The organism is Rhizobium leguminosarum, from assembly GCF_001679785.1.
Taxonomy (GTDB): domain Bacteria; phylum Pseudomonadota; class Alphaproteobacteria; order Rhizobiales; family Rhizobiaceae; genus Rhizobium; species Rhizobium leguminosarum_R.
Map to the genome: position 1 here is coordinate 458818 of NZ_CP016289.1, position 56743 is coordinate 515560.

Annotated in this window: 55 protein-coding genes (2 of these 55 running past the window's edge); 33 read left to right on the top strand and 22 right to left on the bottom strand. The window is 62.1% G+C overall.

What is annotated here, in order from left to right; genetic code table 11:
• Positions 1-656 carry the 5' end (the start) of a hypothetical protein gene (locus BA011_RS33695; RefSeq protein ID WP_065284035.1) on the bottom strand. Its footprint begins 955 nt before the window's first position, so only the first 656 of its 1611 coding nucleotides appear in the window; the start codon lies at positions 654-656; the stop codon falls past the left edge of the window.
• Positions 657-807: 151 nt separating this feature from the next.
• Between BA011_RS33695 and BA011_RS33700 the strand changes: the two genes are divergently transcribed.
• From BA011_RS33700 to BA011_RS33740, 9 genes are all read left to right on the top strand, one after another.
• Entirely contained in the window at positions 808-1398 is a 591-nt protein-coding gene (locus BA011_RS33700) for a hypothetical protein (protein ID WP_065284036.1), read from the top strand.
• A 185-nt stretch (positions 1399-1583) separates the two neighbouring features.
• The gene (locus tag BA011_RS33705) at positions 1584-1961 is read left to right on the top strand and encodes a hypothetical protein (RefSeq protein WP_065284177.1); all 378 of its coding nucleotides are present in this window, start codon (positions 1584-1586) and stop codon (positions 1959-1961) included.
• 211 nt (positions 1962-2172) lie between these two features.
• On the top strand, positions 2173-4128 hold the full coding sequence (locus BA011_RS33710; protein ID WP_065284037.1) for a DUF4384 domain-containing protein: 1956 nt from the start codon (positions 2173-2175) through the stop codon (positions 4126-4128).
• A gap of 22 nt (positions 4129-4150) precedes the next feature.
• Complete coding sequence (locus BA011_RS33715; protein ID WP_065284038.1) at positions 4151-5764, top strand: caspase family protein; 1614 nt, start codon at positions 4151-4153, stop codon at positions 5762-5764.
• A complete protein-coding gene (locus BA011_RS33720) occupies positions 5761-8292 on the top strand; it encodes a trypsin-like serine protease (RefSeq protein WP_065284039.1) in 2532 nt (843 codons plus the stop codon). Before BA011_RS33715 ends, BA011_RS33720 begins: the two co-directional genes overlap by 4 nt.
• A 13-nt stretch (positions 8293-8305) precedes the next feature.
• Positions 8306-9487 carry a serpin family protein gene (locus BA011_RS33725; RefSeq protein ID WP_065284040.1) on the top strand — a complete coding sequence of 394 codons (1182 nt, stop codon included), beginning with the start codon at positions 8306-8308 and terminating at the stop codon, positions 9485-9487.
• Positions 9488-9528: 41 nt separating this feature from the next.
• A complete protein-coding gene (locus tag BA011_RS33730; RefSeq protein ID WP_065284178.1) occupies positions 9529-11934 on the top strand; it encodes a protein kinase domain-containing protein in 2406 nt (801 codons plus the stop codon).
• Positions 11935-12101: 167 nt separating this feature from the next.
• Complete coding sequence (locus BA011_RS33735) at positions 12102-12413, top strand: DUF982 domain-containing protein (RefSeq protein WP_065284041.1); 312 nt, start codon at positions 12102-12104, stop codon at positions 12411-12413.
• A 109-nt stretch (positions 12414-12522) separates the two neighbouring features.
• Positions 12523-12936: a hypothetical protein gene (locus tag BA011_RS33740; RefSeq protein ID WP_237352797.1), complete on the top strand. Its 414-nt coding sequence runs from the start codon at positions 12523-12525 to the stop codon at positions 12934-12936.
• Between the two features lie 396 nt (positions 12937-13332).
• Here the strand turns inward: BA011_RS33740 and BA011_RS33745 are convergent, their stop codons facing one another.
• Complete coding sequence (locus BA011_RS33745) at positions 13333-13518, bottom strand: 4-oxalocrotonate tautomerase (RefSeq protein ID WP_065284043.1); 186 nt, start codon at positions 13516-13518, stop codon at positions 13333-13335.
• 125 nt (positions 13519-13643) lie between these two features.
• Here BA011_RS33745 and BA011_RS33750 point away from each other — a divergent pair, with 125 nt between their 5' ends.
• Both BA011_RS33750 and BA011_RS33755 read left to right on the top strand, forming a co-directional pair.
• Positions 13644-14528: a LysR family transcriptional regulator gene (locus BA011_RS33750; RefSeq protein ID WP_065284044.1), complete on the top strand. Its 885-nt coding sequence runs from the start codon at positions 13644-13646 to the stop codon at positions 14526-14528.
• Between the two features lie 165 nt (positions 14529-14693).
• Entirely contained in the window at positions 14694-15011 is a 318-nt protein-coding gene (locus tag BA011_RS33755; protein WP_065284045.1) for a hypothetical protein, read from the top strand.
• 43 nt (positions 15012-15054) lie between these two features.
• Here the strand turns inward: BA011_RS33755 and BA011_RS33760 are convergent, their stop codons facing one another.
• The 11 genes from BA011_RS33760 to BA011_RS33810 form a co-directional block, all read right to left on the bottom strand.
• A complete protein-coding gene (locus BA011_RS33760; protein WP_065284046.1) occupies positions 15055-15930 on the bottom strand; it encodes an FHA domain-containing protein in 876 nt (291 codons plus the stop codon).
• A 2-nt stretch (positions 15931-15932) separates the two neighbouring features.
• Positions 15933-16838 (bottom strand): type II secretion system F family protein, encoded by a 906-nt coding sequence (locus BA011_RS33765; protein WP_065284047.1) that lies wholly within the window; start codon positions 16836-16838, stop codon positions 15933-15935.
• Entirely contained in the window at positions 16835-17698 is an 864-nt protein-coding gene (locus tag BA011_RS33770; protein ID WP_065284048.1) for a type II secretion system F family protein, read from the bottom strand. The genes BA011_RS33765 and BA011_RS33770 overlap by 4 nt, the downstream gene beginning before the upstream one ends.
• A gap of 111 nt (positions 17699-17809) precedes the next feature.
• Positions 17810-19708, bottom strand: coding sequence for an ATPase, T2SS/T4P/T4SS family (locus tag BA011_RS33775; RefSeq protein ID WP_065284049.1), 1899 nt, complete (start codon positions 19706-19708; stop codon positions 17810-17812).
• A 20-nt stretch (positions 19709-19728) separates the two neighbouring features.
• Entirely contained in the window at positions 19729-20685 is a 957-nt protein-coding gene (gene cpaB / locus BA011_RS33780) for a Flp pilus assembly protein CpaB (RefSeq protein ID WP_065284050.1), read from the bottom strand.
• On the bottom strand, positions 20682-21608 hold the full coding sequence (locus BA011_RS33785; protein ID WP_065284051.1) for a hypothetical protein: 927 nt from the start codon (positions 21606-21608) through the stop codon (positions 20682-20684). Before BA011_RS33785 ends, cpaB begins: the two co-directional genes overlap by 4 nt.
• Position 21609: 1 nt before the next feature.
• Positions 21610-22290 carry a TadE/TadG family type IV pilus assembly protein gene (locus tag BA011_RS33790; protein WP_065284052.1) on the bottom strand — a complete coding sequence of 227 codons (681 nt, stop codon included), beginning with the start codon at positions 22288-22290 and terminating at the stop codon, positions 21610-21612.
• Positions 22262-23902 (bottom strand): TadE/TadG family type IV pilus assembly protein, encoded by a 1641-nt coding sequence (locus BA011_RS33795; RefSeq protein WP_065284053.1) that lies wholly within the window; start codon positions 23900-23902, stop codon positions 22262-22264. Before BA011_RS33795 ends, BA011_RS33790 begins: the two co-directional genes overlap by 29 nt.
• Positions 23899-24696, bottom strand: coding sequence for a TadE/TadG family type IV pilus assembly protein (locus BA011_RS33800; protein ID WP_065284054.1), 798 nt, complete (start codon positions 24694-24696; stop codon positions 23899-23901). Before BA011_RS33800 ends, BA011_RS33795 begins: the two co-directional genes overlap by 4 nt.
• 5 nt (positions 24697-24701) lie before the next feature.
• Positions 24702-25265 carry an A24 family peptidase gene (locus BA011_RS33805; RefSeq protein WP_065284055.1) on the bottom strand — a complete coding sequence of 188 codons (564 nt, stop codon included), beginning with the start codon at positions 25263-25265 and terminating at the stop codon, positions 24702-24704.
• 13 nt (positions 25266-25278) lie between these two features.
• Positions 25279-25482, bottom strand: coding sequence for a hypothetical protein (locus BA011_RS33810; RefSeq protein WP_003548168.1), 204 nt, complete (start codon positions 25480-25482; stop codon positions 25279-25281).
• Between the two features lie 508 nt (positions 25483-25990).
• Between BA011_RS33810 and BA011_RS46180 the strand changes: the two genes are divergently transcribed.
• From BA011_RS46180 to BA011_RS33825, 5 genes are all read left to right on the top strand, one after another.
• Positions 25991-26122, top strand: coding sequence for a hypothetical protein (locus tag BA011_RS46180; protein WP_257785324.1), 132 nt, complete (start codon positions 25991-25993; stop codon positions 26120-26122).
• Positions 26122-27264 (top strand): CpaF family protein, encoded by a 1143-nt coding sequence (locus tag BA011_RS33815; protein ID WP_065284056.1) that lies wholly within the window; start codon positions 26122-26124, stop codon positions 27262-27264. Before BA011_RS46180 ends, BA011_RS33815 begins: the two co-directional genes overlap by 1 nt.
• 185 nt (positions 27265-27449) lie before the next feature.
• Positions 27450-27884, top strand: coding sequence for a hypothetical protein (locus tag BA011_RS45570; RefSeq protein WP_237352798.1), 435 nt, complete (start codon positions 27450-27452; stop codon positions 27882-27884).
• Positions 27881-28390 carry a hypothetical protein gene (locus BA011_RS45575; protein ID WP_237352799.1) on the top strand — a complete coding sequence of 170 codons (510 nt, stop codon included), beginning with the start codon at positions 27881-27883 and terminating at the stop codon, positions 28388-28390. Before BA011_RS45570 ends, BA011_RS45575 begins: the two co-directional genes overlap by 4 nt.
• 111 nt (positions 28391-28501) lie before the next feature.
• The gene (locus BA011_RS33825; RefSeq protein ID WP_237352800.1) at positions 28502-29431 is read left to right on the top strand and encodes a calcium-binding protein; all 930 of its coding nucleotides are present in this window, start codon (positions 28502-28504) and stop codon (positions 29429-29431) included.
• Between the two features lie 108 nt (positions 29432-29539).
• On the opposite strand, the gene BA011_RS33830 is transcribed toward BA011_RS33825, so the two are convergent.
• Genes BA011_RS33830 through BA011_RS33845 form a run of 4 tightly spaced genes read right to left on the bottom strand, consistent with a single transcriptional unit; the run spans position 29540 to position 34584 of the window.
• A complete protein-coding gene (locus BA011_RS33830; protein ID WP_065284057.1) occupies positions 29540-30094 on the bottom strand; it encodes a sarcosine oxidase subunit gamma in 555 nt (184 codons plus the stop codon).
• Complete coding sequence (locus tag BA011_RS33835) at positions 30087-33044, bottom strand: sarcosine oxidase subunit alpha family protein (RefSeq protein WP_065284058.1); 2958 nt, start codon at positions 33042-33044, stop codon at positions 30087-30089. Before BA011_RS33835 ends, BA011_RS33830 begins: the two co-directional genes overlap by 8 nt.
• Positions 33041-33322, bottom strand: a complete 282-nt coding sequence (locus tag BA011_RS33840) for a sarcosine oxidase subunit delta (RefSeq protein ID WP_027690120.1) — start codon at positions 33320-33322, stop codon at positions 33041-33043. Before BA011_RS33840 ends, BA011_RS33835 begins: the two co-directional genes overlap by 4 nt.
• 11 nt (positions 33323-33333) lie before the next feature.
• A complete protein-coding gene (locus tag BA011_RS33845; protein ID WP_065284059.1) occupies positions 33334-34584 on the bottom strand; it encodes a sarcosine oxidase subunit beta family protein in 1251 nt (416 codons plus the stop codon).
• Positions 34585-34670: 86 nt separating this feature from the next.
• Between BA011_RS33845 and BA011_RS33850 the strand changes: the two genes are divergently transcribed.
• The 16 genes from BA011_RS33850 (at position 34671) to minE (ending at position 49958) form a co-directional block, all read left to right on the top strand.
• Positions 34671-35630, top strand: a complete 960-nt coding sequence (locus BA011_RS33850; protein ID WP_065284060.1) for a GlxA family transcriptional regulator — start codon at positions 34671-34673, stop codon at positions 35628-35630.
• Between the two features lie 80 nt (positions 35631-35710).
• Complete coding sequence (locus BA011_RS33855) at positions 35711-36391, top strand: helix-turn-helix domain-containing protein (RefSeq protein ID WP_028741877.1); 681 nt, start codon at positions 35711-35713, stop codon at positions 36389-36391.
• 88 nt (positions 36392-36479) lie between these two features.
• Positions 36480-37388: a class II glutamine amidotransferase gene (locus BA011_RS33860; protein ID WP_065284061.1), complete on the top strand. Its 909-nt coding sequence runs from the start codon at positions 36480-36482 to the stop codon at positions 37386-37388.
• 38 nt (positions 37389-37426) lie between these two features.
• Complete coding sequence (locus BA011_RS33865; protein ID WP_065284062.1) at positions 37427-38113, top strand: GXGXG domain-containing protein; 687 nt, start codon at positions 37427-37429, stop codon at positions 38111-38113.
• Positions 38114-38128: 15 nt separating this feature from the next.
• Complete coding sequence (locus BA011_RS33870) at positions 38129-39457, top strand: FMN-binding glutamate synthase family protein (protein ID WP_003548137.1); 1329 nt, start codon at positions 38129-38131, stop codon at positions 39455-39457.
• Between the two features lie 83 nt (positions 39458-39540).
• Positions 39541-40848 (top strand): type III glutamate--ammonia ligase, encoded by a 1308-nt coding sequence (glnT, locus tag BA011_RS33875; protein WP_065284063.1) that lies wholly within the window; start codon positions 39541-39543, stop codon positions 40846-40848.
• A gap of 96 nt (positions 40849-40944) precedes the next feature.
• Complete coding sequence (gene purU, locus BA011_RS33880) at positions 40945-41829, top strand: formyltetrahydrofolate deformylase (RefSeq protein WP_065284064.1); 885 nt, start codon at positions 40945-40947, stop codon at positions 41827-41829.
• 150 nt (positions 41830-41979) lie between these two features.
• Positions 41980-43113, top strand: coding sequence for an aminomethyltransferase family protein (locus BA011_RS33885; RefSeq protein ID WP_065284065.1), 1134 nt, complete (start codon positions 41980-41982; stop codon positions 43111-43113).
• 11 nt (positions 43114-43124) lie between these two features.
• Positions 43125-43730 carry a dimethylamine monooxygenase subunit DmmA family protein gene (locus tag BA011_RS33890; RefSeq protein ID WP_065284066.1) on the top strand — a complete coding sequence of 202 codons (606 nt, stop codon included), beginning with the start codon at positions 43125-43127 and terminating at the stop codon, positions 43728-43730.
• The gene (locus tag BA011_RS33895) at positions 43727-44695 is read left to right on the top strand and encodes a PDR/VanB family oxidoreductase (RefSeq protein WP_065284067.1); all 969 of its coding nucleotides are present in this window, start codon (positions 43727-43729) and stop codon (positions 44693-44695) included. Before BA011_RS33890 ends, BA011_RS33895 begins: the two co-directional genes overlap by 4 nt.
• A 32-nt stretch (positions 44696-44727) precedes the next feature.
• Positions 44728-45768, top strand: coding sequence for a heme-dependent oxidative N-demethylase family protein (locus BA011_RS33900; RefSeq protein WP_065284068.1), 1041 nt, complete (start codon positions 44728-44730; stop codon positions 45766-45768).
• Positions 45769-45818: 50 nt separating this feature from the next.
• Positions 45819-47156 (top strand): NAD(P)-binding domain-containing protein, encoded by a 1338-nt coding sequence (locus tag BA011_RS33905; protein ID WP_065284069.1) that lies wholly within the window; start codon positions 45819-45821, stop codon positions 47154-47156.
• 112 nt (positions 47157-47268) lie between these two features.
• Positions 47269-47871 (top strand): PAS domain-containing protein, encoded by a 603-nt coding sequence (locus tag BA011_RS33910; RefSeq protein WP_065284070.1) that lies wholly within the window; start codon positions 47269-47271, stop codon positions 47869-47871.
• Between the two features lie 209 nt (positions 47872-48080).
• Positions 48081-48800, top strand: a complete 720-nt coding sequence (gene minC / locus BA011_RS33915; protein WP_025397601.1) for a septum site-determining protein MinC — start codon at positions 48081-48083, stop codon at positions 48798-48800.
• An 85-nt stretch (positions 48801-48885) separates the two neighbouring features.
• Positions 48886-49701 carry a septum site-determining protein MinD gene (minD, locus tag BA011_RS33920; RefSeq protein ID WP_025397600.1) on the top strand — a complete coding sequence of 272 codons (816 nt, stop codon included), beginning with the start codon at positions 48886-48888 and terminating at the stop codon, positions 49699-49701.
• Positions 49698-49958 carry a cell division topological specificity factor MinE gene (gene minE, locus BA011_RS33925; RefSeq protein ID WP_003574994.1) on the top strand — a complete coding sequence of 87 codons (261 nt, stop codon included), beginning with the start codon at positions 49698-49700 and terminating at the stop codon, positions 49956-49958. The genes minD and minE overlap by 4 nt, the downstream gene beginning before the upstream one ends.
• 41 nt (positions 49959-49999) lie before the next feature.
• Here the strand turns inward: minE and BA011_RS33930 are convergent, their stop codons facing one another.
• From BA011_RS33930 to BA011_RS33945, 4 genes are all read right to left on the bottom strand, one after another.
• Positions 50000-50380: a DUF6481 family protein gene (locus BA011_RS33930; RefSeq protein WP_065284071.1), complete on the bottom strand. Its 381-nt coding sequence runs from the start codon at positions 50378-50380 to the stop codon at positions 50000-50002.
• Positions 50381-50518: 138 nt separating this feature from the next.
• Positions 50519-50743, bottom strand: coding sequence for a hypothetical protein (locus BA011_RS33935; protein WP_062940231.1), 225 nt, complete (start codon positions 50741-50743; stop codon positions 50519-50521).
• Between the two features lie 129 nt (positions 50744-50872).
• On the bottom strand, positions 50873-51082 hold the full coding sequence (locus BA011_RS33940; protein ID WP_003548109.1) for a cold-shock protein: 210 nt from the start codon (positions 51080-51082) through the stop codon (positions 50873-50875).
• 280 nt (positions 51083-51362) lie between these two features.
• Positions 51363-53732 (bottom strand): DUF1989 domain-containing protein, encoded by a 2370-nt coding sequence (locus BA011_RS33945; protein WP_065284072.1) that lies wholly within the window; start codon positions 53730-53732, stop codon positions 51363-51365.
• Between the two features lie 249 nt (positions 53733-53981).
• On the opposite strand from BA011_RS33945, the gene BA011_RS33950 reads away from it, so the two are divergent.
• Positions 53982-55766, top strand: coding sequence for an APC family permease (locus BA011_RS33950; RefSeq protein WP_065284073.1), 1785 nt, complete (start codon positions 53982-53984; stop codon positions 55764-55766).
• A 110-nt stretch (positions 55767-55876) separates the two neighbouring features.
• On the opposite strand, the gene BA011_RS33955 is transcribed toward BA011_RS33950, so the two are convergent.
• Positions 55877-56743: the 3' portion of an aldo/keto reductase gene (locus BA011_RS33955; protein WP_065284074.1), read on the bottom strand. Its footprint extends 165 nt past the window's final position; 867 of the gene's 1032 nt are visible here — the last part of the coding sequence; its start codon lies off the right edge, out of view; it ends in the stop codon at positions 55877-55879.

Consider the following 56743-nt stretch of genomic DNA (forward strand, 5'->3'; position numbering starts at 1 on the left):
TGCAGCGAAAGGAAATTCTCCTCCGAGCTCGCGCGCCGCAGCAGGATTTCCGCCTTGTCGTTTGCGGCAGCCCGGACCTCGGCAACGATATCGCCCAGCCCGCGGCTCGGAACATATTGAATGACCGGCGGGCGGGCCTCGGGCCGGTTGGTGCTGCGGCCGATCTCGTCGATGATGCTGTTCAGCGGCCCCGGCGATACCGAGCCCATCGAGGCGAAGACCGAGCGGGTGTAGTCGTCGGCATCACCGCCGCCGTCGACGGCGCGCAGCGTCTGCGAGCGGCCGTCCGCATCGGTGGAGCGCTCGAGCGGCACGACGCCGTCGGACCAGAGGTAGAGTTCGTTGTGGACGACGGCGAGATCCTCCGGCGCGACATTTTCCGGCAGCGGCAGGATCTCGGGCTCGGCCTGCGAGCGTTCGGCGTCGACGGCGAGCACGCGGCCGTTATTTTGGTCGAGGATGTAGATGGTGCCGTCGTCGCCGACGGTGATCGCCGCCGGCCCGGATGCCTCCGCTTCCTCGTTGGAAGAGATGATGCCGACCGAACGCGCACCGTCGCCGCTGCGAAGCTCGATGATCGTCGTATCTTTGGCGAAAACCGGCGAGGCGACCGCAAGTGCCGCGGCAAACAAAATATGCGACCCAAAACTACGCATTGCCTCGACCCCCAAAAGACCGTCACGTCTTTCAAAAATGGTAGGCTAGATATGACTTCTCAGCAAGCCGTTGCTTTCCAAACGATTTGGAGATCTGCGCCGGCGATAGTACAAGATCATCGTCTCGAAGATTTATCGGCAGGAAATGCTTATGCTGGAATGGAACGGTGACGAACTGGCGCTCGACATAAGCTTGCTGGAACAGGTTCGCGCGGCGCGGATAAACTTCTCAGACCGGGTCTGCGCCGCCTCGGCCAGCAAGGACGACAAGCATCTGGCGCAGCTGCGCTCGGAGCCGACCTATCTGATGGCCGAGTTCCTCTATTCGATGAAGGTCTTCGGCATCAGCACAGCTGAGGATATCGAACGCTTCGCCAATCTGCACAATGATTACGTGGTTTCGCTCACCCGCGATCCGGCCAAGCTGCAGCGGCTGGGGCTTTCGCAGGATCGGGCGCTCGCCTCGATGTTCACCGCCGACACCAAGCCGCGGCTGATCCAGAACTGGGCCGAGAGAGCCGGCGCGATCGACCAGTCCAATCTCGCCCGTTTCCTTGTCGCGGTGATGTCGAGCGAGACCTGCCGCAAGACGCTGATCGATTTCGAGACGGCGGGCTTCATGCAGCGCAAGCGCTCGCCCTACGGCACCATGGTAGTCTGGTCGACCGGAATGATCGAGGAGATCTTCGGCGAAATGCTGCGCGACCTGCGCCTCGGCCTGCAGCAATTGAAGATTCTCTAATGCATGTCGCCCGGAAGTGTGCAGCGGTTCCGGGTTAACATAAAACAAAGACCGAAAGCGCCGCTGCCATCCGATTTCAACCCTCCCAATCGATTGGCACGGAGCGCCGTTGCCTTCCTTCCGGCCTCTCCCTATTCTCGCGAGGCTTGTCGCGCAGTGGCACCAATAAGACGGATTTGACGACGATGACGAAATCCTGGCTCCTAACCTTGTCAATCGGCCTGCTATTGGCGCTGCAGATACCTGGGCTCGCGCATTCCGGCCCGGCTGAGGACGCGCTTGCGGCGCGAAACCCCTCGCTGGCGGCGCTACGCCAACATGACGAGAAGGCCTTTGCTGCGGCGACCGCGATCATCGCCGAACACGAGCGCGCCAAGGGGCTGGCACCCGGCGAGGACAAGCTTCCCGATGCGACCTCGCCCGGCCGCGACATGGGCTCCGGCCCCGGCAAGGAATTCACGGTCGACAATCCGGATATTCTCTGGCTCTACAATTCCTCGCCCGAGGGAATGAGCGACCTGATCTCGATTTTGAAATCAGCCGGGCAGAAACCCAAGAACTAACCGCCTCCTCGCAGTCGAACGGGACTATAAAAGGCGCCGGATATTGCCGAGCGTGAGTCTTGCTCACGTCTTTGCCTTGCCGGATTCTTCCCGGCTCCAAATAATTTGTAACCCTCCCTCAAGCAAGACAGGCGAAGCCATCCCAATTTCGCCAGTCAGTGCTATTCTCATCTTCAACACAGTGTGAGATGTTCGAAGAGGAGGTTTTCCAATGCCGACCCGCAAAGCCATCCTAGCCGCAGCCACTTTTCTTTCGTTCTTTTCGGTGGTTCCCGCCGTCGAGGCGCAGAACGAACGCACATTGACCGAAGCGCCGGCGCAGACCGGGCCTGTCACCATCACCTTCGATCGCGCTGAAGCCAAATACGCCATCGGCGAAGTTGTCGGCCTCTTCATCCAGTCGACCGAGAACGCCTATGTCACGGTGCTGAACGTCTCGCCGAACGGCGCGGTCGTGAAGCTTTTCCCGAACAAATACCAGACCGACGCCCTTGTCGGCGCCGGCAAGCGCGTGCAGGTGCCGGATCCGGCAAGCGGCGCCAAGCTGCAGGTTTCCGGCCCGGTCGGCCAGGAGCAGATCAAGGTCTTCTATTCCTCCAAGCCGCTGACCATCTTCGCCGATCTCGGCGGCAGCGGCGGTGGCATGTTCCGCTCGATTGACGGCGGCATGGATGCCGTTTCCCGCAGCCTTGAAGAAGCCCGCAGCCTCGGCACCAAGATCAGCAGCAAGACGCTGATGCTGACGACGGTCGATAGTCCGGCCGACATCCCGCCCGTCGCAGCCGCTCCCGCAGCAAAACCCGCGCCGGTCGAGCAGGCTGCAAAGCCGCCCGTTGCGCCGAAACCTGCGGCCGCTCCGAAGCCGAAGCCGGCAACGAAACAGGAAGTCGCCAAGAAGCCGGAAACGGTGGTGGAAAAACCGAAGCCGGCTGCCCCGAAAAAGGTCGCGCCGAAGCCCGTCGAGCAGGCAACACAACAGCCGCCGAAGAAATACAAGATCGTCACCAATCTGGCGCCCGGCCAGGAGCTTGCAGCCGACGAACTGGAGCTGATCGGTCCGGCCGACACCACCTCATCCACCCGGCCGACCCAATATAAGCAGCCCACGCAGTATAAGCAGCCGGCCCAGTCTTCGCAGACGAAGATGCCGAAACTGCCGATGCCGCAGATCAAGATGCCGCAGTTCAAGCTTCCCGGCGGTTTCAGCATCAAGATGCCGCAGCTGAACCTCGGCCGTTCGGCCGAACCTGATGAAGTCGGCGAGGAGATCGAGGTAGCAAACGCCGATAGGCCTGTTTGCACCGCCCTTCTCGACAAGCTGAACACCGCCGTCGCCGCCAAGGATATCGGTGCTGCAGCGGCCGAGGCCGATGCGATCGCCGTCAGCGCCGATTGCGGCCAGTTCCAGGTGAATGCCCAGCGCCGCGTCGCGGCCCTCAGGCTTTCCGCCGCCCAGGAGATGATGGCCGCCAACCAGCCGGTCGCCGATTACGAGCCGCTGCTTGTCGCCGCCGACAGCCCGCAGGTGCTCTGGCAGGCCTCCGCCACGCTCGGCGAGATCTATTTCTCCGCACGCCGCTTCGCCGATGCCGCCGCCGATTACCAGCAGGCGATCGAGATCATCAAGAACGAGACCCGCACGCCGAAAGCACCGCCCGCCGAGACGATCTCCGATCTCATCCAGCGCGCCGCCCAGGCCCGCATCCTTGCCGCCAACCCGACGAGCGACAATCCCGAAGGCAGCTTCGTGCCGGCCGAGAAGGACCACCGCAGCGGCGTGCTCGGCGGCATCTATTCCGAGAACGTGCGCGGCATCGTGCCGGTCTCCATTCCGGTTCCGATCACCTTCGATTTCAACAAGTCGAGCTTCACCTCGATCGGCACCGAAGCCGCCCAGGAATTGCTGGAGGCATTGAAAGAGCAGAAGCCCGGCCGCATCATCCTCGTCGGTCATACCGACCGGCGCGGCGGTGACGACTACAATCAGAAGCTTTCCGAACGCCGCGCCCAGGCCGTCGCCGACTTCCTGAAGAGCAACGGCCTCGACGCGACAATCGACGCCGAAGGCCGCGGGGCATCCGAACCGGTGGACGTCACCGCAACCGCAAACCTCACCGAAGACGATGTCGATGCGCTGAACCGCCGCGTCGAATGGCGCCGCGAATAGGCCGGGCGAGGGGAATCTGGCCATGACCGCATTCGTTTCCATGGCCGCGGCACTTGCCCTCCTCACCATGGCGGCCACCGACAGCCTGGCAAAGGTGATCGAGGCGCCCGAGCGTGGTGCGGTCAGGGCCGTGCTGATCGGCATCGACCTCTACCGCAACGTTCCGCCGCTGCACGGCGCCGTCGCCGATGCCGACGACCTTTCGCTTTCGCTGCGCTCGGTCGGCGTCGAGGACATGACGCTCCTGAAGAACGGCGCTGCTGACCGCGAGGGTATTTTCCATGCGATCGAGGCCGTGACGGAACGGGCGGGGTCTGGCGACCTGATCGTGCTCGGCATCGCCGGTCACGGGTCGAGCGAGCCTGAACGCGTCAAGGGTTCCAAACCGAGCGGCCGCGACGAGGTCTATATTCTTGCAGGCTTCGACACCCGGCTGCCGGGATCGCGCGAGCGCATCTTCGGCGACGAATTCAAGACACTGATCCGCAAGCTCGAGGCCAAGGGCGCCGATGTCGTCTTCATCGCCGATACCTGCCACGCTGGCGGCATGACCCGCGACGTCGATCCCCGCGGCGCCGAGATCACCTGGCGTCAAGCGCCTTCCTATACGATCGAGGAGGACGACCTCGCGCCGATTTCGACCACGGCGGATGCGCTGTCCACCGGCTTCGACTTCAAGCGGCTGACCTTTCTCGCCGCCGTCGACGAAAACACCAAGTCGCCCGAGATATCAATTCCCGGCATCCCGCAGAAACGCGGCGCGCTGAGCTATGCCACCGCCCGCGCTTTCGAGGGGGCGGCCGACCGCAACGGCGACGGCGCCGTCAGCCGCCGCGAACTGTTCGAATATGTGCGCCAGGCGGTCTATCAGTTCACCAACCAGCGGCAGAACATCTTTACCGAAAGCCCGCCCGGAACCGATCTCGATCGCGCGGTCGTCTATCATTACGGGGCGGGGGCCCAGGCGGCGGCGGAGAAGTCAAACGCTCCGCTGCCCGCCGAGCCCGCGCCGATCAGCGTTGCCGCCCTCGGCTCCGAGCCGGTGCTGCAGGGGATTGTATCAGCCGTCACGCCGTTCAAGCTGGCGGAGGGGGCTGATGCCGAACTCATCTTCGATCCCGAAAAACAAGAGGCGATTGCCGGCGGCGATGTCGTCGCCTCCGGCGTCGGCGCCGGTGACATGCCATTCGTCGTCGACCGGATGGCCGCGCTCGATGCGCTGAAGCGGCTCTCGGAGACCAACCCGCAGACCGTGCGGGTGACGCCTTCCGACACCGTCCATCGCGAAGGTGAGCGGGTCGGCGTCACGGTTTCGGATATAACAGGCCGCAAGCTCGTGCTCTTCGACGTCACCGGCGATGGAACCGTGCAGTTCCTCTATCCAGGCGAGAAGGAGGTCGATGCCGAGATGTCTCAGACCTTCGATCTCGACCTTTCCGTCGTCGCACCTTTTGGCACGGACCTGCTCGTCGCCGTCACCTCTGAAACCCCGATGCCCGACCTTATTGAATTCCTGAAGCACAACGACAGGCGCCGCACCGCCGGCAATATCGCCAAGCGCCTCGGCGAATTCCTGCCCGAGGGCGCGCGCCTCGGATTCACGGTCCTCTATACCTCCGCCGGAGCCAAGCTATGAGCACGTCGATCAGCAGGATCCTCAACGTTACGGCCGTCATGCTGCTGCTCGGCTCTCCGGCTCTTGCGCAGCAGGATACCGATTTCGCCGGTGAAGATGGCGGGCGTGTCATCGGCGGCCAGACGGCCAAGAAGGGCGAATGGCCCTGGCAGGTGAAGATCCTGGCGCCCGACCCCGAACAGCGCGGCCGCTTCGGCGGCCATTGCGGCGGCTCGCTGATTTCGCCGCGCTGGATATTGACGGCCGCCCATTGCGTCACCAGCGGCCGCTCCGGCAAGCAGGATCTCTTCGCCCGCGACCTGCTGATCGTCGAGGGCAAGTCGAAGATCGACAAGGTGATCGCGGTCGACGGCCCCGACAAGCCGGGTCTTGCCGTGGAAGAGGTGATCATTCACGAGGATTTCGACCGCAAGGTCTTCGCCAACGACATCGCCCTCATCAAGTTAAGCGAGCCCGCCAAATCGAAGCCGGCGACTCTTGCCTCGGCCTCGGATGATGAGGTGGAGGCCGCGGGCCACCCGGCCGTCGTCACCGGCTGGGGCTACACCAAGGCCGATCACGGCTGGGACGACAAATACCTGCCGACAGAACTGCAGGAAGTGGAACTGCCGATCGTCCCGCGCGAGGATTGCCGCGCCGCCTACCGCGACAGCTCGATGCGCATGAACCCGATCGACGAGCGCAATGTCTGCGCCGGTTATGCCGAAGGCGGCAAGGATGCCTGCCAGGGCGACAGCGGCGGGCCGCTGGTCGCCCAGCGTCCGGACAAGCGCTGGATCCAGCTCGGCATTGTCAGTTGGGGCGCCGGCTGCGCCGAGGCCGAACATTACGGCGTCTATACCCGTGTTGCCGCCTTCCGCGGCTGGATCGCCGCAAAGACCGACGGCGACGTGCCTGATGTCGAAGGGCCTGCTGCCGGCGATCAGGTCGCGTCCACCACCACCAGTGGCGGGACGAAGCAGAGGAAATCCGGACAGGAACAGGCCAATCTCGTCATCACCACCCCGCCCGCTGGCGATACCGCGCCGGCCGGCACGACCGAAACGCCTGCTGCCGACACGCCCGCCAACGATACCGCGCCCGCTGACAAGCCCATTGCCAACGAACCCGCCGTTCAGCCGCCCGTCGTCCAGACGCCGGTGATCGAAAGCTCACCCGGCGACCGCGCGCTGTTGATCGGCATCGACGATTACGAGATGCGCGAGGCGAAGCTGACCGGGTCCGCCACCGATGTGAAAGCGATGCAGGTCTTTCTCGCCAAGACGCTCGCCTACCGTCCGGAACAGATCCACACGCTGACCAACCGCAAGGCAAGCCGCGAGGCGATCCTTGCCGAAATCGACGACTGGCTGGTGCGCCAGTCGACGCCCGGAAGCCGCGTCTTCCTCTATTTCAGCGGCCAGGGCTCGGAGGAAATGGGGGCGGATGCGACGACCAGCCCGACGCTGGTTGCAGCCGATGCCAAGCTGGTGCGCGAGGGCGGCAAGGTGACGGTCACCAACCAGATCCGCGAAACCGAAATCGCCGCGCGGCTGAACAGCCTCAAGGACCGCCGCGTGACGCTGCTGATCGATGCCTGCCATGTCGGCCCCGGCAGCCGCAGCGCGGTGGCCGCACCCTCCGGCACCGTGCGTTGCCTCGGCCCGGCGCTGGCGGCGCTCGAACCGCCGAACAAATCTGGCAAGGAAGCGAAATTCTCCTTCGGCGGCGAAAACGCCATGGTCTGGTCGGCCGTCAACGCGGGGCAGTGGGCGCTCGTCGACCGCGAGGCCAAGCCGGCGCTCGGCGTCTTCACCCGCCACTTCATCGAAGGCGTGCAGGATGGCGTGGCGCGCGCGGCCGACAAGCCGAATGTCAGCAATGCCGCCCTTCTCGATTATGTCCGGCGCAAATCCGACGAATATTGCCGGACGCATGCCGAGGATTGCCGCTTCACCCCGGTGCCGCAATTTTATGGCCAGCCGGATGCGCTCGGCCGGGATGTCATCACCGGCGAGGAAGCCAAGACGCCGCTCGCCGCCGTCGAAAACACGCTGAAGAGCGACAATGAGGCGGGCGTCGCCGTCGACGTGCTGCCCGGCACCGCGGTCAGCATCGGCGACAAGGTGGCGATGCGCGTCTCCACCAAGAAGTCTGGTTACCTGATCCTGGTCGATATCGACGCCTCCGGCAAGCTGACGCAGCTTTACCCGAACAAACGTTCCATGGGCCTGAAACCATCAGCCAAAAGCGGCGACAACCGCCTCGATCCGGCCCGGCCGGTCGTCGTGCCCGATGCGCGCAATCCCTATACCGGCTTCGAATATGTGGTGGAGGGACCGGCCGGCGTCGGCATGGTCGTTGCCATCCTCAGCGACAAGCCGATCGAAGTGCTCGACCTGCCCGATGTGCCGACGCCGCTCGTCGGCCAGCGCGCCGCCTTCAACTATGTCTACGATCTAGCCCGAAGCCTCAGGATCGTCGGCGACGACGAGAACGGCGCCCAAGGCAAATGGTCGTTCGATTCCAAATTTTATCGCATCCGCTGAACAGGAGCGAACTATGCCGAAATCCATTCTGCTGGCGGGTCTCGCCGCTTCCCTGATGACGCTTGCGCCGGCTCATGCCGGCAACTCCGGCGACAGCAAGGCGATGCTTGCAGCGCAAGCCGAGCTTGCGGCCGAACTGATCGACCGTACGCTGGCAAAGGAAGGTGCTGCCAATATCATGGTGTCGCCGGCAAGCCTTGCCGCAGCACTCGGTCTTGCCGCCCTCGGCGCCTCCGAGCAAGGCAAGGCCTCGATCGCCAAGGGCCTCGGCTTCGGCGGCGAGGTGAAGGGACCGGAGACGGTGCTCGACGCGATGTATCAGGAAAAGCCGGCAGCGGCGGATGCGCCGTTGACGACGGCGGTCGCGATCGTCTTCGATGACAAGCTGGTGCTCGTCCCCGATGCGCTCTCCATGCTCGCCGGCCACCGCATCAAACCTTCGATCGAGGATCTCGACGGGCCGAAATCGGTCGAGCACATCAACGGCTGGGTCAAACAAGCGACGCGGGGCGCCATTCCTGTGATCCTGGACGCACCGCCCGGCGGCGGCTTCGTCAGCCTCGGCGCGCTTTCCTTCAAGGCGCGTTGGAAAACCTCCTTCGATAGGGAGAGCCCGGCAAGCCCCTTTCAGCGGCCGGATGGCTCGACGATTTCGGTGCCGATGATGCATCTTGCCGGCGATGGGCAGAAATTCCGCTCCGACGAGAAATTCACCGCCGTCGACCTTGCCTATGCCGGCGAGAGCTACAGCATGGTCGTGGTGGCGGCGCGCTCCGGCAAGGGTGTCGGCGGCGCGGACCTGAAGGCGCTCACTTCCTGGCTGCAAGGGGAAAAATTCGAAGCCGCCAAGGGCGAAATCTTCCTGCCCCGCTTTTCCCTGAACGACGGGCGTGATTTGATGCCGATACTCAATGCGATGGGAGTGGCGCCCGAGAAGGCCAAGGATGCGGGTTTCCCGGGTTTCACCAAGGAAAACATCAGCCTGGCGCGCGTCCTTCAGAAGACGATGATCAAGGTTGACGAAAACGGCACGGAGGCGGCAGCAGCCACGGCTGTTATCACGGAACGCAGCATCGATCCGAAGCTTGTTCGCGTCGTGGCCGATGCCCGTTTTGCCTTCGCGCTTCGCGATACAAGAACCGGCCTGCTGCTGGCCGCAGGCCTTGTCGGCGATCCATTGCTGGCAGGCGAATAGAATTCGGTTTCATGAATGCAATGAATGCAGGGGACAAGTGCATGAGAAGTGATCTGATCGCCCGCTACACGATCGGCGAGCCGGTCTATGAAAACGAGTTCATCGTCTATCCGGCCCAGGACAAGCGGATGGACCATGCGGTCTTCATCGTCGCGCCCGATATGGCGCTGAAACTGGACAAGGCTCGTTTCGAGCGGGTCTGGACCTCCATCAACGAGGCCAAATCGCTGACGGCGCGGCGCTTCGTCGAAATCGAGGACCTCATTCCGCCGTCGCCGGAAGACGACAATTTTTATATCGTCGAGAAGCGGCCGTCGAAAACGCTGCACCAATATCTCGACGAAACTGAAATGGTAGCTTACGAACGCGCCGTCGAGATCGGCCGCCACATCCTCGAGGGCCTGGCGACGCTGCATGGCGCGGGTTACGCCCACAATGCGCTGACGGACCAGTGCATCTATGTCTCCGAGGACTATTCCGGCCTGTCGGTCAGGATCGGCAACCTGCACCTGATCTCGAAAATCGGCGAACACATCATCCCGCCCTATGTGCCGGAATTCGGCGCGCCGGAAATCTATGCCAGCGGTACTTTTTCCGCCTCATCGGCTCTCGACATCTACGCCATGGGCATGATCGCCTACAAGCTCTTCCTGCCGCGGCAGACCTATGCCAGCGTCTTCGACAGCGTCATGGTCTGGGAAGACGAGCACCAGCGCGAGCAGAGCTGGAAGAACATCCATCTCGACCCTTCCAACGTCTTTCCCCGCCTCGACGTGCTGATCCCAGGCTTTCCCGAGGGTCTCGCAAGCCTGGTGGAAAGGATGTTGAGCCGCGACCCGAGCGCGCGACCGCGCACGGGCGCCGATGCGCTGGGAGAATTCGCACGCGTGACGACAGGCATTCAGCCAATGTCCTGGGATCCGCGCGGCGGCATGCCGCAGCAGCAGGACGCCCCGAAGCCGAAAAAATGGACGCCGGTCAAAATCTCCATGATCGCCGCGCTGCTCTTGATCTGCATCGGCGTCGGTGCCGTTACCATCCCGAAGCTGCTCCGCCCGGATCCGAAACTCGTCGCCGATGTCGGCACCTGGAAGAAGGAGGCCGAAAGCCGCAAGCAGAAGGCGATCGCCGCCAAAGCGCCGGAGCGCCCTTCCGGTGACCAGGCAAAGCTCTCCTACGACACAGGCGCCTCGGCGCTGACATCGGCCGATGCGCTGCTCAAGGACGAAGATTACGAAAAGGCGCTTCCGGGCTTCCAGACGGCCGCCATCAATCTCGGCAATGCGCTGATCGGCATCTCGAAAGAGAATGCCGAGAAGGCGAAAGCTGCCGCTTCGGCCGCAGGCGGCGACAAGGCGCCAGGTTTTACCGAGGCCGACGCCAAGATGAAGACCGCCGCCGACGCCGCCACCGCAAAGCAGATGCATGCCGCGGTCGGCGCCTACGACGAGTCGAAAACGACGTTTGACGATCTCGCCAAGGCGCTCACCGCGCTGGCAGCCGCCGAAAAGGACGCGGCGGCAAAACGCGAAACCGTCAATCGCATCGGCGCCGGCGATAGCCCCGATGTCGCCAAGGCGAGCGGGCTGATGACCGAGGCCAAGGCCAAGGCCGAACAATGGCAGATGCCGGCCGCGACATCAGGCTACGGCGACGCCGCCAAACTGTTCGACGCCGTTATCGCCGATGTCATGGCGGCGAAGGATGAGGCGACGGCGCTGAAACAGAAAGTCACCGATCTCAGCGCCTCGATCGCGACCCGCGCCGGTGCTGCCGATCCGACGCTTGCGGCGCTCGCCCCGAAGATCGGCGAGGCCGACGGCCGCTACACCGCGGAAGCCTACAAGCTCGCCATCGTTGCCTACCAGCCGATCCTTGCCGATCTAGAGGCACTGTCGGCGCGCGGCTTCTGCCCCGTTTCGCAGACCCTTGCCTTCGAGACCGTGCCGGCGGGCAGTTATTCGCTTGACAATGTCCGGCTGATGACCTCGTCGATGAAGGAGCTCGGCGGCATGCTCGGCGTTGCCAATGGCGCCGTGAAGATCGACAAATCCTTCTGCATGCAGACGAAGGCCGTCACCCGGGCGGAGATGGCGGAATATTACACCGCCAATGCCGATCCCGCCGCAGCACAGGCCTATGCCGACAATCCTGAGCAGCCGGCCGACGACGTGCCGCTTGCCGTGGCGCAGAACTATACGGCCTGGCTGTCGAAGCAGCTGAACGCGCCCGTCCATCTGCCGTCGGCGACGGAATGGATGGCAAGTGCGGCGAAGATCCCGCCGGAAAAACTGCCCGATAACGGCGATATCATCCTGCAATGGAGCGCCACCCCCTGCGAAGCCGGCGGCAATGTCGCCTTCATGGCGCAGGAGGGCTCGACCTTCGTGGTCTGCTCGGATGCGTCGGCCGGCGGCATCTTTCGCGTCACCGCCGAATTGCGGTGAGCGCGGCGAAACTGGGGATAGAATAGGGGAGCGCGTGCGCCGTTCTGCTTCATTCGACAGCTCGCGTTCAAGCCGTATTATTCGACAAATTTCAATTCCAAATTACAAAATACGCGCGTATATTGAACTGGGGACTGCAGTATCCGTGCCTTGAGGGGTCGAGGACAATGTGCTGGAACACATCATCAGCATTCACGCCGGTTGGGTTTGCTTTGCGAGGCCCGGCATCTCGCAAGATCGTATGGACGCTGGGCGACGCGGCGCGTCTCCTGATCAACGACTGGCCTTGCGATGACGGTGAGGAATATGTTGCCGCCGTCAAAGCCTGCGTCGACGCATTGAGCGGGAAGATTGCCCCGGAACAATTCCGGGAAGCGCTTCTGCGTGCGGCCGATGAGGCAGGTATCGCTGCTCTATCGCTCGTCCGGCAGGGAATGGGAGAGCAACGACCGGACCTTCCGTCAAGCGCGCAAAGATAGTCCGAATTTCGAGGGCTAACCGCCTTTCGACGTCACGTTTGCGCCAATTGCGGTCATCACTTTGCGTTGCTATGTCACTGCGACGGCACTCGATACGAGCAGCATTTTCATGAAGTACATTCCCTTAGACGTTGGCGTTTCCATCCGCGCCACTGCAAGCGACCTTCGTTCCTTTAGCTGGCGGACTGGCCAATGCGTCGAAGCAAGTTTCTACGTCGATGATCCCGAGCATCTGTTGAGGATTACGTTTGATGGCCCCTGCATTGTGCGAATTGTGGATGAGTTTCCGCTGAGCACAGAGCACGAGGATGACCCTGACGAGGGATTAGTTAGTGAGCATTTCGCATACCGCGTTGAAGGAGCGACGTTCGACACGTCCCAATCTGAAACTTGGAAAACGGTGGTTGGCATCCAAGTCGGTCCGACTTGCCATTATCGCTTCATTACCGGCAACACATGCATGGACGTCGTGACCCCAGCAAAACCAGTGTTCACCGTCATTGCAACCGAAACAGAAGCATGACCATTTATGCTGAAGTCGACGTCCGCGATGGGCCGAAGGTTGTCCTGCCTTTGCGCCGGCTGTCGTGTTTCCGTCGATTTACTCGTCGCGAGTTTTTCGGGTGCGTCGGTGCGCAACCAGCGTGGCCTCGGCTTCAGCGATTGTGGGAAGGCGGCGCTCCGTCCGAAGAACATGAAACGCGCCGCAATTCTCGTCGGGGCAGCCACACGAAACAACGTCGACGTGATGGCGGGTTTTCCCTGCTCGCTTTTAGTGCGCGTTCATTCGCTGGTCGCTTTTAATTGTGTCTACGCCCAGCCGCCCGCCCCGGTCAGAGGGAGCCGCGTGCCGGCTCCCTCTCCAATACCATGGCGGCGGCGTCCCGCAGCTCGAGCCTTAGTCGCCGCGGGCCGTCTCTCAGCCCTCGGATTTCAGCTTGCCGCCGACCGCCCAGGAATCCTTGGCGATCTCCGTTATCAGGATTTCCAGCGATTCCGGCGGGCACGCCAGGGTTTCGACGGCGGCCTTGGTCGCTTCGCGCGCGAAGGCGCGTTTCTGATCGTCGGTGCGGCCGGGATGCATCTGCAGGTGAAGAATGGGCATGGTGTCTCCTTGGTCAGGTTGGTGCTGTCCGTCGTCTTGGCGCGGGCATGACGACCATGTTGTAAATTCCCTGGTTGATAAATAAGCTCCCGGTATCGTCATTCGAAACCAACAGGTAGGCAATCGTGGACAAGCTGGCCGGCATGGCGATGTTCGTCAGGGTCATCGACAATGGCAGTTTCGCGGCAGCCGCAGAGATCGCACAAGTGTCGCCTGCCATGGTTGCCAAGCACATCAAGACGATTGAGACCCGGCTCGGGGCGAAGCTGATCCATCGCACCACGCGACGCCATCAGCTGACAGAGGTTGGCCAGCTCTATTACGAGCGCTGCAAACGTGCGCTTTCCGAAGTGGCGCTGGCCGAGGCTTCGGCGAGCGAGCTGCAATCGGCGCCGCGCGGCCGACTTCGAGTGGTTGCGCCGGTCAGCTTCGGGACGCAGGTCCTGGTGCCGGCGCTGATCGATTACCAGAACACCTATCCCCACGTCAGCATCGAGCTATCGCTCGACAACAACGTCCATGACCTCGTCGGCGAGGGGTTCGAGCTCGGTATCCACATCGGTCCGCTCTCGGACAGCAGCCTCGTCGCCCGCCCGCTCACGCCCTACCGGCGGGTTCTCGCTGCCTCGCCGGACTATCTTGCCCGCCATGGCCGGCCGGCCACGCCGGAGGCTCTGACGAACCATCTCTGCCTCGGCCACTCCTATTGGCGCATGCAGGATCGCTGGCACCTGGTCGGACCGGGAGGCGAAATGCGCGATGTGTTGATTTCCGGAAAATTCTCGACCAACCAGGGAGCGGCGTTGCGCATGGCAGCACTCAGCGGCGCGGGAATTGCGCTTCAGCCGGAACTGCTGCTCGCCGCCGATATCGCCGAAGGACGGCTCGAGCAGGTGCTGCCGGAATGGTCCTACAAGCCTGTACCGATGTCCCTCATCTATGCCCCGAACCGTCGGCCGACAGCGATGTTGCGGACGGTGATCGATTTCCTGGTGGAACGGTTTGGCTAAGGTCATGAGGCCGAGCGGACATCGCCGTGCGGTTATCCTTGTGCTCTAAGACCGACGAATTAGCCAAAGTTAAAAGTCGCAGTGCGTGGCGAGCGAAATTGACAGATTTGTTCTGACGGCTGATCCTCCAGGTATACGCACTTATATGCATGGGGTGTGCTGGGAATGGTCGGTCAACCGCTCGTCGTGAAGTTGATATCTTTTACCTGCTTCGGTGTATTTGCCGTGAGCTTCGCCGTCGCTTTCTGGGTGATAATCAGGGTGCTCTATGAGACCGACTGCCTGGTAGATAAGCCGGAAGATCAGGGCCTCAGTTGGCGGGAACGGCAAGCACGCAAGCGCAGCCGCTTCGACAGGTACTACGTCGCCGAGGAGTTTCGTTCATTGCGCAAGGCAGCCGCCATCGCCCAGACAGGTTGCGCTTTATCCTTCGGCTCCCTTCTATTGCTGGGCTTATTGTTTGGTGAGAGAGCGTCTCATTAGGTTCGAACCACTCCTTCCGGTCAAATGCCCATCAAACCGGCGATCACCGTCTAGCGACCGGCTTCACCGCAGCCCGCCGCTGCAGCGCGAAACGCGCCGCTGAGCAGTTGACGTCGGGAACGAGATCGTAGGTCTGCTGGTAGAGGGTCTGCGCCAGCGTATTGTTGCCGCGGTTTTCCGAGGCGAGGGCCGCGAGCGCCGTGCGTTTGTAGGCCTCGACGATCGGCTCGGCGGCCTTGGCCAGCGCGGCATCATCCGATGGTTCGGTCGCCAGCGAAAGGGCGGCATAGGTTGCGTCGCCATCCCTGCCGACACGGCCGCCGACGGCGCCGTTGAAGCTGGCCTCCGAAACCTGGCGCATGCGCCGGGCATTCTTGATGCATGTCGGAATGCGGGCGGCCTCCGCATTGATGCGTTCCGCCGTCGGGCCACCCTCCGCGCTGCCGCTGTCGGAGAGGATCACGTAGCCGATGATGCCGACGATGGCGAGATAGGCGACACCCATGCCGGCCAGGAAGGCCGGCTGTTTGAGGAGCGACTTCTTCGGCTTGTCGTCACCCGCCTTGGAGGCCTCCTTCTTCGGCGCTTCCTTGGCGGCGGCCTTGACGACGAATTGGAATTCGACGTCCTTGCCGAGACGGAAGCTGTCGCCGGCTTTCAGCGAGGCCGTCTGCAACAGCGCTTCGCCGCGCAGCATGATCGGGTTCAGCCCCATGCGGCGAATGATGAAGCCGCCGTCGCTCTGCCGCTCGATGCGCGCATGGATCGGCGCCAGGAACGGATCGTCGACGACGATATCGGCATTGCCCGCCCGGCCGATCGACATTTCCGGCCGGTCGAGCACATGGCTGCGGCTCTGGCCGCCGGGACCGGTCTGCAGAAGGCTAGGCTTGTTTCCACGAAAGAAGGAAAAGACCATGATCAGAACATCCCACTCGACATCATCTCGACAATTGCAGGCGCCAGCACCAGAAGCAGGATCGACACGACGATCATCATCGCCGGCATGACGATCTTGGCTTTCAGCTTTTCACTGGCCCTGTCGGCCTTTTCCCAGCGGCGGAAGCGCAGGTCGCGCGCATGTTCGCGCAACAGCTCGACGCGGTTGCTGCCCTCGACTTCGCCCTGGATCACGGCGCGGATGACGCGCACGACTTCCTCGGCGGTCATGCGGCGCTCCAGGCGCTGCAGCGCCTCGATCATGCCGGTGCCGAGCGCCACGTCCTTCAGCGTCTGTTCGATCTCCTCGCTCATGACGGTGCCGGGTGCCGCTTCGGCATAAAGCCTCAGGCTTTCCGGCAGCGTCGCCTGCGCCTGCTGCGTCATGACGACGAGATCGAGAAAGTAGGGAAATTCGCGCGAGATGCGTTCCTTGCGGTCCTGCGCCTTGTCGTCGGCGACGACCCAGAAATAGATGGCGGGGATCAGGCCGAGGATCAGCCCGGCCACAAGCCCGCCGATGACGCTGCCGCTGGCGATGCCGAACAGCACGCCGAGCACGATGAAACCGAAAAGGCTCAAAACGACGAGAAGCGCAATATATTCCCGCCCCGTGACGCCGCCGAAGGGCCGGCCGCCATAGATCAGCTTCTGCTCGAGCTGCGCGCCGTAATCGGCAAGCAGCGGCTCGAAATGCGTTAGCACGAATTCGACCGGCGTGCGCATGCCGACGCTGTCGACGATATTGGGCGGCGGACCATCGCCGCCCGCGGTCCGGCGCACCACCTGGATACTGCCGAGCATATCGCCGATCCACCAGACGAACAGCGCAGCGGTAATGCCGGCAAAGGTGATGGCGATCGGGGCGAGGGGTATCTGAGACATCATACCGACACCTTCATCATCGAGCGCATCCAGAAGAAACCGGTCGCATAGAGGATGGCGCCGACGATCGCGATGACGATGCCGATGGCGTTGCCGAACACCTTGTCGATCAGTTCCGGCTGGCCGAAGAAGATCATCAGGATCATGAACAGCGCGCCGCCGTTGACGACGCGGAAGTTCATGCGCGCCTGCGACGACGAGGTGGTGATCTTCTGATCGAGCTTCCAGATTTCCTTGAAGGATTTCGACATTTCCGTCAGCGGCTCGGAAATGTCACCGCCCTGGCGGGCAAAGAGACCGAGGGCTGCGTCAACCATCTTGAAATGCAGGCTCGGCACGTTGCGGCCGTGGCGGTCGAGCGCCTCGACCAGGCCGATGCCGAGCTTCTGTTCGCGGGCAATGCGCTCGAACTCCCGCGAGGCCGGCATCTGGCCGGTATCGGCCACCGCATTGACGGCGATGGCGAGCGGCTTGCCGGTGCGCACGGCCGAGACGATCTGGTCGACGGCATAGGGAAGCTGCGATTCGATCTGCAGCCAGCGGCGCTGCAGATAATAACGGATCACGCCCTTGGGCAGGAAGGTGGCGACCGGGATTGCGATGACGAAGCCGAAGATCGGCCCGAAGATCAGCGAGATCACGATGAAGACGACGATCGCCGTGATGCCGTAGGCGAGGATCATCGTATAGGGCGGAACGGCATCGCGCCCGAAGACCTGCGCCGCCTCGCTGGCGAGCGCAATGTCACGTTCGGTGGCGCGCAGCAGCGGCGCCGGCCAGCGCACCGGCGCGCCCCAGACGAGCAATCCCGCCGTCACAGCGCCGAGGGCGACCGTAAAAATCTGCAGAATGCTGATATCCATGGCTTCCCCCTCAGAGCAATTCCAGCAAAAGTGCGCAGCGCTTTTGCCGGGGAATTGCGTAAAAACAAAAACTTAGAGCGGTTCTGCGCTTCCGCGAAAACCTGAACCGCTCTAGACGAACATGTCCAGTTTTTCGATCTCGCCGTCGTCGTTGAACTCGACGAGCTCGGCGACGAAGCTCGGCAGGTAGCCGGTGAAGGCATGCACGGCCTGGCCGCCGGCGCGGCCGACGAGATTGAAGATCGGCTCGACGATGATGAGGCCGGTATCTGGATCGATGCCTATCACCTCTGATATCTCGGTGACGGCACGCCGGCCATTCGCCAGGCGGTTGAGCTGCACGACGAGCTCGACGGCGGCAACGATCTGCTGGCGGATCGCCATGACAGGCAGCGAACTCTGGCCCTGCAGCACCATCACCTCCAGGCGGGTCATCATGTCCTGCGGCGTGTTCGCGTGCGCCGTCGTCATCGAGCCGGCATGGCCGGTGTTCATCGCCTGGAGCATGTCGATCGCCTCCGCACCACGGCATTCGCCAACGATGATGCGGTCGGGACGCATGCGCAGCGCGTTGCGCACGAGGTCGCGGATGGTCACGCTGGTCTCGGACTCTGCCGTCTTCGGCCGCGATTGCAGATAGACGACATGGATGCCGTCGAGCTGCAGTTCGGACGTGTCCTCGACGGCAACGACGCGCTCGCCGACCGGGATGAATTGCGACAGGCTGTTCAAGAGCGTCGTCTTGCCGGAGCCTGTGCCGCCTGAGACAACGATGTTCTTGCGTGAACGAACCGCCGCCTCGAGGAAGGCGCGCATCGGCTCGCTGAGCGCGCCGGCGGTGACCAGCTTGCTGATATCGAGCCGCGACTTGCCGCCGAACTTGCGGATGGTCAGACAAGCGCCCTTGACCGCCAGCGGCGGAATGACGGCGTTGACGCGCGAGCCATCCGGCATGCGGAAGTCGGCCATCGCCTCGCTCTCGTTGATCGAGCGGTTGGAATCGACGGCGATGCGCTCGATCACCTTCATCAGCTGCCGCTCATTGGCGAAGGCGAAGGGATAACGCTCCAGCAGGCCGAATTTTTCGACGTAGATCTCGTCGTAGCGCGTCACCATGATTTCCGAGATGACGTCGAGATCCATCAGCTCGGAGATCGTCCCCCAGCGATACATCAGCTCCTCGATATTGGAGCGCAGGTGCATATGGGCGATCTCGTAACGGTCGCCGGCGTTGAAAAGAGCCTGCCTGGACTGGAAGGCGGCGCTGAACCGCGTATCGAGCTGGGCGAAGTCCGAGCGGGTGGATTCGAAGTTCAGCTTGAGCTGCAGCGCCGAAATCAGCGCCTTGCCGACGTCGAAGAGGCGGCGATTGTCCTGCTCCTCGCGCGACAGGCTTGCGGCATTCGACGAGGCGTCGCGCCGCCCCGTGCGGGCAATGCGTTTGGCCAGCCACCGATAGACGGCGTTCTTGATGACAAGGATGACGAGATCTTGCGGTGCAGCGTCGAGCGCCTCCTTGATGAACATGTCGAGGCGCTCGCGGATTCGGTTTCGCGTGTCCTCGCGGCCGAAATCGGAAGATTTCACCAGCCGGTCATATTGCGTGTCCTTCAGTAGGCGCTCGTGGATTTCCATCTGCAGGGCGAGCACACGTTCCTGGTCGGGAAACTGCGTGACCGCTTCGGCCACCGCCGCCGGCTCGACGAGCTCGATCGTGACGTTCGGCACCCAGATCGACATGCCGGCCGATACCGCGACCGGCGTGCCGGCCCGAAGCGGCTGATCGTCGACGCGCGTCGGGTTGCGGCCGTGATGCTGCACCGACCAACCCTGGCCCGACTTCCGCAGCACGAATTGCGGCGAGGAGACGTGGCTGCCGCGCAGGCGCACGACGCCCGCGCCGGCAGGCAGCGTCAGCGTGCTGCTTTCGCCGACGAAATAGGTCTCGTTCGCCGAGAGCGGGATGACCTCCCGACCGCTGCCGTCCTCATAGGAAATCTTCAACAGCATGGCTCATTCCCCCGCGCCGGTCACATGCGCGTCCAGTTGATGCTCGGCAGGTCCTCGACGGTATTGTCGGCCGGATTGCGCAGCACGAGGTTCAGGCTGCCGTTCGATTGGCCCATGGCAAAAATCAGCATTTCGGCTTCCGACGGCGTCACTTCGACGGTCACATTGTTGTACGTACTGTTGGCCTTGGTGACCGCGCCCTCCGCCGTCGTCGCCGCGCCGACGGCCAGCACTTTGACATTCTGCAGGAAGGTGCGGGTGACGACGCGGGTGCGCGAGCTTATGCCGAGTTTATAATCCTGCGCCTGTTTGCGGTAGGCGTTGACATCGTTCTCGTCGGCGCCCGGATACTGGGTGAGATAGTTCTTCAGCATCTGCTCGACGGGCGACTGCGGCTGGGCTGGAGCCTGCGGCTGTCCTGCTGTGGCCGGCGCCTGACCAGGGACGGCAGGCTGGCCTGGCACGGCAGCGGGCTGGCCGGGCGCTCCCGGTTGGGCCGCTGCGGCCGGCGCCACGGGCTCGACCGGTTCGTCGACCGTGCCGATGATATCGACATAGCTGCCTGGTTCGACGAAATGGCCGACGGCCGCGGCCGCGTTGACGGGAAGGGTCAGCGCCCGCTTACCCGGCGCGATCATCGTCGTAAGGCGTCCGCCGTCGGTATCGTCGAAATACTGGAAGAGCAGCACGGAGCCTGCCGGAATATCGCTCGCAGCCGTCCTGTCCTTCAGCCATTCCTGATAGGCGCTGGCGGCAGGCACCGCGAGTTTGGCGAGCGCCCCGAAGCTTTCCGGCAGCATCACCGGCTCGGCAAGCATGTCGGGTGTGATCGCCTGTCCTCGCGTGACCTTCCTGTCGGGCTGGAGCCGAATGAAGGCATAGGCCGTCTGCTCGTTCTTGACGCTCTCGGTCCAGAAGTAGAGCAGAACGCCGGTGATGAGCCCGACGATGACAGCCGCGATGAGCTTCCAGTTCATGGTGTTATTCCCCCTACGAAGGGTTGCCTGATTTGAATGACCTCGACGGTTCGGCCGTCGGTTTTGCTGCGAGTGTAAAGAACATTGGCCTCGACGCTGCCGCGCCGGCCATAAAGGGCAGTGACCCCGCCCCGCTGCGCCGGCGGCGTCTCGATGGTGAAGCCATCGCGGGCAAGCAGATCGGCGCGCTGATCGGACCAGCGCACGGCCGACAGCGTGCCTTTCGACACGACCGTGCGTGACGTGTGGCCCTTGTCGCGATCGCCGATATCGCTCAGCACCTCGACACCGGCCGGCGGACGCAGCGACTGCGGCAGCTTGGTGACATCGGCAGGTGCTGCAAAGGCCGGCAGCGTCGAGGCAACATCGTCGAAGCGGCTCATCAGCACCTCGGTCATCGGCGCATCGGCCGGCCTGCGGATCATGATCGTGACGCCCGGGATGGGCGCTCTCGCCGAGGGATTTGCAGGGTCCTGCCGTCTGAGATAATCGAGGGCAGCCTCGCCGTCGCCGTCGAAGAATCGCACCACCACGGCGAGATCGTCGCGGATGCGGCTCGTCTTCGGGACGATCAGCATGTTGGCGGCAATGACGGCGGTCAGTTCTTCCTTGTCGTTGCTTTTCGGCAGGGCGGGCCGGGTATTGACGGCCAGCACCCGCAGCCACTCGTCGGTGATATCGGAAATGCTGCGATCGCTCTGATAGGGCGTGAATTCAAGCGGCTGGCCGTTGATGACGAGATCGCGCGGCGCGCGTTCCGGCGCGCCAAGGATGCCGGCCAGCATCGAATTCAGCGTCACCCTCAAATCCTTGTAGATCTCGGCTCGAACAGGTGTGGCCGCGGCGGCGGCAAGCCCGATGACGAGCACCAAAGCGGCGAGATGGCTGGCAAAACGAAAGGAGATGCGCGGGCCCCGTCTCATCTTATTTCGCTCCCGGAAAGACGCCGTCGAACAGATCGCCAGAATCGCTGGCCACGCCGCGGATTTCCCGGCGCAGGGTCGGATCGTAGCCTCGGCGCGTGGTATCGTTGTTGTGGGAGGCAAACAGTGTCGAGTCATCCACCGTGAACGCGTCCTTCCAGCGGAGGCTCCTGATGGTATCGAGATCGTCGGAATCCCTGAACTTGTAGACTCGATCGGCCGTCGCGGTGACGAGCTGCGGCTTCTCATTGGCGAGGTCGCCGACCATGTCGCCGAAATCGCGGCCGTCGCTCTTCCAGGTCTTCTGTACGTCGTCCCAGACAAAGGTGCGCTGAGGGTCGCCGCCGCCTTCATGCGATGGTGTGCGTGAGCAGCTCATGGCGTCGCGTCCCGGCAGGGCCGGCAGAGCCGGGATCGGAAAGACGTTCGAGAAATCCGACGTGCAATCCAGCCCATTCGCCTCGGCAAAGGCGGCGTTGCGCATCGCCACCATGGTTCCGACCTTCTTGGTGGAAATCTTGTTCGCATGGATGACGAAAATCACGATCAGCAGGATGACCGGCGCAGCGAGCACGAATTCAATCGAGGCGAGACCGCGCCTATCGCGGTGCAGCCGCATCAGCAGCCCGCGGCCGGGAGGACCGCTCATAGGCTCAGTGTGTGTTGACGGCAGCCCAGGCATTGGCTCCTCCTCGGTCGAAGACGCGGGTCAGGCCGGTAAAACTATCGGCCGCCGGGCTTTGCTTGATGGTGTTGGAAACTTGGCCGATATCGTCGGCGAGTGTCGCGGGGGCAAGCGATGCCAGCCAGTCCTGCGTGTAGAGGTCGAAGGCCGTGTAGTTGTGGACCCAGCTCTGCGCCAAGGCGTAGGCGGACGGCGTCTTGTCCTTGAAGATGCGGATCTGCAGCCTGGCGCGCGGGGCGCGGGAAACGATCGCCAGCGTCTGGTAGTCGTCGAGCTGCTCGCCGCCGAAGGGCGTGAAGTTAAACGGTATGCGTCCTTTCAGCCAGTAAGGCTTCGGGAAGGAGATGACAGGCAGGGGAGCACCCGCCACGGAAATCGCGCCACCGGCTGGGCCGCAGACCTGATTCCAGATCATGTCGAACTTGCGGGTGAAATCGTTCTCGTCTTTTGTCTGCTTGTCGGAATAGCGCGGTGGCTTGTCGATAGGCAGCTGGAAGGGGTTCACGATGCCGAACTCGATGCCGAAGAGTTCCTCGGCGATATAGAAGCTGCCATCGAGCAGCAATTCCTGCCACCAGCTGAGATCGCCAAATTGCTCGATGATCGCCTTGAACGGGACCTTGCTCAGATAGGCCGGGCCGAAAGCTTCATAAAAGATGTAGAAGTCCACTAAAGCATCGTCGATGCCGCTCTCGTGGTTGACCCAGTCGCGGATATGGCTGCCGTCGGCGCCGCCTGCGGTCAACGGGCCCTTGCCGTTGGGGAAGCCACGCTTGGCAAACTCGCCGCGCATGAGGAGCGGGTCCTGCCCTTGCGTGCCCTTGCTCATTGCCAGGCACATTTCAGCATAGGCCGCAGCGGGATTGATGCCGTCGCGATCGACCGGCAGGTTGCCGCCGGCGCCCTCTCCGGCGTCGTTGCAGGATTCGCACGGCGGGTGGAAGACGACATGATCCGACTTGTTCAGGCGCACCAGATGCAGGGCTTCGTTGCCGACCCGCTGCGGAAAACTCTCGACGAGGTAGTCGTTGAGATCGTTCATGGCATCAATGATGTCGCTGGACTTATTGATGAGATCCCACGGATCATATTTGTGTTGAGCGATGCCCACATATGCAAGCGCTTTGGTGGCTCCTATCGCCCGGACCCCCTGGAACGCCAGGCAAGCACCGTAGATGATGCCGCCGACGATCGGGACCTTCTGCCAGCCGGGGCAATGGGGCATCGGCGGCATCGGCGGCAAAAGGGATGCCGGCCCGAAGCCTTCGGTGAAGGAATATTGGGCGAGTTTTGCCAGAATGGCGGCCGAGCGCAGGGCCAGTTCCGCCGTCGTCAGCTGGAAGGCGACCGAGGTCGCCATGACGACGGTTGCCTGCGAGGAGGCGACGTTGTTCATCGCCATGATGTTGAGATAGCGGGCTTCCCAGTCGGCATGGACGAGCGCTGCGGCATCCGCCGTGTCCTGCGTGCGCTGCTTGTCGTAGATCATCTGTCCGGTATTCAGGATCCAGACGATCATCAGGGCGAGCGCGATCGTCATGTAGAGGATGATCGGCGACAGGAAGCCGCGTTCGTCGCGGTGCAGGCGCTTGATGAGGGTCGATGTCATAGCAGGTTCACCTCCGCCGTCGAGATCGTGTAGTAGCGGCCGTCTTTCCTCTGGCCGCGGGCAAAGACCCAGCCGGCATATTCGAGCAGCAGGAAGCGCGCTTCCACCTTGGCGGTGACCGGCACATGCGGCGAGCGGTTGATGGCGGCATAGAGCGCCATCGGCGCGCGCTCGACGGTCACGGTGACGTTCTGCGGGTCGAACATGTAGCGGGCCTGGTTGCGCATCGCGCGCCAGTTCTTCGACAGGCCCGAGGCATCGGCAAGGCTTTTCAGCGCATCTTCCGGCGGCTGGCAGGCACCGACGCATTTCAGCTGGTCGTAGGGTGCGGCCGGGATCAGCGCCAGGCGGGCGGCAAGATCGGCCTTGCCGGCGGCAGCATCGTCGTCGCAGGTCCTGGCGTCGATCAAGCTCCGGATGGTGATCGGCAGGGCCGGGCAGAAATAGACACGGGCGCTGCGCGCCGCCGCATAGGCGGCATAGTGGGTGAAGAGGTGGTTCTTGGCCAGGATCGTGAACTGGAAGACCACGAACATGAAGAAGACGAAGACCGGTGTCACGAGAACGAAATCCATCATCGTCGTGCTGCCGGAGATGTCGCCGTGCAGCTCCGATATCCGGCGCCGGCGGGCGGAAAGCCGCGGCAGCAGCAGCATCGAGGCAAGCAGCATCATGGCGATCGCAAAGGTACCGAGGAGCGCGCCGTGATCCTGAGGGACCCAGAAGGTCCGCGAGTGCAGGATCGAACTCCAGAAGGCGCCGTCGAAGATGGGGCGTTCGAGTTCAGCGCGCATTGCTGTTACCTCACGAGTGAAAGAGGGGTGAAATCGGGCATGAAAAGGCACCAGAGAAGTCCGAGAGCAGCGGCAACGCCGAAGCGGACGGTATGATGGGTTTCGCGCGGCTTCAGCACCAAAGCGGCATCGCGGAAACCGGCAGGCAGGAGAAGCGCAAACAGTCCGACCGTTCGGGCCAGCACGCTCCACTGAACGCGCCGCGCCATGGAGAAAACGGCGATCACGCCGCCGGCCATCAGCGATGCAAGGGTGACGTCGATGGCGGGCCAGAGGCCGAGAATGGCGCCGAGCGCCGCCATCAGCTTGACGTCGCCGCCGCCGCAGCTTCCGGCTGCGAAGGCGATGATGAAGATCAGGCCGGCTGCAAGGAGGCCTGCGAAGGCAAGCCCTACTCCTGCGAGACCGCCGCTGACTGCCGCCAACATGAACCCGCCAAGCAGGCAGGGATAGGTAACGGCGTTCGGGATATGACCGTGGCGATGGTCGAGCACCGCCGCGATCATGGTGCAGGCGACGGCAAGAGCCGCCGCCGCTGGCATCAGGGTCAGATCATAGGTCGTATCCATGATCCCGACCCGCTTATTGACCCGGCTCAGGAATTCTCTCGGCATCCGAGAGCGCCGTGTTCTTTTCGTTGAACCATTCGCCGATCTGTTTGCCGAATGCGAGCAGGATCAGCATCAGCGGAATGACGATCAGGGCGACTGCCAGGACGATCTGGGCCATGTCGCCGCGTTCGTCCTTGTGAAGTGCAATTGCGAGAGTCTTGAGTTTGCCAAACATGTGATTACTCCTCATTCTCAGGTTTGTTTCGGTTAGAAGCCCTGGTGAAGGTGAAGCAAGCATACGCCATCGATCCGAACGAGCATGTTGCTCGATCCAATGATATTTTCTGCTTCAGCTTATCTTCCCCGGCGGCCAACGTTTGTTGAGCAACACCATTAAGACCCAAGAGTGCGCCCAAGGCCAGCCCTCCGTCAAGCAAACGAAACGAAGGGTTCCAATTGTCTTGGAGGCATCGCCGGCAAAATCGCAGTTGACGACGGGTTTTTTCAACTAACCGATTGAACAGGCTGCAGTTTTACCTGAAGAGACGAAGTTTTGGACGGCCTTTTGAAGCTTCGTCTACTGCTCCATAATTGGTCAATTCTTTCAAAGCGATAGGAGAAACGGCGTGCGGCGGCCATAATGGCTGCCTCAGCGGGGCCCGGCCATGGCGTTGTTTGGCGATCTGGATTAAGCTTTCCTCAAATGGTGGGTATTGCCAACCAGTCGATCCGGAGAGAAAACGATGGAAACGATGAGCAGCATCTTAATACTTGCATTGGTCCTCATTCCATTGATGATGTTCTTTCCGAGCGCGGTTCAGATGATGGCGACGCTGTTCGGCATGAGCACGGTCCTGGTCGGGATGCCGCTCTGATGAAAGCCGTTTCCGACGACGCTGCCGAACAGGCGACCTTTCAGGTCCTGACCCGTGCGCTGGACAAGCTGCTCGGGCCGATCCGCTTTCTCCTCGATGATCCGAGCGTGTCCGAAATCCTGATCAACGGCACATCCGACATCTTCGTCGAAAGGCGAGGCAAGCTCGAACGGGCCGATACGCGCTTCGCCAGCCGCGAAGATCTGGAATCGGCCGCGCGCAGCATCGCGCAGTTCTCCGGCAAGCGGCTGACGCCGGAGGAGCCAAGCATCGAGGCGCGTCTGCCGGATGGTTCGCGCGTGCAGATGATCCAGCCGCCCGCCTCCCGCACCGGGCTCTGCATCTCCATTCGCCGCTTTTTGAAGGAACATCGCAGCATCCGCGATCTCGTCACCCAGGGCAGCCTGACCGACCAGTCGCTGACGCTGCTGCAGGCGGCCGTCGGGCTGCAGAAGAACGTCATCATCTCCGGCGGCACAGGCACCGGCAAGACGACGATGCTGAATGCACTGTCGGAAGCCTTCGCCGACCACGAGCGCATCATCGTCATCGAGGACACCTCCGAACTGCAGATCCGCAAGGAACATGTGGTCTATCTCGAAGTGACGAAGCCCGACCGTTTCGGGCGCGGCGGCGCCAGCATCCGCGACCTCTTCCGCTCGTCGCTGCGCATGCGGCCGGACCGGGTCATCGTCGGCGAGTGCCGCGGCGGCGAGGCGCTCGATATGATCCAGGCGATGACCTCAGGCCACAGCGGCAGCCTTTCGACGGTGCATGCGAACACGCCTTATGACTCCTTGCACCGGCTGGAGACGCTGGCGCTGATGTCTGATATCGACATGCCGCTTCGGCCGCTGCGCGCCCAGATCGCCTCGGCGGTCGACGTCGTCGTGCAGATCGCCCGCTTCAAGCGCAACGGCCGGCGCCGGGTAATCGAGATCTCCGAGATCAAGGGCCTGAACAATGACGGCCAGTATATCGTCGAAAGCATCTACAAGCTCGAGGGTGACGGTCATTCCAATCCCGATGGCGCACTGCTGTGGACCGGCGTCGTGCCGAGCTTTGCCGCCGATGCGCTGGAAGAGCTGCAAGGCGCCGAGCGCCCCGAATGGGTCGGTGCCGCCGCGCAGGTAACGGCCTGAAACCTTTGGCGGACGTCGCCTCCAACAAGCGCTTGGCGGCGGCATTTATTCGCGCAATGATTGCACATATGCAATACTCTATTAATGTTCCCGTTGCACTCTAGCGATATCAAATGATTCACGTTCGTCATGATGACGATCTGCAAATGCCGCCTCATGAGAGGGCGCTTAACAGAGAAGACATCATGGTTTCCATTTCATCGCCCGCAGCTTCCGGCAATTCGACGGCGCTGACCCTTCTCAAGGGCTCTTCCCAGTCGTCCGCTGCGGCGACAAAACAGTCGGCCGCCAGCCGGATTCTGTCATCCATTTCCGGCGTCAATCTCGATCCGCTGAAGCAGGCCGAGGGTCAGATCACCCGAATTCTGCTCGAAAGCGGTGGGCAGTTCATCATCGGCGGCGCGTTTTCGGACATCACCGGCACCGATAAGGATGACATTATCCGTGCGGGGCCGGGCAGCGGGGTGAACGGCGGCGCCGGTGACGACATCATCAGCGGCAGCTTCAAGATGGATATTAGCGGCGGCGCAGGAACGATACGATTTCGGTTAGCTCTGGCAGCACTGTCGACGGTGGTGACGGCAACGATACGATCTCTGCCGGATTCGAAAATACGATGAATGGCGGCGCAGGCGCTGATACGATCTCTGCCTCGCACAAGAATGCAGTCAATGCCGGCTCCGGCAATGATGTGCTCACTATGGGGCATGATAACTTGATCGACGCCGGGGCCGGCGATGATACGATTTATGCTGGAGTTGGAAACACGATCACCGGCGGCACCGGAAACGATAGGATCGTTATTACCGACATTCAGTCAGCACTTCATGGAAGCACCGGTTCCACCGTTAAGTTTGCAGTTGGAGATGGACGAGACTCCGTTACTCTTGTGAGATCTTCGTCCACGCTTGAACTGGGTGAAGGCTTCACTGCCGCAAACACGAAGGTAACGTTCAGCGATAACAAGGCAACGATCTCCTTCGATGGAAACGAGACCGATGGAATCTCGGTCGATTTCTTGTTCGACAGCGCACTGACGCTCTCCTTTGCCGACGGCAGTACCTTGGAGGTGAAGCCCGGCATCGTCCCCGCACCCACCTTGGTGTCCTCATACGGGCAGGCCTGACCAAAGGCCCTCACCGAGAAGGCGGGGCGTTGCAGATAGCAGCGATGCAACATTGAAGCCGGCATGGCTTTTCGGGTTCCAGCGACACATGCTGGAACTCAGGCTCTCGTCATGATGACGATCTGCAAGGGGGCGCTCAACAGAGAGGACATCATGGTTTCCGTTTCATCTTCCGCAGCTTTGGGCAATTCGACGGCGTTGACCCTTCTCAAGGGTTCCGCCCAGTCGGCCGCGGCGGCGACAAAACAGTCCGCCGCCAGCCAGATTCTGTCATCCATTTCCGGCGTCAATCTTGATCCGCTGAAGCAGGCGGAGGGACAGATCACCCGAATCCTGCTTGAAAGCGGCGGACAGTTCATCATCGGCGACGCGTCTTCTGACATCATCGGCACTGACAAGGACGACATTATCCGTGCGGGGCCAGGCAGTTGGGTGAACGGCGGAGCTGGCCACGACATCATTCGCGGCAGCTTCGAAATGCACATCAGCGGCGGCGCTGGAAACGATTCGATATCGGTTACCTCTCACAGCACGATCGACGGCGGCGAGGGAAATGATACGCTTTTTGCCGGATTGGAAAGCACAATGACGGGTGATGCAGGAGACGATGCCATCATTGCCTGGCGCAACAATACGATTGATGCAGGTGCTGGCAACGATACTATCCAGGTTGGGATAGGGAACATTGTCAGCGGCGGTACCGGAAATGATAAAATTGTCATTAGCGGCATCCAGGCTGAGAGCTACGGAAGCTCCGGATCGACTGTCAAATTCGCGATCGGCGACGGACAGGATTCCCTTACATTGGCCCGAAGCGCCTCCACGGTCGAGTTGGGCGAAGGCTTCACCGCCGAGAATACGAAAGTCACTATAACGGATAACAAAGCCACGATTTCCTTCGGCGGAAACGAGAACGATGGGCTCTCTGTCGACTTTCTATTCGGCAGTGCGCTGACACTCTCCTTTGCCGATGGCAGTACGTTAGAGGTCAAGCCTCCCGAAGCAGTGCCCAGCTTCGTGTCATCATACGGACAAGTCTGACCAAAGCCCCTTCGCCGACAAGGCGAGGCGTTGCAGACCGTGAGATGCAACATTGAAGCCGGCATGGCTTTTCCGGTTCCAGCGACACGTGCTGGAACCCAGGCTCTGTTATGATGACGATGCGCTATCTTTTTCGGCGCGCGCCGCCATATGGGTGAGATCGTCCCAGAGGCTTTCGGCAAAACTGCGCAGGACCGTAAGCTCGAAGCTGTCATCGCCGGTGCGGACGATCTGCACGGAGAGATGACCGACCATCGTCATGGCCGAATGGCCTTCCGGAAAGACGGAAGGATCGAGATCGACGGCTGTGCCTCGTGACAGAAGTGCCCGCGAAGAACGGCCGGAAACGCCGATCCGCACGCGCCCGTGGCCCTGGTCCATGACGAAGGCCTTTCCCGCAAGCGCTGCCGCGAGAGCATCGAGGCTGGCGGGCACGAGCGGTTCGTCGCCGGCGACGAACCATTGCCGGAAGCCTGCCTGGCGGATCGAACTTTTCGCAAAGCCTGCTTTCACCAATTCCGTGGCGAGCGCGGTGGGCTCGATTGCGCCGAGCACATGCAGGAGATGGCCCTCCGGCAAGGCTTCCAGCCGGACGCCCGCCCCTGAGATGCCGTTATATGCCATGCCGGCCAGAACCGGTCTGTGTTGCGGAAGATCACGCATGGAGCTTCTCGTTTTCGGGATCGATGAAGACGGGATGGCAGAGCACCGCATCGGCGAATTCGTTGCGCAGGCCGTTCCAGACCGTCACCTTTTCACCGATGCGCTCCGGCCCACGCCTGACGAGCGCCAGGCCGATCGTATGGCCGAGCCCCGGCGAAAAGGCGCTTGATGTCACGTAGCCCTGGTCGTTTTCGAGCGTCGCCGCAACGCCGTCGGCAAGAATATGCGAGCCGGTGCGGAAGCCCGTCGCCGGATTGAGCGGCTTGACGCCGACAAGGCGCGGCCGCTCGGGATCCTGCAACCCTTCACGGGCAAGCATTGCCTTGCCGATGAAATCCGGCTTGGTTGATGAAACCATGCGGCCGAAACCGAGGTCACCAGGCGTCACCGTGCCGTTGATCTCGGCATGGGTGACATGGCCCTTTTCGATGCGCATGACGCCGAGCGCTTCGGCGCCATAGGCGCAGATGCCATGTTTCTCGCCCGCCGCCATGATCGCATCGGCAACACCTTCCCCGTAGCCGGCGGGTACTGCCAGCTCGTAGGCGAGTTCACCGGAGAAGGAAATCCGGAAGAGCCGGCCCTCGAGGCGGCCGCCGAAGAGGGAGACCTTGCGGGCACTCATGAAGGGGAAGGCCGCATCCGACAAGTCCTCGTCGACGATCTCCCGAAGAATGGCGCGCGACTTCGGCCCGGCAACGGCCATCTGCGCCCATTGATCGGTTGAGGAGGCGAAGCAGACGTCGAGTTCCGGCCAGATCGTCTGGGCGCAGAATTCGAGATGAGTCAGCACGCCGGCGGCAAGCGCCGTCGTCGTCGTCATGAAGAAATGCTCGTCACTGAACCGGCTGGTGGTGCCGTCATCATAGATGAAGCCGTCCTCACGCAGCATGATGCCGTAACGCGCCTTGCCGACGGCGAGCTTGGCGAAGCCGTTACAATAGATGCGATCGAGGAAGGTCGCGGCATCCTTGCCAAAGATTTCGATCTTGCCGAGAGTCGAGACGTCGCAGAGGCCGGCGTTCCTACGGATGTTCAGCACCTCGCGGTCGACGCTTTCGCGCCATGTCGCCTCTCCGGCGCGCGGAAACCAGGAGGAACGATACCAGAGGCCGGTTTCGACGAAGACCGCGCCGTTCTTCTCGGCCCAGCCATGCAGCGGCGATTTGCGCGCCGGCTGGAAATGTTTGCCGCGCGATGCTCCTGTCAAGGCGCCGAAGGAAACCGGCGTATAGAAGGGCCGGAACGTTGTCGTTCCCACTTCGGCAGGTGACACGCCACGCGCCTCGGCAAGAATTCCGATGGCGTTGATGTTAGAAAGCTTGCCCTGATCGGTCGCCATGCCTGATGTCGTGTAACGCTTGGCGAGTTCGACATGGCCGTAGCCTTCGCGGACAGCGAGACCCAAATCCTTGAGATGCACGTCGTTCTGATAATCGACGAAAGCCTTGCCCTTCGAACCCTTCACCGACCAGAGCGGCTTTGCCTGTGCGGCCGTCTCGGAAGCCGCGCCAAAGGCCGGCTCCACCGTTGCGAAGCCGATCATCTTCAATGCGGCAGCTGCCTTTACGGCGCCATCCCCAAGGCAGGTCGCCGTGTTCGCAAGGCTGGCGGCCGAACCGGCAACGGCAAGACCTTCCTGCTGGGCGGGCGCCAGAAACGCCGAGGCCTCGTGCGACCATTGCGGCTTCGCGCCGCGATGACAGGCAAGATGAATGATCGGGCTCCAGCCCCCTGACATGGCAAGCGCATCCGCTTCGATCCGGCGGGTGCCGTCTGCGGTCTTGACGTTGACGCCGCGCAGGCTCTTGCCGCCAAACGCATCGATGACCCTGGCGCCCTCCAGCACTTCGGCGCGGCCCTGCCAACTCCCACCTCCATCCCCGCGGCTGTCGACGATCGCCGCGACCGCGAGGCCGGCGGCCTCCAGATCGGCGGCGGTGCGATATCCGGCGTCGCTGGTGGTGAAGATGACAGTGCTTCTGCCGGGTGCGACCGCCTGCCGATTGAGATAACTGCGCATCGCGCCTGCCATCATCACACCGGGAATATCGTTGCCGCCGAAGACGAGCGGACGCTCCTCGGCGCCGGTCGCAAGGATCGCCTGGCGGGCGACGATGCGCCACAACCGTTCGACGGGGCGTTCCGGGTCGGGTATCGCCACGTGCTTCTGCACCCGTTCGACCGCGCCGAAGACATTGTCGTCGTACCAGCCAAACACCGTCATGCGCGGCAGGCGGCGCACATTCTCCAGGCTCACCAGTTCGGCAAGCAGCTCACCCAGAACCGCGTCCGCCGGCTGGCCGTCGACGGTGCCGCTGTCGGAAAGCAGGCTGCCGCCGAGTTCGGATCCCTCGTCGGCGAGGATGACGCGCGCACCGGCGCGGCCGGCGGTGAGCGCTGCGGCAAGACCGGTGGGGCCGGCGCCGATCACCAGCAGATCGCAGTGCGCCCAGCATTTCTCGTAAGTGTCGGGATCGGCCTCGTAGGAGGCCCTGCCGAGGCCCGCCGCCTTGCGGATCACCGGCTCGTAGAGCTTTTCCCAGAGGGCCGCCGGCCACATGAAGGTCTTGTAGTAGAAACCGGCGCTGAGGAAGGGCGACAGCAGCCCGTTGACCGCGCCGACATCGAAGCCGAGCGAGGGCCAGCGGTTCTGGCTCTTTGCCGTCAGCCCCTGGTAAAGCTCGATCATCGTTGCGCGCGTATTCGGTTCGGTGCGCCCGCCGCTGCCTGTCGTCACCAGCGCGTTCGGTTCGGCAGCCCCCGCCGTCAGGATGCCGCGCGGGCGATGATATTTGAAGCTGCGGCCGACGAGCTGGATGCCGTTGGCAAGCAGCGCCGAGGCGAGTGTGTCGCCCGTATGGCCCTCAAGAGGCCTGCCATCGAAGGTGAAGCCGAGTGTCGTGGCGCGGTCGATGCGGCCGCCGGAGGAAAGACGGAAGCTCGTCATGCCGGTTCTCCGCCAAGCTTGGAGAGGGCGGCATCCCTAACGCCGTGGACCGCATGGGTGACGGTATCGCGTTCAACGATCAGCCAGCGCCGGCATCCCGAGGAGTGGTGCCAGTATTCACTGTGCCGGCCCCTCGGATTGTCACGAAGATAGACATAATCGAACCAAGCCTCCGCACCGGCATCCGGCGCCGGCCGAGCAAGGCCGGCATCACCGCGGATCGAAAATTCCTCCTTGGGTCGGGCGCCGCAATGGGGACAGGAAATCAGGCTCGCCATCTTAAATGTCCTCAGTGCAGGTTGGCCTGGGCGCCGACGCCCTTTTCGTCGATCGGATAGCCGCGCGCGAAACGATCAAGCCGGAAGGCGCGGGCGGTCTGATGCGGCGTTTTGCGGGCGATCAGATGGGCGTAGCAGAAGCCGGAGGCGGGCGTGGCCTTGAAGCCGCCGTAACACCAGCCGGTGTTGAGATAGAGATTGTCCATATGGGTGCGGTCGATGATCGGCGAGCCGTCCATGCTCATATCCATGACGCCGCCCCAGGAGCGCAGATAACGCACGCGCGACAGCGACGGGATCAGCGCCAGCCCGGCTTCGGCGACATGCTCGACCGAAGCGAGATTGCCGCGCTGGGCATAGGAATTGTAGCCATCGATATCGCCGCCGAAGACGAGGCCGCCCTTGTCCGACTGGGACGCGTAGAAATGCCCGGCGCCGAAGGTGACGACCGTGTCGATGAACGGCTTCAGCCCCTCCGAAACAAAGGCCTGCAGCACATGGCTTTCAATCGGCAGCCGCAGGCCGGCCATATCGGCGACGACGGTGGAATTGCCGGCGGCCGCCAGCGCCAGCTTGCCGCAGCCGATGAAACCCTTGCTGGTCTCGACGCCGGTAATCTGACCGTTTTCGCTGCGTATGCCAGTCACCTCGCACTGGGTGATGATGTCGACGCCGCGTTGATCGGCGCCGCGCGCATAACCCCAGGCGACCGCATCATGGCGCACTGTGCCGCCGCGCGGCTGTAACAGTCCGCCCATAATGGGGAAACGGGCATTGTCGAAATCCAGGAAGGGCAATTTCTTGCGTACCGCCTGCCGGTCGAGAAGCTCGGCGTCGACGCCGTGCAGCCGCATGGCGTTGCCCCGGCGCGTATAGGCGTCACGCTGCGCGTCGGAATGGAAGAGGTTGAGTACGCCGCGCTGCGAGACCATGGCGTTGAAGTTGAAGTCCTGCTCCAGCCCTTCCCAGAGCTTCATCGACAGCTCGTAGAAGGGATTGTTGCCAGGCAGCAGGTAGTTCGAACGGATGATCGTCGTGTTCCTGCCGATATTGCCGGAGCCGAGATAGCCCTTTTCGAGGACGGCGACATTGGTGACGCCGAATTCCTTGGCAAGATAATAGGCGGTGGCAAGGCCATGGCCGCCGCCGCCAACGATAATGACGTCGTAGTGCGGCTTCGGCGCCGGATCGCGCCAGGCTGGCGCCCAGCCTTTGTTGCCGCGAAGGCCGTTCAGGAAAATCGAAAGAGCGGAATAGCGCATGGGTCACCCGGAAAGAACAGCTGCATGATGCCAGAAAGGGGAGGGCGGACTTGCACAGAAGGGACATCAATCGCTAAGAAGGAGACATGTCCTCGCTTGATGCCAGAAATGTGCAGACGATCGGCTTTATCCTCATCCCGGGATTTGCGCTGATGTCCTATGCCTCGGCGACCGAACCGCTCAGGGCGGCAAATCTTCTGGCCGGACGCGAGATCTACCGGCTGCAGGTCTTCTCGCCGGATGGCGCACCGGCACTCTCCTCCTCTGGCGTCAGCGTCCCCGCCGAACCTCTTCCCGTCAGGGGCTCGGGTCTCGGAACGGCCTTCGTCTGCGCCGGCGGTCTGCCCCGCGACTGGCGCTATCCCGGCGTGCTTGCCTGCTTGCGGCAGCTGTCGCGCGAAGGTGTGAGGATCGGCGGCATCTCGGGCGGCCCCTATCTTATGGCTGCCGCCGGACTGCTCGGTGGCCGCGACTTCACCATCCACTGGGAGCATGCGGCAGCCCTTCTCGAAGCCTTTCCGGATCTCACGCCGCGCCAGGCGCGCTTCATGATCGACGGCAACAGGATCACCTGCGGCGGCGGCATCGCACCGCTCGACATGATGCATGTGCTGATCGCCGAGCGCATGGGGCCGGATTTCGCCCGCCGGGTCAGCGACTGGTATCTTCATACCGAGGTCAACGAACCCGCGGCACCCCAGCGCGCCTCGCTGGCGCAGCGTTACGGCGTCCATCATCCTGGTCTGCTCGGCGTTCTCGAACGGATGGAGGAGACAATCGAGATGCCGCTGGAGCGTGCCGCCATGGCGCGCATCGCCGGCGTCACCACCCGCCATCTCGACCGGCTCTTTGCGGCGCATCTCGGCACCACCTACCTTGATCAATACCGCAGAATCAGGCTTCAGCATGCTCATCGGCTGCTGAAGCAGAGCCCGCTTTCCGTCTCGGAAATCGCGGTTGCCACCGGCTTTTCCAGCCTGAGCCATTTTTCCCGCATGTTCCGTGCCGTTTACGGCATCGCCCCGCGCGCGGCGCGGCGGGAATAGGTTTTCTTCACGGTTGAGGAATTTTCACTATGACGATAGGGTTGCCTTTGGACAAAAGAGAAGGCGGCAGGGGAAAATCCATGAAATCCAGGCGTGAAGCGGCAGAGCAACCGGAACAGGCGGGCGGACGCGCTCCCTTTTCCCAGGACCCTCACGCCGTCCGCGAGCCGAAGGAAAACAACCTCGAAATGGCGATCGGCCATGAGGTGCGCGCCTACCGCAAGAAACTCGGCATTACGGTCACCGATCTAGCGGCGGCGACCGGAATTTCGCTCGGCATGCTGTCGAAGATCGAGAACGGCAACATCTCGCCGTCGCTGACGACGCTGCAATCGCTATCGCGGGCGCTCGGCGTGCCGCTGACCGCCTTCTTCCGCCGTTTCGAGGAACCGCGCAACGCCGTCTTCGTCAAGGCGGGCCAGGGCATCGAGCTTGAGCGGCGAGGCACGCGCGCCGGCCACCAATATAATGTGCTCGGTCATATCGACAACAATACCAGCGGCGTCATCGTCGAGCCCTACCTCATCACCCTGACGACCGATTCCGACATCTTCCCGACCTTCCAGCACGAAGGGATGGAATTTCTCTATATGCTCGAGGGCGAAGTCGTTTACCGTCACGGCGACCAGCTTTTCCAGATGCAGCCGGGCGACAGCCTGTTCTTCGACGCCGATGCGCCGCATGGGCCGGAGCAGCTGGTGAAACTGCCGAGCAAATACCTCTCGATCATCAGCTATCCACAGCAGAGCTCGAAAAGCTGACTTGCCTTAAAAGAAAAAATCTTTCTTCCGAGTTGAAAACCCAAAACAGACCTGCTAGTCCTTTCTCAACACGAACGGAGGTCTGGTCATGTGCGGAATTGTGGGGCTCTTCCTCAAGGATAAAAGTCTCGAACCGGAGCTCGGGGCACTGCTGTCCTCGATGCTGGTGACGATGACGGATCGGGGGCCGGACAGCGCCGGCATCGCGATCTATGGCGACGCCAGCGGCAACAATGCCAAGATCACCGTCCAGTCGGCCAATCCGAAGAAGGATTTCGCCGGCCTCGAGGCCGAGCTCGGCCAGGCGGTTGGCGCATCGGTCGCCATCCAGGTGAAGAGCACGCATGCCGTCATCACGCTTGCGAAGGATTTGCTCGACGCGGGCAAGGCAGCCGTTTCGGAACTGCGTCCGACCATCCGCATCATGAGCAGCGGCGACGCCATCGAGATCTACAAGGAGACCGGCCTGCCGAAGGATGTCGTCTCCCGCTTCGCGGTCAATTCAATGGCCGGCACCCACGGCATCGGCCATACCCGCATGGCGACGGAATCGGCCGTCACGACGCTCGGCGCCCATCCTTTTTCCACCGGCTCCGACCAATGCCTGGTGCATAATGGCTCGCTGTCCAACCACAACAATCTGCGCCGCGAGCTGAAGCGCGAAGGCATGACCTTCGAAACGGAAAACGACACCGAGGTCGCCGCCGCCTATCTGACGGCAGAGATGGCCAAGGGCAAGAATCTCGGCCAGGCGCTGGAAGGCGCGGTGGATGATCTCGACGGCTTCTTCACCTTCGTCGTCGGGACGAAGTCCGGCTTCGGCGTCGTGCGCGATGCGATTGCCTGCAAGCCCGCCGTCATGGCCGAAACGGACCAGTATGTCGCCTTCGGTTCGGAATACCGGGCGCTCGTCAATCTGCCCGGCATCGAGAATGCCCGGGTCTGGGAGCCAGAGCCTGCAACCGTCTATTTCTGGGATCACCAGAAGGTCGCTTGACCGGCGCCTCATGCGTATTCTCCAAGGGTTATCGAAACATGCCTGTCATTGATCTTGCCACTACGCCGTTACGTGAACTCAACAGCGCCCTGCACAACATCCAGAACGGTTCGAACGATCTTTCCTTCGAAGTCGTCAATCCGCGCGGCAGCCATTCGGTTGCCGTCGGCATCGATGCGCCGGTCACGGTCGACGTGAAGGGGTCCGTCGGGTATTATTGCGCCGGGATGAACGACGGCGGGACCGTCACCGTTCACGGTTCGGCAGGTCCGGGTGTGGCGGAAAACATGATGTCTGGAACAGTCGTCATCGAGGGCGATGCCAGCCAGTATGCCGGCGCAACCGGCCGCGGCGGCCTCCTTGTCATCAAGGGCAATGCGGCGTCGCGCTGCGGCATCTCGATGAAGGGCATCGACATCGTCGTTCATGGCAATATAGGCCACATGTCCGCCTTCATGGGCCAGTCCGGTCACCTCGTGGTGCTCGGCGATGCCGGCGATGCGCTTGGGGATTCGCTCTACGAGGCGAAGCTCTTCGTGCGCGGTTCGGTCAAGAGCCTGGGTGCCGATTGCATCGAAAAGGAGCTGCGTCCCGAGCATCTGATGAAGCTGGCCGAACTTCTCGAAAAGGCGGGCGTGACAGAAGTGAGGCCCGAGGAATTTAAGCGTTACGGCTCCGCCCGCAAGCTCTACAATTTCAATATCGACAACGCCGACGCGTATTAAAGGCGAGGGACCATCATGAGCTATCACAACCCCTATACCCCGCCGCGCAAGTCCGCGACCTTCGACGATTACACGCTGGCGGAAATCCGCCGTGCTGCGGCGACCGGTATTTACGACATCCGTGGCGCCGGCACCAAACGGAAGGTGCCGCATTTCGATGACCTGCTGTTTCTCGGCGCATCGATCTCCCGCTATCCGCTCGAAGGTTACCGCGAGAAGTGCGACACGTCTGTCGTCCTCGGCGCGCGTTTTGCCAAAAAGCCCATTCACCTGAAGACGCCGATCACTATTGCCGGCATGAGCTTCGGCGCGCTCTCCGGCAATGCCAAGGAAGCGCTCGGACGCGGCGCGACGATTGCCGGAACCTCCACCACGACAGGCGACGGCGGGATGACCGATGAAGAGCGCGGCCATTCCCAGACGCTGGTCTACCAGTATCTGCCGTCGCGATACGGCATGAATCCCAAGGACCTGCGTCGCGCCGACGCGATCGAAGTGGTTGTCGGTCAGGGCGCAAAGCCCGGCGGCGGCGGCATGCTGCTCGGCCAGAAAATCTCCGATCGCGTCGCCAACATGCGCAACCTGCCGAAGGGCATCGATCAGCGCTCGGCCTGCCGCCATCCGGATTGGACAGGCCCGGACGACCTCGAAATCAAGATCCTGGAACTGCGCGAGATCACCGACTGGGAAAAGCCGATCTATGTGAAGGTCGGCGGTGCACGTCCCTATTACGACACAGCGCTTGCCGTGAAGGCCGGGGCCGACGTGGTGGTGCTCGATGGCATGCAGGGCGGAACCGCGGCGACGCAGGATGTCTTCATCGAGAATGTCGGCATGCCGACGCTCGCCTGCATCCGCCCCGCGGTGCAGGCGCTGCAGGATCTCGGCATGCATCGCAAGGTGCAACTGATCATCTCGGGCGGCATCCGTTCGGGCGCCGACGTGGCCAAGGCACTGGCGCTGGGTGCCGATGCCGTTGCCATCGGCACGGCAGCGCTCGTTGCGATCGGCGACAACGATCCGCACTGGGAAGAAGAATACCAGAAGCTCGGCACGACGGCCGGCGCTTATGACGACTGGCACGAAGGCAAGGACCCGGCTGGCATCACCACGCAGGACCCGGAACTGATGAAGCGGCTTGATCCGATCGCCGCCGGCCGCCGTCTCGCCAACTATCTGAAGGTTATGACGCTGGAAGCCCAGACCATCGCACGCGCCTGCGGCAAAAACCACCTGCACAACCTGGAACCGGAAGATCTTTGCGCCCTGACGATGGAGGCGGCCGCCATGGCCCAGATCCCGCTCGCCGGCACAAACTGGTATCCCGGCAAGGGAGGCTACTGATTTCTACTACCGGCCGGGCAAACGTCCCGGCCGTCTCGCATCCATAAGCGAAGTGTCTCGAAGAAATCCAAAGGGGAACGAGAATGACACTGGACCTTGCTGCTTTTGCCAAAGACAAAGGCATCAAATATTTCATGATCAGCTATACCGACCTGTTCGGCGGCCAACGCGCCAAGCTGGTCCCCGCAGAAGCCATCGCCGATATGCAGAAAGATGGCGCCGGCTTCGCGGGCTTCGCAACCTGGCTCGATCTGACGCCAGCCCATCCCGACCTGTTTGCGCTTCCCGATGCTTCCTCCGTCATCCAGCTACCCTGGAAGAAAGACGTCGCATGGGTTGCTGCCGACTGCGTCATGAACGATCAGCCTGTCGAACAGGCACCGCGCGTGGTGCTGAAAAGACTGGTCGCTGAAGCTGCGAAAGAAGGGCTCAGGGTGAAAACCGGCGTGGAGCCCGAGTTCTTTCTGATTTCTGCGGACGGCTCGGTGATTTCGGACCAGTTCGATACCGCCGAGAAGCCTTGCTACGATCAGCAGGCCGTGATGCGTCGGTATGATGTCATCGCCGAGATCTGCGACTACATGCTCGAGCTCGGCTGGAAGCCCTATCAGAACGACCACGAGGACGCGAACGGCCAGTTCGAGATGAACTGGGAATATGACGACGCGCTTCAGACCGCAGACAAGCACTCCTTCTTCAAGTTCATGGTCAAGTCGGTCGCCGAAAAACACGGCCTTCGCGCGACGTTCATGCCGAAGCCCTTCAAAGGCCTGACCGGAAACGGCTGCCATGCCCATATCTCGGTCTGGGACATCGATGGCAAGGTCAACGCCTTCGCCGACAAGGAAATGCCATTTGGGCTCTCCGCTCAGGGTAAAACCTTCCTCGGCGGCATCATGAAACATGCCTCTGCGCTTGCCGCGATCACCAATCCGACGGTCAATTCCTATAAGCGCATCAACGCGCCGCGCACCACATCGGGCGCGACCTGGGCGCCGAACACCGTCACCTGGACGGGCAACAACCGCACCCACATGGTGCGCGTGCCGGGACCGGGCCGCTTCGAGCTGCGCCTGCCTGATGGTGCTGTTAATCCGTACCTGCTGCAGGCGATCATCATCGCGGCCGGCCTCGACGGCATCCGCAGCCAAGCCGATCCCGGCCGGCACTACGATATCGACATGTATGCCGAGGGGTATCTGGTAAAGGACGCGCCGCGCCTGCCGCTCAATCTGCTCGACGCGCTGCGCGCCTATGATGCCGACGAGGGCTTGAAGCAGGCGATCGGGGCCGAGTTTTCCGCCGCCTATCTCAAGCTCAAGCATCAGGAATGGAATGCCTACTGCTCGCATTTCACCCAGTGGGAACGCGACAGCACGCTCGACATCTGAACGGACGGACGTTCTGCAGACACACTGATGCGCCGGAGCGGACAAGCTCCGGCGTGATCTGGCCTTTGCGCTTGGGATAGCGAAGAAAGTGACAGCATGAAGAACTTCGTACTCACCGTATCCTGCAAGTCGACGCGCGGCATCGTCGCGGCGATTTCGAGCTATCTGGCGGACAGGGGCTGCAACATCATCGACAGCTCGCAGTTCGACGATCTCGATACCGGCAAGTTCTTCATGCGCGTCAGCTTCATTTCGGAAGAGGGGCTTTCGGGCGCCGATATCGACGCCGGTTTCGCGACCGTCGCCGCGCCCTTCGCGATGGATTACGATTTTCACGACAACGAGAAGCGCATGAAGGTCCTCTTGATGGTGTCGCGCTTCGGCCATTGTCTCAACGACCTGCTCTATCGCTGGAAGATCGGAGCGTTGCCGATCGATATCGTCGGCGTCGTCTCCAACCATTTCGACTACCAGAAGGTCGTGGTCAACCATGACATTCCGTTTCACCATATTCCGGTCACCAAGGCCAACAAGGCGCAGGCCGAGGCCCATATCATGGAAGTGGCCGAGCAGACCGGCACGGAGCTGATCGTGCTCGCCCGTTACATGCAGATCCTGTCGGACGAGATGTGCCAGAAGATGTCCGGGAAGATCATCAACATCCATCATTCCTTCCTGCCGAGCTTCAAGGGCGCCAACCCTTACAAGCAGGCCTACGGCCGCGGCGTGAAGCTGATCGGGGCGACGGCGCATTACGTCACCGCCGATCTCGACGAAGGCCCGATCATCGAGCAGGATACGGCGCGCATTACCCATGCGCAGTCCCCCGACGACTATGTCTCGATCGGCCGCGACGTCGAAAGCCAGGTGCTGGCGCGCGCCATCCACGCCCATATCCATCACCGCACCTTCATCAACGGCAATCGCACCGTGGTCTTCCCGGCAAGCCCCGGCAGCTACGCGTCGGAGCGGATGGGCTGAGAGATGATTGGCGTCATCGCACCCATCGCGCCGCAGGACAGACGCCGTCAAAGTTTTCGGAAATGCATGCCGGGCGGGCTTGCCACGGCGCGAAAGACGAATATAGTCAGGAAATAAATATTCCGTAGAGGAAACAAAAGGGAACGGACAATGGCTTTATCATGGCGTTTCTCCGCCTTGGCGAATCGGCATCGCGCTCTGGGATCGAAGCTTGAGGACTGGAGCGGTATGGGCACCGCCTGGACCTACGACAAGGACATGTCGGAAGAGCATGTCGCCGTCCGCACCAAGGCCGGCATCATGGATGTCTCAGGCCTGAAGAAGGTGCACCTGGTCGGCCCGCACGCCATCGCCGTCCTCGACCACATCACCACCCGCGACCTGACGAAGATCTACCCCGGCCGCTCGGTCTATGCGACCATGCTGAACGAGCGCGGCCACTTCACCGACGATTGCATCGTCTATCGCACCGGCCCGAATTCCTGGATGCTCGTGCATGGTTCCGGCTCCGGCCACGAGGAACTCGTCAAGCAGGCGGCAGGCCGCAATTGCGCGGTGCTCTTCGACGACGACCTGCATGACCTGTCGCTGCAGGGTCCGATCGCGGTCGACTACCTCGCCAAATATGTGCCCGGGATCCGCGACCTCAAATATTTCCACCACATGCAGACGACACTGTTCGGCGCACCGGTGATGATCTCGCGCACCGGCTATACCGGCGAACGTGGCTACGAAATCTTCGTGCGCGGACAGGACGCCGTCATGGTCTGGGACCGGATCGTCGATGAAGGCAAGGAGATGGGCATCATCCCCTGCTGCTTCTCCGTTCTCGACATGCTGCGGGTCGAAAGCTACCTGCTCTTCTACCCCTACGACAATTCGCAGATGTATCCCTTCGCCGACCAGCCGCCCGGCGACAGCCTCTGGGAACTCGGCCTCGACTTCACCGTCAGCCCTGGCAAGACGGGCTTCCGTGGCGCCGAGGAACATGCGCGCCTCAAGGGTAAGGAACGCTTCAAGATCTTCGGCATGCTGATCGATGCCGACGGACCGGCCGATCTCGGCGACGAGGTCTTTGCCGACGGCAAAAAGGTCGGCGTCATCACTTGCCCGAGCTATTCGGCGCTGACGAAGAAATCCATGGCGATCGCCCGTCTCGACGTTGACAAGGCGGTGCATGGGACGAAACTCGAAGTCCGCGGCAAGACCGTGAAGGCAGGCGCCACCGCCCACACGCTTCCTTTCGACGATCCGGAGAAGAAGAAGAGGACCGCCGTAGGTTAAGGAGCACGCCAATGCTCGTTGCAGGCATCAAGAGCCGACCAGTCTACTCGGGCCTGACCATCCAGCCGCGCGCCCGGCGGCACATTTTCGCGCTCGAAGGGGAGGGCGCCAAGGCTCTCCTCGACCAGCAGCCGGCGCTTGACGAAACGGCGCTCTCTCGCAGCGAGATCCTCTATGTCGCCCGCGGCTCGCAAGGTACCGGCCTGGAGGAGGCGCTGCGCCGCCTCGGCGCCGACATGTTCTTCACGGCCCCAACGATCGCAACGCTGCTCGTCCGATTGAAGGGTTCGCTCGCCACCGCCCATATGGGCACGCGGCTTTATCTGTCGGGCACGGAAGGCTTCATCGGCCAGGCGATGCTGGTGGCGCTCGATTACGGCATGGACCATGCCTCCGTCATCACCGAGCATCGCGGCTCGCTGGCCCGGCGGGTGCAATGTGTCCATTGCAAGGGCATTACCGACGACGTCACCACCAGCCCCTTTGCCTGCAGCCATTGCGGGCTGCCGCTCCTGGTGCGCGACCACTATTCGCGCCGGCTCGCCGCCTTCCAGGGCGTCAATATCGATGCGGAAGAACCGGGCAGCGCGCCTGACCCCGAGGAGTTGTTCCTTTGAGCGGTGGTACTGAAATTCCTGTCCGCGTGACGCGGATCACGCCGATCGCTGAGCGCGTCAAGCGCTTCCGTTTCGAGCGCCTTGACGGCAAGCCGATGCCTTATTTCTCCGGCGGCGCCCACGTCATCGTCTTGATGAACGATGGCGGCCATATGCGCCGCAACGCCTATTCGCTGATGTCGCCGCCGCATGATTGCGCAGCCTATGAGATCAGCGTGCTGCATGTCGAGGATTCACGCGGCGGCTCCACCTTCATGCATGAGAAGCTCAGCGAAGGCGACGAGCTGAAGGTCAGTTATCCCGTCAACCTGTTCCAGCCGGACTGGCGCGGGCGCAAGCATCTTCTGATCGCCGGCGGCATCGGCATTACCCCCTTCATTGCGATGATGGAACAGTTTTCCCGCGAGGGCGCCAATTTCGAGCTGCATTATACCATCCGCACGCGCGACCGCGGTGCCTATTGGCAGCAACTCGTCGAGCGCTATGGCGGACATCGCATCAAGATCTATTGCGACGCCGAAGGCGGCGACGCCATCCCCCTGACGCGCCTGCTCGGCACCCAGCCGCTCGGCACGCATCTTTATGTCTGCGGCCCGTCCGGCATGATCGACGGCGTGCTGAAGGCGGGACTCGACGCCGGCTGGCCGGAGCAGAACCTGCATTCGGAACGGTTCCTGTCGTCTCTACCAGGCAAACCCTTCGCGATCGAGCTCCTGCGGTCCGGCAAGACCGTGAAGGTCGGCCATCACGAAAGCATGCTGGAGGCGATCGAGGCGGCGGGGGTCGACGCGCCCTTCCTCTGTCGCGGCGGCGCCTGTGGTCAATGTGAGACCGGGGTCGTCACCTGCGACGGCAAGCTGCTGCACCATGACGTCTATTTGACGAGTGAAGAAAAAGCATCCGGCCGCAAGGTGATGATCTGCGTTTCCCGCTTCGAGGGAAACACGCTGCATCTTGATCTCTAGCGGCATCGGAAGCGGAACAAGGAGACCGGGACATGGCAATCGTCTTCAAGCAGGAAACCTTCCGGAACGATTTCAGCTATCGGAACAGCCCCGAAAACATCCGGCGTTTCCCGTTTCCCTTCGACCGCGACGAATACATGTATTCGGTCAATATGGAGCCGCATGTGCACGGCCGGACGGGAACCGTCTACGAAAGCCTGATTGACGTCGACGAGCATTACGTCGCCGAGATGCACGACCGGGCGCTGGTCCTGAAGGAAGATCCGCTGCGCTATCAGGCGCTGCCGCACATGATGAGCGCCCAATGGGACACGCTCGAACTTTTGATGGAAGAGCAGGCGGCGGGTTACCCCGACCATTTCACGCTGATCCGCAACGGCGACCAGTGGCGCTGGATCAACCGCCCGCTCGGCATCGACGACAGCTTCACCTTCGGCGATGCTTCGACGCTGCCCTATGAGCCCTTCGAATATATCACCCGCCAGGCCCAGGGCGATTTCTGCATCGTCGACCAGCGCGACAGCAATCTCTGGATGGATGCCGGCATGGTGACGACTCAGGCCGACTGGTCACTCGATTTCGATATCGGCATGAACTTCATGGAATGGCACGGGCCGGTGCCGCTCGCCCACCAGATCGGCGTCTTCGACCGGGCGCTGAAATTCCTCTTGAACCTGCAGCAGGGCAAGCCGACACGGCGCTTCAACTGGACGATGACGATCAATCCGCGGCTCGACACCAGCCCCGAGAATTATCACAAATGGGGTCCTGACCGCACGACGGTGACGCCGGAGAATGTTGGCGAGAAGGTGCATCTGCGCGTCGAGCTGCAGAGCCTCTGGCGCCTGCCGCGATCGAACGCCATCCTCTTCGTCATCCGCTGCTACCTGATGAACATGGAAGAACTCGTCACCGTGCCGAAATGGGCGCGCCGCTTTCCGCGCGTGCTGAAGACGCTGCCCCTCGAGCTCATCGACTATAAGGGCCTCACCCGCTTCCGCGAGACGACGATCGACTGGCTTGCCAAATATGACGACGGGGCGCCGACCAGCCCCGGCATCTATCCGGACTGATGCGCAGCGATGTGCGAGATAAAGCGATATAATCAAGAGGGGAATGCTTCATGACAAGAGTAGCCGTCATCGGTGCCGGTCCTTCCGGGCTGGCGCAGCTGCGCGCCTTTCAATCGGCTGCCCAGAAGGGCGCCGAAATCCCGGAGATCGTCTGCTTCGAAAAGCAGTCGGACTGGGGCGGGCTCTGGAACTATACCTGGCGCACCGGCCTCGACGAATATGGCGAGCCGGTCCATGGCAGCATGTATCGTTACCTCTGGTCGAACGGCCCGAAGGAATGCCTCGAATTCGCCGATTATTCCTTCGAGGAGCATTTCGGCAAGCCGATCGCCTCCTATCCGCCGCGCGCCGTGCTCTGGGATTACATCAAGGGCCGCGTCGAGAAGGCGAACGTCCGCCACTGGGTGCGCTTCAGCACGCCGGTGCGCATGGTTCGCTTCGACGATCAAACGAAGAAATTCACGGTGACGGCGCATAACCGCATCGAGGACCGGATGTATGAAGAGGAATTCGACTATGTCGTCGTGGCATCAGGTCATTTCTCGACGCCGAACGTGCCCTATTTCGAGGGTGTGAAGACCTTCAATGGCCGCGTGCTGCATGCCCATGACTTCCGCGACGCGCTGGAGTTCAAGGGCAAGGATATCCTCATCGTCGGGCGCAGCTATTCGGCCGAAGACATCGGCTCGCAATGCTGGAAATACGGCGCAAAATCGGTGACGACCAGCTATCGCTCGAAGCCGATGGGCTTCAAATGGCCGGAGAATTTCGAGGAGCGGCCGCTGCTGGTGAAGCTCGAAAACCGCACGGCGCATTTCCTCGACGGCTCGACCAAGGATGTCGATGCGGTGATCCTCTGCACCGGATACCAGCACCACTTCCCCTTCCTGCCCGATGATCTCCGGCTGAAGACCGCCAACCGCCTTTGGGCCGACAGCCTCTACAAGGGGGTGATCTTCGACAAGAACCCGCAGCTTTTCTATATCGGCATGCAGGACCAGTTCTACACCTTCAACATGTTCGACGTGCAGGCCTGGTGGGCGCGCGACGTGATGATGGGTCGCATCACCCTGCCATCCGAAGAGGAGCTGAAGGCCAATTTCGACATGTGGCGCGCCCGCGAGGAAAGGCTCGAGGATGCCGAGCAGATGATCTGGTATCAGGGCGACTATGTGAAGGAACTGCTCGCCGAGACCGACTATCCCAGCTTCGACATCGAGGCGACCAACCAGACCTTCATGGAGTGGGAACATCACAAGGCCCACAACATCATGGGCTTCCGCGACCATGCCTACCGATCGCTGATGACCGGCAATATGTCGCCGACGCACCACACGCCCTGGGTCGAGGCGCTCGACGATTCCATGGAGGAATATCTGCGCAACTGATGAGGCGGGCCTGCATTGCCGGAGGAGGGTGTGCGGGCACTCTCCTCCGGCATATTGTGAGCCGCGCCTTTGAGCGAGACGACTGCAACTCTTCTCTTCGGATGTCGCCTTCATGGATTTTCAAACGAGCATTCTCGGGCGCATGAGCGGTTTTCTCTACCGCTGCCGTGCCGATGAAAACTACACGATGCTTGAGATGACCGACGGAATCGAGCGCATCTTCGGTTATCCCGTCGACGAAATCATCGGCAACCGCACGCGGACCTTCACCTCGATCATGTACGAGGAAGACGTGCCACTGATGGACGAGATCGTCGGGCGGGCGCTGGAGAGGCGCACAGACTGGACGATGGAATACCGCATGCGTCACGCCATGGGCCATCTCATCTGGGTGACCGAGACGGGCGGCGGCATCTGGGACGAGAAGGGCGAGCTTCTCTATCTCGAAGGCAGCATCATCAACATCGAATCACTCTACCAGCGAATCGATGACCAGACCGCCGACATGCGCGTCACCGCCTCGAAGACCAATGAGATCCTGCAATCGCTGCGCTATCTGAAGCTGCTGGCCGTCAATGCCGGCATCGAGGCCGCCCGCGCCGGCACGGCCGGGTCGGGCTTTGCAGTGCTTGCCGCCGAGATGCGCGCGCTCGCCAACTCCTCGGAAGAGGCCGCACGCGCCATTTCCAACGCACAACGCACGGCGAAAGGCTGAGCGTTACCCAAGCAGCGGCGGATTTGCGGCTCAAGTTCAAAGCCGCGTCATTAACCGTTCAGTGCTTCCAGAGATTGCGACGCTTTCCCAATGACTTGCGGCAATTCCGCGCTTAAAGAATCTCAGGTGATTGTCGGTGATATTAAGGTCGCGTTAACTTTTTGTTAACCATAGCAGCGGTAGACATGGTCAACGATTTCTTCACATAGATGACCAAAGTGCTAACAGACGCTCGCTCCATCCGCATCAAGGGCCGCTCATTCCTCGCGGTCATGCTGTCTCCGGATCTTCCGATCGATGATTGGTTGATCCGGCTGGACGATCTGGCCGCGCGTTCGGCCGGCTTCTTCCTCGGACGGCCTGTCGTGCTCGACCTGACGGACCTGCAAATCGACCGGCCGCAGCTGAAGGACCTGATCGCCGAACTTGCCAAGCGCAATGTCAGCATCATGGGCATCGAGGGCGCGCGGCCTTCGATCCTCGGATCCGGCATGCCGCCGGCACTCAAAGGCGGTCGTTCGGTTTCCGATATCGAGGTTCAGGCAAAGGAGCCCGCCGATCCGCCCGGCAAACCGGCCGTGGCGGAGACCCGCCCGGCCATGCAATCGATCGTCATCCGGGAGCCGGTGCGCTCGGGGCAATCGGTGATCTTTCCGGAAGGCGACGTCACCGTCATCGGTTCGGTCGCCTCGGGTGCCGAGGTCATCGCCGGCGGGTCCGTCCATATCTATGGCGCGTTGCGTGGCCGAGCCATGGCGGGATCCATCGGAAACGCATCGGCGCGGATCTTTTGCCGCAAGCTCGAGGCCGAGCTGGTTGCAATCGACGGTATCTACAAAATGGCGGAAGACATGGCCCCCAATCTTCGCGGACAGGCTGTTCAGCTCTGGCTCGAAGACGACGCGATCATGGCAGAAAAGCTGATCTGACGACAGCGCCGCGCGTCTCTTCGTGAGCCGCAAAGGACGCTTTAACACTTTGAATTACTGGGGCCACGGCAAAGGAGAGACAATGATGGGGAAAGTGATCGTCGTCACGTCAGGCAAGGGCGGGGTTGGCAAGACAACCTCGACCGCCGCATTGGGAGCGGCGCTGGCGCAACGCAATGAAAAAGTCGTCGTCGTCGATTTCGACGTCGGCCTGCGCAATCTCGACCTCGTCATGGGCGCCGAGCGCCGGGTCGTCTACGACCTGATCAATGTCATCCAGGGCGACGCCAAGCTTACCCAGGCGCTGATCCGCGACAAGCGGCTGGAAACGCTGTTCCTGCTGCCGGCCTCGCAGACGCGCGACAAGGACAATCTGACGGCCGAGGGCGTCGAGCGCGTCATCAACGACCTGAAGCGCTATTTCGACTGGATCATCTGCGACAGCCCCGCCGGGATCGAGCGCGGCGCAACGCTTGCCATGCGCCACGCCGATGTTGCCGTGGTCGTCACCAATCCCGAGGTCTCGTCGGTGCGCGATTCGGATCGCATCATCGGCCTGCTGGATGCCAAGACCGCCAAGGCCGAACGCGGCGAGCGGATGGAGAAGCACCTGCTGCTCACCCGCTATGACGCCAACCGCGCCGAACGCGGCGACATGCTCAAGGTCGACGACGTCCTGGAAATCCTGTCCATCCCGCTGCTCGGCATCATCCCCGAAAGCATGGATGTTCTGCGTGCATCCAACATCGGGGCGCCGGTCACGCTGGCAGACAGCCGCAGCGCGGCTGCGATGGCCTATTTCGATGCCGCTCGCCGGCTCGCCGGCGAAGTTGTGCCGATCGCCATCCCAGAGGAAAAGAGGAACATTTTCGGCAAGATCTTCGGACGGAGGGCAGCATGAATATTTTCCGTCTTTTCAACAAGCAGAGAACCGCACCGGCCGCCCGCGAACGGCTGCAGGTCCTTCTCGCCCATGAACGTTCCTCGGCGGGGTCGGACCTGGTCTCCCTGCTGCGCGAGGAAATCCTTGCGGTGATCGCAAAGCATGTGCAACTCGACCACGACAAGGTGCAGGTGACGATCGATCGCAACGAATACGTCTCGACCCTTGAGATCGACGTCGAAATCCCGCTGAACGCAGCCGTGCAGGCCGCTTGAAAGAGAGCGCTGCCTGTTACGACAACAGGCGGCGCTGACGATCAGGACTTCCTGGCTTTGCGATTGGCGTAACGCAGGTCGCGTTCGGCCTTTCGGGCCGCTTCGTCGGCAATCACGCGGGCGATCCGGTCTTTGTCAGCCGCTTCGCGCGCGTCGGCATCGGCGCGTGCTGCGGCCTCGGCGGCAGCCTGACGTTCGGCCTCGGCGGCCTGAGCCCGCTCCAGCTCCTCGAGCTTGATCCGTTCCCGCTGAGCGCGACGTTCTTCCCTGGCCGCGGCAATAGCTTGACGCTCCGCCTGCTTTGCCAGCCTTGTCGGTTCGGCTGAATCCTTGGCGCTACGATACGCATTGAGGAGAGCCGCCTTGGCTTCGGCAGCGGCGCTGCGGCGATCGGAAAGCTCGTTGTTTTTGGCGTTTTTCAAATCTGTTTCCTGACTGTTTGACTTCGACCTTACGGCGGCGCGCGCGTCTTCAGACGCGCAAAGGACGCTGCAATACATTGAACTGCGGCATCATTTTATCCTGAAATCGAATCCGATTTAAGGAATTATGCAGTAGGGTCAGATTTTCTTTTTTCGCTTCGCGCTGGGAGCAGTAACCCCTGTCAAGCGATCCTGCAATTCCTTGGCCTCACGCGCTTCGCGCAACCGCAGGGTTTTTTCCTCGCGGGCACGTACGGTCGAATCGATCTCTTCGACCGCGCGGCTTCGCGCCAGGAACTGCGATTGCGCGTTTCCGAAGGCAATCTCCGCCTGCTTGCGTGATTTGCTGTGTGACTCTGTCATATCAATCCTGGATTTATGAGCCCGCTTGGCGGAACGCAGCAAAAAGGCCAGGCAACTTGCCTGACCTTGATAGTATCATACTTTCGACTGTGCCGGTACATCCGCGGTCAAAGGAAAGCAGATTTCAGTTTAAGCGGCTTGGAGATTGCAAGCGGACATTTTGCCCGACTTGTTATCGCGCTCAAGCTCATAGCCGATCTTCTGGCCTTCGACGATTTCGCGCATTCCAGCGCGTTCGACGGCAGAGATGTGGACGAAGGCGTCAGCGCCGCCGTCATCAGGCTGAATGAAGCCGAAGCCCTTGGTGGAATTGAACCATTTAACTGTGCCAGTGGTCATAACAAACCCTTTCATAGCAATTGACGACCGCACGTGCGCAAGCACGGCGGATGATGATCTCGATTTTGAAGAGGGAAGTTCGTCCAGGGCACGTTGCCAGCGTGCGATAACAAAAGTCAAACAAGCAATATCGACCACCGAGATATAACCATCGAAGCCGGATATGTCAACTTTTAGTTTTTTTGAGCCGCCAAATCGCCATAAGATTGCATCTCGCCGGTCGTGCGCGTCGGCGGCAGTATCAACAACCGATCGCCTTTCCCGACCTCCAAAGCAGGCGTTACGAGCGCGGCCGCGTCTTCTGCGGATCGTAATGCGAAAGCGGCACGATCGTCGCCGGCAGGCGCTTCTGGTGGCCGTCGAGCTTGCCGATCTCGACCTGGGTGCCGGGGCTTGCATGCATCACGTCGATGCGGGCGAGCGCGATCGTCTTGCCGAGGACCGGCGAGCGCGTCGCGCTGGTGACGACGCCCACCTGGGCGCGAGCAATATGGATGCAATCCCCATGACCGATCGCTTCGTTGGCCTTGATATCGAGGCCGACGAGCAGATGGCGCGGATGCTCCTTGCGCCGGATCAGCGCCTCGCGGCCGATGAAATCGTCCTGCTTGGATATCAGCGGCACCGTGAAGCCGATCCCGGCCTCGAACGGGTCGGTCTGATCGGTGAATTCATGGTGAGCGAAGATCAGGCCCGCCTCGATGCGAACCATATCGAGCGCCTCCAGCCCCATCGGCTTCAACCCGTGCGGCTGCCCCGCCCCCCAGACCGCGTCGAACACCGTCAGCGCATCCTTCGGATGGCAGAAGATCTCGTAGCCGAGCTCGCCGGTGTAACCCGTGCGCGAGACGACGATTGGGGCACCCTCGAAGCCGCCGATGCGGCCGACGGTAAAGCGGAACCATTCGAGTTCGCCGATATCAGGCTGGCGCGGCGCCGTCCAGATGATCTCCTTCAGGATGTCGCGGCTCTTCGGCCCCTGCAGGGCGATATTGTGCATCTGATCGGTCGAGGAGCGGACCCAGGCCTTGAAGCCCTTTTTCTCTGCCTGCTGGCGCAGCCATATGCCGCTGAAATCATCGCCGCCGATCCAGCGGAAGTTCTTGTCGCCGAGCCGGAACAGGGTGCCATCGTCGATCATGCCGCCATTTTCGTAGCACATGGCGGAATAGACGACCTGGCCGGTCGACAGTTTGCGCACGTCGCGCGTCAGGCAATATTGCAGCAGCTCTTCGGCATCCGGCCCCGTCACCTCGAATTTCCGCAAGGGCGAGAGGTCGATCACGGCGGCGCGCTCGCGGCAGGCCCAGTATTCCTCGACCGGCCCTTCGCTGGAAAAGCGGTTCGGCAGCCAGTAGCCGCGATATTCGGTGTAGTCCCGCGTCAAGGCGGAGAGGCGGGGATGGAAGGCGGTTTCGCGCGTCAGTTCGGCGTCGGCATCTGGGGTCATGCGATAGGCCACCGCTCGTGAGAATTTCTCTTTTCCGGAAAAGGTGCGGACATGGATATCCGTCGGATCCCAGCCGTTCGCAGCGTCGATATCGTCAGGGCAGGACGAGGAGACGCATACGAGATCAGTCAGCGCCCGCATCAGCACATAATCGCCGGGACGCGACCAGGGCTCGTCGAGATAGAGCTGGTTGTTGTGGTCGATATTGGTGTTGTAGAAATAGTTCAGCGCTTCCCAGCCCTTGCGGCCGGCAATGCCGTAAGGCGCCAGCGCCGCGTTGAAATTGTCCGTGCAGTTGACGTGGCCGGGATAACCCATGTCGTCGTAATAGCGCGAGTTGCAGGCGGTCGCGAAAGCGTCATGGCGCCCGACCGTATCCTGGACGATTTCGACCAGCGGCTCGAAGTCGCGGTCGAAGGCCTTGGAGGGGAGACCCGGCATCGGATAGCTGCGGCCGAGCAGCGTGCGGGTGACGGTGGAATCAAGCGCGAGGTCGAGTCCCTTGTCGACCTTGCGGGCGGCGAAGGCCTGGAAATCGGTGCACTGGCGTCCATAGACGTCGATGATCTGGATGAACTCGCCGGCCCGCACGAAATAGGCTGCGGCGGTCGCCGCCCGGATGCGGATATCCTCGAGCGGATCGGCGGCCGGTTCCGGCAGGGCGGAGGCATAATCGCGGATCAGCAGGCTGCGCTGGATCCTGATCTCGATCGGCGTCGCCGTATCCTGCGCCTCCGGCGACATGGCGCTGCCGGGTGCCGCGACGATCAGCAGGCCCTTCATGGAAATCGTGAAATCCGCCCGGCTGCCCGGTGTCGATCCCGCCCCGAAAATGCAGAGCGCGCCGGCCGCTGCCAGATCGGCGCCGCGACGCTGAAGCGCTGCACGCGTGCGGCCAGCACTCTCATCCTCCGCTTGAAGAATGGCTTTCAAACCCTCGGCTGAATTGCTGAAAGCCGTTCCGATACCGGCCGCCAGGAAGCGCCCTTTCTCGTCGAGGAAGGAGATCTCGCAGACCTGTCCGCCCTCGCTGTCGATGACGCTGACCCGGTCGCCCGGCTCGACGCGCATAACGACCGATCCGCCGCCCTTTGCCCTGTAGCGCTCCGTTCCCTCCGGCAGGGTCGGAATGCCGGGATAATGCACGAGGCTCGCAGCCGCCGGCCGCAGGCCTGTCATAGCAGGATGAAGTTCTCGCATACTGCCCTCATGGGAGGATCGGGCGTCCTCGGACACCCACCCATGCAGGTTACAAAATGCCCCGGGAAAGTAAAGTGATGTTGACTAAAAAGAAAATATCTTCACTATGCATAAAGAGTTGAGACTCGGGAATCCGTCGGGAACACGGATCGCCAAAATCATCCGGGCGGGCTTGAGACTGTCAGGGGGACACGTTCAGGGAGACGTACAAAGATACGTCCGGAACAAATAGAATGGGGAATTTCACCGATGACAGACGTTGTGGAGGCCGGGATTGCATCCGGCACCGAAGGTAAGCTTGTACGCGCGCTCGACTGGAAGGGCGCATTCTGGGTGGCTGCGGGCGTGCCGCCGCTCGTTCTTTTCTCCATCGGCGGGATTGCGGGCACGACGGGCAAGCTCGCCTTCGTCGTCTGGATCATCTCGATGGTGATGGGTTTCCTGCAATCCTTCACCTATGCCGAGATCGCCGGCATGTTCGCCAATAAATCCGGCGGCGCTTCTGTCTATGGCGCCACCGCCTGGCTGCGTTATTCGAAATTCATCGCGCCGCTCTCCGTCTGGTGCAACTGGTTTGCCTGGTCGCCGGTGCTGTCGCTCGGCTGCGCCATCGCCGCCGGCTACATCCTCAATGCCTTCTACCCGATTCCGGCAGCGGATTCGCAAATGGTCCTCGACTGGATCTCAGCGCATGCCGCTTCCATTACGGCCGATAGCCCCCGGGTCGCCGAATATATTGCAGCCCATGCTGGCACGACGCCGGATGACGCCGTCAAGGCATTGCTCGGCACCGACGGTGTCGCGGCGCTCACGCCGGCGATCCGCAGCTGGTCGCTCTTCAGCTTCAGCATTCCTTTCCTTGCCACCGCCAATATCAATGCCACCTTCTTCATCGGCGGCATCCTGATGCTGATCATCTTCGCCATCCAGCATCGTGGCATTTCGGAAACGGCAAGCGTGCAGAAGTGGCTGGCCATCATCGTGCTGGTGCCGCTGCTCATCATCGGCCTTTATCCGATCGTCAGCGGCCAGATCCTTGCCACCAACGTCACCGGTCTCGTGCCGCCGACAGCCGCCTATTCCGCTGCCGACGGCACCTGGAGCAACGGCGGCTGGACCCTCTTCCTCGGTGGCCTCTATATCGCCGCCTGGTCGACCTACGGCTTCGAGACGGCCGTCTGCTACACCCGCGAACTCAAGAACCCGAAGACCGACACCTTCAAAGCGATCTTCTATTCCGGCCTTGCCTGCTGCCTGTTCTTCTTCCTCGTGCCCTTCGCCTTCCAGGGCGTTCTCGGCCATGCAGGCATGCTGGCCCCCGGCATCGTCGATGGCACCGGGGTTGCCGAAGCGCTCGGCGGCCTGATCGGCGCCGGCCGGATCGTCACCCAACTGCTCGTCGTGTTGATGATCATGGCGCTCTTCCTCGCCATCATGACGGCGATGGCCGGCTCCTCGCGCACGCTCTACCAGGGCTCGAAGGACGGCTGGCTGCCGAAATATCTCGACCACGTCAACGAGCACGGCGCCCCGACGCGGGCGATGTGGACCGATTTCGCCTTCAATCTCTTCCTGCTGGCGATCGCATCCGATGTCGGCGGCTACTTCTTCGTGCTCGCCGTCTCGAATGTCGGCTACATCATCTTCAACTTCCTGAATCTTAATTCCGGCTGGATCCACCGGATGGATTCCGGCCATATCGAACGCCCCTGGAAAGCGCCCACCTGGCTGATCGGCCTCAACACCGTGCTTGCCTTCGTCAACGCGCTCTTCCTCGGCGCCGGCGCCAAGGTCTGGGGTTATTCCAATGCGCTCTGGGTCGGTTTCATCTTCGCCGCCCTGATCCTGCCGGTCTTCGCCTATCGCCACTATGTGCGCGACGGCGGCAAATTCCCGGCCGGCGCGATGGAGGATCTTGGCCTCGTCGGCCAGGATCTCGGCGTCAAGAAAGCCGGCATCCTGCCCTATCTGGCACTCGCTGGCGGCCTGGCGATCGTCCTGATCGCCAACGTCATCTTCCAGCTTCCGGCCTAAAATCGCCTCCCAAGCAGATAGGCCGCCAAGCCGCCATGGAAACATGGCGGCTTTTTCATTGGTGGTTGCAGGCCGGGCGAGACGACTCAGCCGGCTGCAGACGGAAGGCTTCAGCGGCCGCCCTCGATCTTGCGGTGACGCTGGTTGATGCCGCCCTTGCCATAGGGATAGTCAAGTGGCTGAGGCGCGCTCACATCGTTCAATTTTGCCATCTCGTCGTCGGAAAGCTTGACCTTCATGGCGCCGAGATTGTCGGCGAGCTGTTCCGGCGTGCGGGCGCCGAGGATCACGGACGTGATCGCCGGCTGCGCCGCCGTCCAGGCGAGCGCCACCTGCGCCATGCTGACGCCATGCGCCTTGGCGATCTCCTCGACGACGCCGATGATCGCCCAGGTTCGCTCCAGCGCATTGCGCGGCGCATAGGATTCGCCGCCGCGATTGGGGTTTTCACCGAGGCGGGTGGCACCCGTCGGCATCTCGTCGCGCTTGTATTTGCCGGTCAGCCAGCCGCCGCCGAGCGGCGACCACGGCAACAGGCCCATGCCGGCATCCTGGCAGGCCGCGACGATCTCGAGTTCGATGTCGCGCACCAGCAGGTTATATTGCGGCTGCAGCGTCACTGGGCGGGTATAACCGCGCGCCTTGGCGATCTCCGAGGCCTTGGCGATGTGCCAGCCGACATAATTGGAGAAGCCGTAGTAGCCGATCTTGCCCGATGAAACCGCATCATCGAGGAAACGCAGCGTCTCCTCGATCGGCGTCAGCGCGTCCCAGGCATGCATCTGGTAAAGGTCGATCTGCTCGAGGTCGAGGCGGCGGAGCGAATCGTCGAGCGCCTGGCTAAGATGCCGGCGCGACAGGCCGATATCGTTTGGGCCGTTGCCCATCGGAAAGCGCCCCTTGGTGGCGACGATCGCCTGGCGGGCCTCGGTCGGACGCGCCTTCAGCCAGCGTCCGATGATCTCTTCCGACTTGCC

What these genes read in the sequence shown, in the direction of transcription:
- BA011_RS33945 (WP_065284072.1), bottom strand. Translation starts at nt 53,732, where the DNA reads ATGCGAGAACTTCATCCTGCTATGACAGGCCTGCGGCCGGCGGCTGCG.
- BA011_RS33735 (WP_065284041.1), top strand. Translation starts at nt 12,102, where the DNA reads ATGTGCTGGAACACATCATCAGCATTCACGCCGGTTGGGTTTGCTTTG.
- BA011_RS33950 (WP_065284073.1), top strand. Translation starts at nt 53,982, where the DNA reads ATGACAGACGTTGTGGAGGCCGGGATTGCATCCGGCACCGAAGGTAAG.
- BA011_RS33815 (WP_065284056.1), top strand. Translation starts at nt 26,122, where the DNA reads ATGAAAGCCGTTTCCGACGACGCTGCCGAACAGGCGACCTTTCAGGTC.
- BA011_RS45575 (WP_237352799.1), top strand. Translation starts at nt 27,881, where the DNA reads ATGAATGGCGGCGCAGGCGCTGATACGATCTCTGCCTCGCACAAGAAT.
- BA011_RS33725 (WP_065284040.1), top strand. Translation starts at nt 8,306, where the DNA reads ATGCCGAAATCCATTCTGCTGGCGGGTCTCGCCGCTTCCCTGATGACG.
- BA011_RS33730 (WP_065284178.1), top strand. Translation starts at nt 9,529, where the DNA reads ATGAGAAGTGATCTGATCGCCCGCTACACGATCGGCGAGCCGGTCTAT.
- BA011_RS33910 (WP_065284070.1), top strand. Translation starts at nt 47,269, where the DNA reads ATGGATTTTCAAACGAGCATTCTCGGGCGCATGAGCGGTTTTCTCTAC.
- BA011_RS33890 (WP_065284066.1), top strand. Translation starts at nt 43,125, where the DNA reads ATGCTCGTTGCAGGCATCAAGAGCCGACCAGTCTACTCGGGCCTGACC.
- BA011_RS33835 (WP_065284058.1), bottom strand. Translation starts at nt 33,044, where the DNA reads ATGACGAGCTTCCGTCTTTCCTCCGGCGGCCGCATCGACCGCGCCACG.
- BA011_RS46180 (WP_257785324.1), top strand. Translation starts at nt 25,991, where the DNA reads ATGGAAACGATGAGCAGCATCTTAATACTTGCATTGGTCCTCATTCCA.
- BA011_RS33860 (WP_065284061.1), top strand. Translation starts at nt 36,480, where the DNA reads ATGTGCGGAATTGTGGGGCTCTTCCTCAAGGATAAAAGTCTCGAACCG.
- BA011_RS33710 (WP_065284037.1), top strand. Translation starts at nt 2,173, where the DNA reads ATGCCGACCCGCAAAGCCATCCTAGCCGCAGCCACTTTTCTTTCGTTC.
- BA011_RS33775 (WP_065284049.1), bottom strand. Translation starts at nt 19,708, where the DNA reads ATGCTGTTGAAGATTTCCTATGAGGACGGCAGCGGTCGGGAGGTCATC.
- BA011_RS33845 (WP_065284059.1), bottom strand. Translation starts at nt 34,584, where the DNA reads ATGCGCTATTCCGCTCTTTCGATTTTCCTGAACGGCCTTCGCGGCAAC.
- BA011_RS33720 (WP_065284039.1), top strand. Translation starts at nt 5,761, where the DNA reads ATGAGCACGTCGATCAGCAGGATCCTCAACGTTACGGCCGTCATGCTG.
- BA011_RS33825 (WP_237352800.1), top strand. Translation starts at nt 28,502, where the DNA reads ATGATGACGATCTGCAAGGGGGCGCTCAACAGAGAGGACATCATGGTT.
- BA011_RS33830 (WP_065284057.1), bottom strand. Translation starts at nt 30,094, where the DNA reads ATGCGTGATCTTCCGCAACACAGACCGGTTCTGGCCGGCATGGCATAT.
- BA011_RS33770 (WP_065284048.1), bottom strand. Translation starts at nt 17,698, where the DNA reads ATGGATATCAGCATTCTGCAGATTTTTACGGTCGCCCTCGGCGCTGTG.
- cpaB (WP_065284050.1), bottom strand. Translation starts at nt 20,685, where the DNA reads ATGAACTGGAAGCTCATCGCGGCTGTCATCGTCGGGCTCATCACCGGC.
- BA011_RS33850 (WP_065284060.1), top strand. Translation starts at nt 34,671, where the DNA reads ATGTCCTCGCTTGATGCCAGAAATGTGCAGACGATCGGCTTTATCCTC.
- BA011_RS33940 (WP_003548109.1), bottom strand. Translation starts at nt 51,082, where the DNA reads ATGACCACTGGCACAGTTAAATGGTTCAATTCCACCAAGGGCTTCGGC.
- BA011_RS33715 (WP_065284038.1), top strand. Translation starts at nt 4,151, where the DNA reads ATGACCGCATTCGTTTCCATGGCCGCGGCACTTGCCCTCCTCACCATG.
- BA011_RS33855 (WP_028741877.1), top strand. Translation starts at nt 35,711, where the DNA reads ATGAAATCCAGGCGTGAAGCGGCAGAGCAACCGGAACAGGCGGGCGGA.
- BA011_RS33905 (WP_065284069.1), top strand. Translation starts at nt 45,819, where the DNA reads ATGACAAGAGTAGCCGTCATCGGTGCCGGTCCTTCCGGGCTGGCGCAG.
- BA011_RS33800 (WP_065284054.1), bottom strand. Translation starts at nt 24,696, where the DNA reads ATGCGCGCTGAACTCGAACGCCCCATCTTCGACGGCGCCTTCTGGAGT.
- BA011_RS33865 (WP_065284062.1), top strand. Translation starts at nt 37,427, where the DNA reads ATGCCTGTCATTGATCTTGCCACTACGCCGTTACGTGAACTCAACAGC.
- BA011_RS33760 (WP_065284046.1), bottom strand. Translation starts at nt 15,930, where the DNA reads ATGGTCTTTTCCTTCTTTCGTGGAAACAAGCCTAGCCTTCTGCAGACC.
- BA011_RS33840 (WP_027690120.1), bottom strand. Translation starts at nt 33,322, where the DNA reads ATGGCGAGCCTGATTTCCTGTCCCCATTGCGGCGCCCGACCCAAGGAG.
- BA011_RS33810 (WP_003548168.1), bottom strand. Translation starts at nt 25,482, where the DNA reads ATGTTTGGCAAACTCAAGACTCTCGCAATTGCACTTCACAAGGACGAA.
- purU (WP_065284064.1), top strand. Translation starts at nt 40,945, where the DNA reads ATGAAGAACTTCGTACTCACCGTATCCTGCAAGTCGACGCGCGGCATC.
- BA011_RS33805 (WP_065284055.1), bottom strand. Translation starts at nt 25,265, where the DNA reads ATGGATACGACCTATGATCTGACCCTGATGCCAGCGGCGGCGGCTCTT.
- BA011_RS33755 (WP_065284045.1), top strand. Translation starts at nt 14,694, where the DNA reads ATGGTCGGTCAACCGCTCGTCGTGAAGTTGATATCTTTTACCTGCTTC.
- BA011_RS33705 (WP_065284177.1), top strand. Translation starts at nt 1,584, where the DNA reads ATGACGAAATCCTGGCTCCTAACCTTGTCAATCGGCCTGCTATTGGCG.
- BA011_RS33885 (WP_065284065.1), top strand. Translation starts at nt 41,980, where the DNA reads ATGGCTTTATCATGGCGTTTCTCCGCCTTGGCGAATCGGCATCGCGCT.
- BA011_RS33900 (WP_065284068.1), top strand. Translation starts at nt 44,728, where the DNA reads ATGGCAATCGTCTTCAAGCAGGAAACCTTCCGGAACGATTTCAGCTAT.
- BA011_RS33935 (WP_062940231.1), bottom strand. Translation starts at nt 50,743, where the DNA reads ATGACAGAGTCACACAGCAAATCACGCAAGCAGGCGGAGATTGCCTTC.
- minE (WP_003574994.1), top strand. Translation starts at nt 49,698, where the DNA reads ATGAATATTTTCCGTCTTTTCAACAAGCAGAGAACCGCACCGGCCGCC.
- BA011_RS33745 (WP_065284043.1), bottom strand. Translation starts at nt 13,518, where the DNA reads ATGCCCATTCTTCACCTGCAGATGCATCCCGGCCGCACCGACGATCAG.
- minD (WP_025397600.1), top strand. Translation starts at nt 48,886, where the DNA reads ATGGGGAAAGTGATCGTCGTCACGTCAGGCAAGGGCGGGGTTGGCAAG.
- BA011_RS33790 (WP_065284052.1), bottom strand. Translation starts at nt 22,290, where the DNA reads ATGCCTGGGCTGCCGTCAACACACACTGAGCCTATGAGCGGTCCTCCC.
- BA011_RS33785 (WP_065284051.1), bottom strand. Translation starts at nt 21,608, where the DNA reads ATGAGACGGGGCCCGCGCATCTCCTTTCGTTTTGCCAGCCATCTCGCC.
- BA011_RS33740 (WP_237352797.1), top strand. Translation starts at nt 12,523, where the DNA reads ATGAAGTACATTCCCTTAGACGTTGGCGTTTCCATCCGCGCCACTGCA.
- glnT (WP_065284063.1), top strand. Translation starts at nt 39,541, where the DNA reads ATGACACTGGACCTTGCTGCTTTTGCCAAAGACAAAGGCATCAAATAT.
- BA011_RS33765 (WP_065284047.1), bottom strand. Translation starts at nt 16,838, where the DNA reads ATGATGTCTCAGATACCCCTCGCCCCGATCGCCATCACCTTTGCCGGC.
- BA011_RS33870 (WP_003548137.1), top strand. Translation starts at nt 38,129, where the DNA reads ATGAGCTATCACAACCCCTATACCCCGCCGCGCAAGTCCGCGACCTTC.
- BA011_RS33700 (WP_065284036.1), top strand. Translation starts at nt 808, where the DNA reads ATGCTGGAATGGAACGGTGACGAACTGGCGCTCGACATAAGCTTGCTG.
- minC (WP_025397601.1), top strand. Translation starts at nt 48,081, where the DNA reads ATGACCAAAGTGCTAACAGACGCTCGCTCCATCCGCATCAAGGGCCGC.
- BA011_RS45570 (WP_237352798.1), top strand. Translation starts at nt 27,450, where the DNA reads ATGGTTTCCATTTCATCGCCCGCAGCTTCCGGCAATTCGACGGCGCTG.
- BA011_RS33795 (WP_065284053.1), bottom strand. Translation starts at nt 23,902, where the DNA reads ATGACATCGACCCTCATCAAGCGCCTGCACCGCGACGAACGCGGCTTC.